Consider the following 57,671-nt stretch of genomic DNA (forward strand, 5'->3'; position numbering starts at 1 on the left):
TCGTTGCCGAACACGTGCCGAATGCATCAGTCTTAATACTTAGCCTACGCCAGCTCCCACTGATCTCAAGGTGGGGGCTATTTGACGCTTACCTCGAAGCCGATGCAATCTCTTACTCTCCAACCCGACTCAGCACGGTTGCAGCTACTCAGACGTCCCATTCGATGCTCCAACCCGACACAGCGCGGTTGCAGCGACTCTACCGGCCCTTTCGTCGCTCCAACCCGACACAGCGCGGTTGCAGCTACGCTGACGTCCCATTCGATGCTCCAACCCGACTCAGCACGGTTGCAGCTACTCTGACGCCCCATTGGATACTCCAACCCGACTCAGCACGGTTGCAGCTACTCTACCGGCCCTTTCGCCGCTCGAACCCGACTCAGCGCGGTTGCAGCTACTCTACCGGCCCTTTCGCCGCTCCAACCCGACACAGCGTGGTTGCAGCTACTCTACCAGCTCATTCGCTGCTCCAACCCGACACAGCGCGGTTGCAGCTACTCTGACGCCCCATTCGATGCTCCAACCCGACACAGCGCGGTTGCAGCGACTCTACCGGCCCTTTCGCCGCTCCAACCCGACACAGCGCGGTTGCAGCTACTCTGACGCCCCATTCGATGCTCCAACCCGACACAGCGCGGTTGCAGCTACTCTCCAGCCCATTCGATGCTCCAACCCGACACAGCGCGGTTGCAGCTACTCTGACGTCTCTTTCGCTGCTCCAACCCGACTCAGCGCGGTTGCAGCTACTCTGACGTCTCTTTCGCCGTTCCAACCCGACTCAGCACGGTTGCAGCTACTCAGACGTCCCATTCGATACTCCAACCCGACACAGCGCGGTTGCAGCTACTCTGACGTCTCTTTCGCTGCTCCAACCCGACTCAGCAAGACTGAGTCAGCCTAGGGCGTGTCTTCAAACCCGCTCAGGGGCATCTATCACCGCCTTTTCGCCCCCTGCTTCGTCACTTTTGCTTGACGTACCTCCGGTACGCCTTCACAAAAGTTCCTTGCATGGAACGAAAATTCGGCCATATCTGCTGTCCTCGGAGTATGAAAACACGCCCTAGATTCTTCAACATCTTGGTTACGTTACTTCGGGGGCGCTCTACTAGTCAGTATAGGTATTAAATCTAGGCGCTGGCAAAATAAGTGGAAACCAAATAATTCCACCTATTGTTCATGATTCTTCTTCTCTCAGTACAATACGCTCAATAAGCGATCTTCAGCTATAGAACTACCTCCCAGTAGGAACCCCGATTTACTCCCTGCCCGAAAAATCCGAATACGAATTTATAGCAGTAGAACAAATACCAGGAACCTACAATTTATTGAAAAATAATGGTGAATACGGGTCGCTAAAATGATTCACAAGATGGAGCGTTTATACGCAGATAGGGATGAGTTCTCCAACTTTGGACAAAATAAAGCGGGACCGGGAGCCGATCGGCATACTTTTCATAATTGAGAGATGCATTCGCCTTGTTTCCATATCAAAATTCGATGAAACCATTGCCAAAGAAGACTAATAATTTGACGAAAAAATGAGGAAGCATTCGGCAATTAGTGATACAATGATGAAGGTTTTGTTACATATTTTCTTAGTGTATGTGTTCAAAAGCGAACTTTTTGAACAACCTCTTAAAGGAATGTGTAACAGCTGCTAGCGATGAGCGCATCGCTAACATGGGTCAAGCTGTGACGGCCCCGCCCCGGCGCCTCGCGCCGAAGCGGTTCGCCGCACCAGATAACAAGCGCACAACGGGAGGATGCCAGAGTCATGAATATTCATGAGTATCAAGGCAAGGAAGTCTTGAGGCAGTATGGCGTTAACGTGCCGCGCGGCAAAGTGGCGTTTACCGCCGACGAAGCCGTCAGCGCAGCGAAAGAACTCGGAAGCTCGGTCACCGTCGTCAAAGCCCAGATTCACGCGGGCGGACGCGGCAAAGCCGGCGGCGTCAAAATCGCCAAGAGCCTGGAGGACGTCGCTAGCTACGCGAAAGAGCTGCTCGGCAAAGTATTGGTCACGCACCAGACCGGACCGGAAGGCAAAGAAGTGAAACGCCTGCTGATCGAGGAAGGCTGCGACATCAAGAAGGAATACTACATCGGCGTCGTCGTCGACCGGGGAACCGGACGCGTCGTCGTAATGGGCTCCGAAGAAGGCGGCATGGACATCGAAGAAGTGGCCGCTAACACGCCCGAGAAGATCGTCAAGGTCGTCGTCGACCCTGCGGTCGGATTGACCACGTTCCAAGCCCGCCAACTGGCTTACGATATTAAAATTCCGGGAGAACTCGTCAACAAAGCGATCAAGTTCATGCTGGCGCTGTACAGCGCATTCGTGGACAAGGATTGCTCCATCGCCGAGATCAACCCGCTCGTCGTCACGGGCTCGGGCGACGTTATGGCGCTCGACGCCAAGCTGAACTTCGATTCCAACGCGCTGTTCCGTCACAAGGACATTCTTGAGCTGCGCGATTTGGACGAGGAAGACGAGAAGGAAATCCAAGCTTCCAAATTCGACCTGAGCTACATCGCGCTCGACGGCAACATCGGCTGCATGGTTAACGGAGCCGGCCTCGCCATGGCGACGATGGACATTATCAAATATTTCGGCGGATCTCCGGCGAACTTCCTGGACGTTGGCGGCGGCGCGACGAAAGAGAAAGTGACCGAAGCGTTCAAGATCATTCTGTCCGACGCGAACGTCAAGGGCATCTTCGTCAACATCTTCGGCGGCATCATGAAGTGCGACATCATCGCCGAGGGCGTCGTCGCTGCAGCGCGCGAGCTCGGTCTCGACAAGCCGCTCGTCGTGCGTCTCGAAGGAACGAACGTGAAGCTGGGCAAAGAAATTTTGAACGGATCCGGCCTGAACATCGTGGCCGCGGATTCGATGTCGGACGGCGCGCAAAAAATCGTGTCGCTCGTGAAATGACAAGGGAGAACTTACCGGGGAGTGTGTAAATCATGAGTATCTTGATCGATAAGAACACCAAGGTGATCACCCAAGGCATTACGGGCGCAACGGGATCTTTCCACGCCAAAGGTGCTTTGGAATACGGCACGCAGATGGTCGGCGGAGTGACGCCGGGCAAAGGCGGCCAAACGATCGGCTTCGATCTGGAGAACGGCACGAACGTAACGCTGCCGATCTTCAACACGGTTAAAGAAGCGGTAGCGGCTACGGGCGCGACGGCATCCGTCATCTACGTCGCTCCTCCGTTCGCGGCCGATTCCATTATGGAAGCGGTCGACGCCGAGCTAGACCTGGTCATCTGCATTACGGAAGGCATTCCGGTGCTGGACATGGTCAAAGTCAAGCGCTTCATGGAAGGCAAGAAGACGCGTCTGATCGGGCCGAACTGCCCGGGCGTCATCACGCCGGAAGAAATCAAGATCGGCATCATGCCGGGCTATATCCATAAGAAAGGCCACGTAGGCGTCGTATCCCGCAGCGGCACGCTCACTTACGAGGCCGTTCACCAGCTGACGACGCGCGGCATCGGCCAGTCGTCGGCCGTCGGCATTGGCGGAGACCCGGTCAAGGGCTCCGAGTTTATCGACATTCTGAAGCTGTTCAACGAAGATCCGGACACGTACGCGGTCATCATGATCGGCGAAATCGGCGGAACGGCCGAGGAAGAAGCGGCGGAATGGATCAAGGCGAACATGACGAAGCCGGTCGTCGGCTTCATCGGCGGCGCGACGGCGCCTCCGGGGAAACGGATGGGCCATGCGGGCGCGATCATCTCCGGCGGCAAAGGAACGGCCGCGGAGAAAATCGCCGTGCTCGAAGCGAACGGAATCCGCGTCGCTCCGACGCCTTCCGACATGGGCGCGACGCTGGTCGCCGTGCTCGAGGACAAAGACCTGCTGGAAAAATGCAAAGGTTAATGGTAAAGTAAAGGCAAGTTGAATCATTTCGCTCGGCGACCTTAGCGGTTGTCCGCGCATTATCGGCAAGGCAGGCAGCCTTCCGCCCCCTCATCGAGGGAGTGGAGGGCTTTTTGTCGTATACGAGGCTGAGAGGGGTCCGGGAGGATGCGTGAGAACGAGGAGAACGGGAAAAAAGAGAACGTCAGAGTCGTCTCGCTGGCGGAAGCGCGGGAGACGGGCATGCCGAGAGAAGTGCTGATCGCCCTGCACGAGACGGAAGGAGTCGGGCGGGTGACGATCGCGACGATCTTCCTGTACGGCGTTATGAAAGGTCCCGGCTCCCTGCGGCACACGGGGGATTTTCTCGCCGGGGACTGGCGGGACATGGGGATGAGCGCAAGGCAGGCGCTGGCTGCGGAGAAGAGCGTGCGCCCCGCCGCGAGAGAGCGGAGGCGAAGCCGTCATGCGGCGGGGCGAATGGGCGCCGTCACTTATTTGGACGACGAGTATCCGGCGCTGCTGCGGGAGATCTCCGATCCGCCCTGGGTGCTGTACTGGAGGGGGCGATTGGAGCTGCTGCAGCGGCCGGCGATCGCGATCGTCGGCACCCGTCTGGCCACGGGCTACGGGCGCAAAGTCGCGGAGCAGTTCGCCGAGGGCTGCGCGGGGCGTATGACGGTCGTCAGCGGGCTGGCCAAGGGAATAGACGCGGCGGCTCACAGCGGCGCCGTATCGGGCGCTTGCGGGACGATAGCGGTGCTTGCCGGCGGGGTCGACCGGTGCTATCCTCCGGAGAACGCCGCTCTGTACCGCGAGATGGGCATGCACGGACTGCTGCTGTCGGAAAGTCCCCCGGATACGATTCTCCACCCGGGTTTGTTCCCGCTGCGCAATCGCATCATTGCCGGCCTCTCGTACGGAGTCGTCGTCGTGGAAGCCGCCCGCAGGAGCGGAGCGCTCATCACGGCGGATCTGGCGTTCGGCTATAACAGAGACGTGTTCGTCATCCCTGGTCAGGTGACTTCCCCGCGCAGTCTGGGCGCGCTCGAATATTATCGCAAAGGGGCGCATCCGGCGCTGGACGCCTCGGATATTTTTCAATATTACGAGTATCGGCTGCCTCCCGCCGCAGGGCCGGAAACCGGAAACGGAGAGGCGTCCGGGGCTTGCGGAGAAGAGGAAGAGCTGCGCGCGGACGAACTGCTCGTCTACCGTCTAATCCTCGATCGGCCCTCCTCCGTCGACGAATTGGCGGTCTTTTCCGGGATGACGTTTGGACATTTACACTCCATTCTGCTATCTTTACAAATAAAGCGTCGAATTGAACAACAACCCGGTTCCGTATATCATGTCCTTTAATAATGAAGGCATAAGAACATAGGCACGAGGACTTGTCGACCGTAGGAGAGGAGGAATGGACGTGGCGGACTCGCTCGTGATCGTCGAATCGCCGGCTAAGGCGAAGACGATCGGCAAATATTTGGGAAGTAAATTTATCGTCAAAGCGTCCATGGGGCACATTCGGGATTTGCCGAAGAGCCAGATCGGAGTCGAGGTGGAGAACGGCTTTCAGCCGAAGTACATTACGATCCGCGGCAAAGGCAACGTACTGAAGGAATTGCGCGATGCCAGAAAAAAAGTGAAAAAGGTTTATCTCGCGGCCGACCCCGACAGAGAGGGCGAAGCGATCGCGTGGCATCTGGCTCACTATTTGGAGCTGGACGAGAAGGAAGATTGCCGCGTCGTATTTAACGAGATTACGAAGCAAGCGGTCAAGGACGCATTCAAGTCGCCCAGACCGATCGATATGGATTTGGTGAACGCCCAGCAGGCGAGAAGGGTGCTCGATCGGCTCGTCGGCTACAAGATCAGTCCGCTGCTGTGGAAGAAGGTCAAGAAGGGGCTCAGCGCCGGCCGCGTGCAATCCGTTGCCGTGAAGCTGATCTATGACCGCGAGAATGAGATCAGCGCGTTCGTTCCGGAAGAGTATTGGAGCATTACCGCCCATCTGGCCCATGGCAAATCGGCGTTCGAGGCGAAGTTCCATTCCGTTAACGGAGAGAAAAGGGAGCTGAACAGCGAAGCCGAGGTCAAGGAAGTGCTCGCTCTGCTGTCCGGCTCGCAGTTCACCGTCGGAGAAGTGAAGGAGAAGGAGCGGCAGCGCAACCCGTCTCCTCCGTTCATCACGAGCTCGCTGCAGCAGGAGGCCGCGCGCAAGCTCAACTTCCGCGCCTCCAAGACGATGCAGATCGCCCAGCAGCTCTATGAGGGCGTCGATCTGGGCAAAGAGGGAACGGTCGGTCTCATCACGTACATGCGTACCGATTCCACCCGTATCTCTCCCGTCGCGCAGGAAGAAGCCAAGGAGTATATCGGAGGCAAGTACGGCAACCCGTATTTGCCCGAAACGCCTCGCGTGTACACGAAGAAGAACGCCTCCGCGCAGGACGCGCACGAAGCGATTCGCCCGACGTCGGTGCTTCGGGACCCGGAATCGGTCAAGGCGTTCACCTCCAAGGATCAGTTCCGGCTGTATAAGCTGATCTGGGAGCGCTTCGTCGCCAGCCAGATGGCTTCGGCCGTGCTGGATACGATGACCGTCGACCTGGAGAACGGACCGGTCGTGTTCCGGGCCAACGGCTCGAAGCTGAAGTTTCCCGGTTTCATGAAAGTGTACGTCGAAGGCAACGACGACGGCACGACGACGGACGAGGATCGGCTGCTGCCTCCGCTGACTAAGGGAGACAAGGCGGAATCCAAGGACATTGAGCCGAAGCAGCATTTCACCCAGCCGCCGCCGCGGTTTACGGAGGCGCGTCTGGTCAGGGCGCTGGAGGAGCTCGGCATCGGCCGCCCGAGCACGTACGCGCCGACGCTCGAGACGATTCAGAAGCGCAACTACGTGGCTCTGGAAGAGAAGAAGTTTATCCCGACCGAACTCGGGGAGCTCGTCATTCAGTTGATGGAGGAGTTTTTCCCGGAAATTCTCGACGTCGAATTCACCGCCAATATGGAGGGCGATCTCGACCACGTCGAGGAAGGCACGCAGGACTGGGTCAACGTAATCGGGGAGTTCTACAAGTCGTTCGAAGAGCGGCTCACGGTCGCGGAAGAAGAAATGAAGGAAATCGAGATCAAAGACGAGCCGTCCGACGAAATTTGCGACAAGTGCGGCAGCCCGATGGTATACAAGATGGGACGCTTCGGCAAGTTTCTGGCGTGCTCGGGCTTCCCGAACTGCCGGAATACGAAGCCGATCATCAAGGATACGGGCGTAACATGCCCGAAATGCAAAGAAGGCCAGATCGTCGAGCGGCGGAGCAAGAAGGGACGCGTGTTCTACGGCTGCAACCTGTATCCGGGCTGCGACTACGTCTCCTGGGATAAGCCGGTCGCGAAACCTTGCCCGAGCTGCGGCGGATTGATGGTCGAGAAGCGGGTCAAAGGCGAAACGCAGCTGAACTGTACGGCGTGCGGGCATTCGGAGGCCGCCGAAGAGGCCGAGGAAGCGGCGGAATAATCGGGGCTGGCTCAAGCATCAGTGGGGTTGGAGGAATAACATGAGCGAACAACAATCGGTGACGGTTATCGGTGCGGGACTGGCGGGCAGCGAGGCCGCCTGGCAGATCGCCTCGCAGGGCGTCCCCGTCACGTTATACGAGATGAGGCCGGTCAGGCAGACGCCGGCCCATCATACGGCAAGCTTTGCCGAACTCGTCTGCAGCAACAGCCTGCGCGCAAACGGCTTGACGAACGCCGTAGGCGTATTGAAAGAAGAGATGCGCCGGCTGGATTCGCTCATTCTCGCTTGCGCCGACTTGCACGCCGTTCCGGCGGGCGGGGCGCTGGCGGTGGACCGCGAAGGGTTCTCCGCGGAGGTGACGAAGCGGCTGAAGGAGCATCCGCTCATTACGGTCGTGAACGAGGAGGCTACTGCAATTCCGCAAGACGGAATCGTCGTCGTCGCGACCGGCCCGCTCACTTCGCCGGAGCTGTCCGACGGCATCAAGCGGCTGCTGGGCGAGGAATACTTCTACTTCTTCGACGCGGCAGCGCCGATCGTGGAGAAGGATTCCATCGATTTCGACAAAGTGTTTCTCGCTTCCCGTTACGACAAAGGAGAGGCGGCGTATTTGAACTGCCCGATGTCCGAAGCCGAGTTCGACGTCTTCTACGACGCGCTGATCCATGCGGAGACGGCGGAAGTGAAAGATTTCGAGAAGGATATGTACTTCGAAGGCTGCATGCCGATTGAGGTCATGGCCAAGCGGGGCAAGCAGACGGTGCTGTTCGGGCCGATGAAGCCGGTCGGACTGATCGATCCCCGCACCGAGAAGAAGTCGCACGCGGTCATTCAATTGCGCCAGGACAATGCGGCAGGAACGCTGTACAACATCGTCGGCTTCCAGACGCATCTGAAATGGGGCGAGCAGAAACGGGTGTTTTCGCTGATTCCCGGGCTGGAGAACGCCGAGTTCGTTCGCTACGGGGTTATGCACCGGAATACGTTCATCAATTCTCCGAAACTGTTGCATCCGACCTATCAGTTCCGGGGGCGGGAGACGCTGTTCTTCGCGGGACAGATGACCGGGGTCGAAGGCTACGTGGAATCGGCCGCTTCCGGGCTGATCGCGGGGCTGAACGCCGGGAGGCTGGCCGGAGGCCGAGAGCCGCTGACGCTTCCCGCGCATACGACGCTCGGCAGCATGGCGAATTATATTACGACGGCGGACTTCAAGCATTTCCAGCCGATGAACGCCAATTTCGGCCTGTTCCCGCCGCTCGGCTACCGCGTCAGGAGCAAGAAGGACAAGAACGACGCCATCGCCGCGCGCGCTTTGGAAGCGATCGACGCGCTGCGGTCCGAAATTCGGGCGAGCTCCGTATTGTAACCAATGAAGCAGCGGCTGCGTATAAGACCTAAGCCGCTGCTTTTGCGACTCTAAGCGAATGTTCGAAAAATTCGATTAAATATCGGGAGGATCAGCCCATGGACATGACATTCCACGCCACGACGATTTGCGCGATCCGCCATAACGGCAAAGGCGCGATCGCGGGAGACGGCCAGGTCACCTTCGGCAATAGCATGGTGATGAAAAACACGGCGAAAAAAGTGCGCAGACTGTACCGCAACCAGGTGCTTGCCGGATTTGCGGGTTCGGTCGCGGACGCGATTACGCTGTTCGAGAAATTCGAAGGCAAGCTCGAGGAGCATCACGGCAACCTGCAGCGCGCGGCGGTCGAGCTCGCCAAAGATTGGCGCTCCGACCGGGTGCTGCGCCGGCTCGAGGCGATGATGATCGTCGTCGACGCGACGGGCATGCTGCTGCTGTCCGGCAACGGCGAAGTGATCGAGCCGGACGACGGGATTCTGGCGATCGGTTCGGGCGGCAGCTTCGCCTTGGCCGCGGCGAGGGCGCTCAAGCGCCATGCGCCGGACATGGAGGCGCGGGACATCGCCCGCGCGGCGCTGGAGACGGCGGCCGAAATTTGCGTGTTCACCAACAATAACTTAATCGTCGAGGAGATAGAATGATTACATTCGACAAGCGTAAGGGAGAGGATCGCATGAATGACGCACTGACGCCCCGCCAAATCGTTGCCGAGCTCGACAAATACATCGTCGGGCAGAAGTCTGCCAAGCGTTCGGTCGCCGTAGCGCTTCGCAATCGGTATCGCCGCAGCCGGCTGCCGGAGGAAATACGCGATGAAGTCGTGCCCAAGAACATTCTGATGATCGGACCGACCGGCGTCGGGAAGACGGAAATCGCGCGGCGGCTGGCCAAGCTCGTCCATGCTCCGTTCGTCAAAGTCGAGGCGACGAAGTTCACGGAAGTCGGCTATGTCGGCAGAGACGTGGAATCGATGGTCCGGGACTTGGTGGAGACGGCGATCCGGATGGTGAAGGAAGAGCGAACGGAGAAGGTGAAGGACAAAGCCGAGAGGGCCGCCAACGAGAGATTGGTCGCCCTGCTCGCTCCGTCCCCCGCGCGTCCGAAGCCGCAGAAAAACCCGCTCGAGATGCTGTTCGGAGGCAATGCCACTCCGAGCGACGAGCCGGACCCGGTTGACCCGGGCCTGCAGGATAAGAGGCGGGACACGAGGGCGAGGCTGGAGGCCGGCCTTCTGGAGAACGAGATCGTCGAGATCGAGGTGGAGGACAACTCGCCTACGATGCTCGATATGCTGGGCGGACCGGGTCAGGAGCAGTTCGGCAACATGCAGGAAATGCTAGGGCAGTTTCTGCCGAAGCGCCGCAAGAAGCGGCGGTTGACGGTGAAGGAAGCCCGCAAGGTGCTCACCGTGGAGGAAGCCAACAAGCTGATCGACATGGACGACGTCATTTCCGAATCCGTGCGCAGGGCGGAGCAGTCGGGCATCATTTTTATCGACGAGATCGACAAGATCGCCAGCCAAGGGCGCGGGCAAGGGCCCGACGTCTCGCGGGAAGGCGTGCAGAGAGACATCCTGCCGATCGTCGAGGGCTCGACGGTCGTGACCAAATACGGACCGATCAAGACCGACTACGTTTTGTTCGTCGCAGCTGGCGCTTTCCATATCGCCAAGCCTTCGGATCTCATTCCCGAGCTTCAGGGCCGCTTCCCGATTCGCGTAGAGCTGAGCAGCTTGACGGACGAAGATTTCATCCGCATTCTGACCGAACCGGAGAACGCGCTGACGAAGCAGTACACGGCGCTTCTGCAGACGGAAGGCATCAACGTCTCGTTCACCGACGGCGCGATCTCCGAGCTGGCGAGAATGGCCCAAGAGGTCAACCGCAACACGGAAAACATCGGCGCGCGCCGGCTGCATACGCTGCTCGAGAAGCTGCTGGAGGATTTGAGCTTCGAGGCGCCGGAGCTGCAGCTTGAGGAAATGACCATTACGCCGGAGTACGTCCGCGAGAAATTATCGACGATTGCAAGCAATCGAGATTTGAGTCAATATATTCTATAAGCGGCTCTTAGCCGAACGCATGCCGCCGTCTCCGGACGGCGGAATCGTTGTACTTGCTTGTCGCACTAGGAGGAAGCACAATCATGACGCTGTTGATGAAAACCCGGACGCTTAACCGGCTGCTGCAGGAAGCGGCGGGCAAGCCTCTCAACTTCCGCGAGATGGCGGAGGGGCTGCGCGAAACGATGCAAGGCGATGTATTCGTGCTGAGCAGAAAGGGGAAAGTGCTCGGTTATGCGCATTCCGCGGGATTTCCCGAAATGTGGCTGCGCAGGGAAGCGGCGGACGGGATGCGCTTTCCTTCCGAGACGAACGATCGTCTGCTGCGTATTTCGGAGACGGCCGCGAACGTTTCTTCAAATGAGGAAATTTTAACCCCGATAGAGGCGGCTTTCGGCAACGGAATCGTAACGATCGTTCCGATCATTGGCGGAAGTGACAGATTAGGGACTTTAGTCCTATCCAGGGAAAACGAATCGTTTGGGGATGACGATCTAATTTTGGCGGAATACGGCTCTACCATTATAGGTATGGAGATTCTGAGAGAGCGGATCGACGAACGGGAAGCCGAGGCCAGAAGCAAGGCGATTGTCACGGTCGCCGTCAATTCTCTCTCCTTCAGCGAGATGGAGGCCGTCGAGCAAATCTTTGAAGAGCTGGAAGGAAAAGAAGGATTGCTCGTCGCTTCCAAGATCGCCGACAGAGCCGGAATTACAAGATCCGTCATCGTCAACGCGCTAAGGAAGCTGGAGAGCGCAGGGGTCATTGAAACCCGCTCGCTGGGCATGAAAGGCACGTACATCCGCATTCTTAACGCCCAATTGCTGCAAGAATTGGAGCATCGCAAGAACGGATAAGCGCGCGCGTCAGTCCGATGGGAAAGCCCAATCTTCTTCGGGAAGATTAGGGCTTTTTTCTTATTGTCACGCGAACGGATGTCGTAGATGATGGATCTTAGAAAATTCTAATTTGTCGTAATGTGTTGTTTTTTATGTAGAAAGGGCAAAAGTCTTGTCGCATCAAGCAGGAATTTAAGAGATTTGCGTGGAATTAAACAGGTGCGAAGTCCGGGTTTGGTGCGGCCGGAACCGATTAATGAAGATTATCTCATGAACGAGCGGAGAGGGGCGACAATGATGGAGTTGCTAAGCGGCGCATCGTTTATGCGTTTAGAGAACGCCATCCAAGCGGCGGCAATGAGACAACGCGTGCTGTCCAACAATATCGCGAATAACGACACGCCTTATTTCAAGAGATCCGACGTAGCCTTCGAAGAGATGCTGACGCAGGCGATCGGTTCGCAGGGGACCCGCGCGCTCGCGGGCAAGCTGACCGACGCGCGTCATATCCCGATCAACGGAGCTTATCCGTCGCCGGGTCCGAGAGTCGTAACGGACGAATCGACGGCGTTCAACAACAACAAGAACAATGTGGACATCGAGAAGGAAATGGCCCTTCTTGCGGAAAACCAGCTGAGATATAATCTGATGTCGCAGCAGGTGGCCCACGAGGCCAAGATGATGAGAATCGGAATTCAGGGGAGTGCGTAACGGATGAAGCTCGGAGGTTTCGATATCAGCGCTTCCGCGCTAACGGCTCAGCGGCTGCGAATGGACGTCATTTCGGCGAACATCGCGAACGCCGAGACGACGCGCGCCGGTTACGTGAACGGAAACTTCGTTCCGTATCGCCGCAAAGTCGTTGTCATGGAGGCGGCGCAGCCCAAATTCCAGGACTTGCTCGGCCAGCAGCTGAACGCATCGTCGGCGCAAGGGGTCAGGGTAGCGTCCATTCGCGAAGATTCCGCGCCGTTTAAGCAGGTGTACAATCCGACGCATCCCGACGCGGATGCAAGCGGAATGGTGTATATGCCCAACGTCGATATGTTGAAGGAGCAAGTCGACCTGTTGGCGGCTTCCCGGTCGTACGAGGCGAACGTAACCGCGTTGAACGCGCGGAAATCGATGTTCATGAAGGCGCTTGAAATGGGCCGCCGTTGACGGAGGCGCACAAGCGTCGCGAGATGAATCCAACCAACGTTAGAGGGGTGCTGGCTTGATTACGAATACGATGATAAATCCCGTTAACCTAGTATCGGGTCCGAGTGTGAATCAGCTGCGGGCGACGCCGGCCGAGGCGACGGAAAGCTTCGCCGCGTATCTGAAGAACGCCCTTGACGGAGTGGCCGCTCAAGAGCAGAACGTACATAAGCTGAACGATCAGTTCCTGATCGGGGAAGTCGACGAGAACCAGGTCATCATCGCGGCTACGCAGGCGGAGCTCAGCCTCTCCCTGACCGGACAAGTCCGCAACAAGGTCATCGAAGCCTATCAGGAAATTATGCGGATGCAGGTCTAATCTTATTCGGAACGTACTAGCAAATCTTAATTACGGGAAGAAGGCGCGCAGGCAATCCGCCTTCTCCGGTCTTCTAACCGCAGGTGGGGTGAAATCGTGAACGAGAAGTGGGCACGGGTTCGAGAAAAGCTGCTCGGTTTCTGGAACCAGTACAGCAAGACGCAAAAATGGGTGCTCGCCTCAACAGCGGCCTTGTTGCTTTTTGCCATCATATTACTGACCTATTTATTCACCAAAACCGAATACGAACTTGCTTTCCAGAACCTGGACAGCACAGACGCTGCCGCGATCATGGAATACCTGGACGGCAACGGCATCGGATACAAACTGAGCGACGCAGGGACGAGCATCTACGTTCCGAGCGCCTCGGCGGCAAGAGTGAAAGTGGACGTCGGGTCGCAAGGCCTCGTTCAGAACGGTTCCATCGGATTTCCCGAGCTCAGCAAATCCTCATCGGCCATCGGGACGACGGACCAGGAGTTCAACGTCAAATTCAGAAACGCGCTTAACGGAGAAATTCAGCAATTGCTGCTCAGCAAGCAAGGGGTCGCGAAAGTCAAAGCGATCGTGACGCTGCCCGAAGATTCGGTGTTCCTTAATCAGTCGGACAAGGAAAAAGCGATCGCGGCCGTCGTCATTACCTTCAAGCCGGGTTTCCGGCCTAAACAGGAAGAAATCGACAGCTATTACAACCTCGTCAAATCGGCCGTGCCGAATCTGGACATTAAAGACATCACGATCAGCAGCAGCACCGGAGATCTGACGCCTTCCACCCAACTGGGCGGAGGGGCCGGAATGGGCGGAGCGCTCTACGAGACGCAGTTCGCCATTCAGAGCGAATTCGAGAATACGCTGAAGAGAAACATTCGGCAGTTCTTGGACCCGATCGTCGGCACGGACAACATGGTCGTCAGCGTCGTGTCCTCCTTGAACTTCGACAAGAAGACGTCCGTGGAGCAGCTCGTGCAGCCGTTGCCGGATAATGACAATAAAGGGATCGAAATCAGCCGTCAGGACTCGAGCGAGACGTTCGAAGGCCAGGACGGGCAAGCCGGAGGGGTTGCGGGCACGGGGGAAACCGACGTCACCAATTATCCGGCCGCAGGCAGCTCCGGTTCCTCCTCTTCCGAGAAGGTTTCCAGTACGATCAACTACGATGTAAACCGCATTACTAATAATATCGACTACGGACCCTATAAAGTGAAGGACTTATCCATTAATGTAGGGGTAAATTCCGCTAATATGACGCCGGAGAGGCTGGCCGAGATCCAAGGCGTTCTCCTGAGGAGCGCGAGAGTGCTGCTGGCCGAGTCCGGTCTGGATCTGTCGGACGAAGCTTTGATGCAGCGGGTATCGGTGCTCTCGCAATCTTTCGAAGGCACGACGACGGCTTCGGGCGGCGCGTCGAACTCGGCGTTCTGGATGGCCGGAGCGGGGCTGCTCGCACTGGCGCTGCTCGGAGGCGGAGGTTACTATATTTATCGTCGCCGCAAAGCTGCGCAGGAAGCGGCCGAGATCGCGGAAATGCCACGCGCGGAACTTCCGACGATCGATATCGACAACGTCACGAACGAAAGCCAGGTGCGCAAACAACTGGAAAGCTTGGCCAAGCGCAAGCCGGATGAATTCGTTAATCTTCTCCGGACTTGGCTGGTGGATGAATAGAGGTGGCAGCGATGGCGAAAGGGTTTCAATTGTCCGGGAGGCAGAAAGCAGCCATTCTGCTCATCACCCTGGGACCGGAAGTATCCGCGCAAGTGTTTAAGCACTTGCGCGACGACGAGATCGAGCAGTTGACGCTCGAGATCGCCAATGTGCGCAAGGTGGACGCCAGCGAGAAGGATCTCATTCTCAGCGAGTTCCATCAGATCTGCGTCGCTCAGGAGTACATAACGCAGGGCGGCATTACGTACGCGAAGGAAATCTTGGAGAAGGCGCTCGGCTCGCAGAAGGCGATGGACATTTTGAATCGCCTGACCGCGACGCTGCAAGTTCGGCCGTTCGATTTCGCGCGGAAGGCCGAACCTTCGCAAATCTTGAACTTTATTCAGAACGAAAACTCGCAGACGATCGCGCTCGTGCTTTCGTACTTGCAGCCGGATCAATCTTCCGCGGTGCTCTCGTCCTTGCCGCAAGACAAGCAGGCGGAAGTGGCGAGAAGGATCGCGCTCATGGACAGCACGTCTCCGGACGTCATCGCTCAGGTGGAGCGGGTGCTGGAACAGAAGCTCAGCTCCACGGTTACGCAGGATTATACGAACGCAGGCGGCATCGAAGCGATCGTGCAGATCCTCAACGGCGTAGACCGCGGAACGGAACGCACGATTCTGGATTCCCTGGAAATCCAGGATCCGGAGCTGGCGGAGGAGATCAAGAAGCGGATGTTCGTGTTCGAGGACATCGTCAATCTCGACAATCGTTCCATCCAGCGCATCATACGCGACATCGAGAACGCGGATTTGCAGCTCGCGCTCAAAGTTGCGAGCGAGGAAGTGCGGGAATCGATCTTCCGGAACATGTCGAAGCGGATGGCGGAGACGTTCAAGGAAGAGATGGAATACATGGGGCCGGTGCGGCTGCGCGACGTAGAGGAGGCGCAGACCCGCATCGTAGCGACGATCCGCAGACTGGAAGAAGCCGGAGAAATCATCATCGCTCGCGGCGGAGGAGACGATATCATTGTCTAATCTCATCAAATCTTCGTATGTCGTGTCGTTGGACGATCTGAAGAGATTGGAATTGATCCAAAGAATCGCGCCCGTTCAGCAAAATATTTCGGGTTCCGGCACGGACGGCGAAGGAAATCAAACGCCCGATGTCGAAACACAAACGTTAAAGGATCGCATCATCGCTGACGCCGAGCTTACCGCGGAACAAATCGTGCGGCAGGCGAAGGCCGAAGCGGAGGAACTGAGAGCGGCGGCTCAGCGGGAAGCCGAAGCGTGGTGGCAATCCCGCCGCGAGGAGGACGGTCGCATCCGCGAGGAGGCTGGCCGACAAGGTCACGAGGAAGGTTACCGCAGCGGGGCGTTGGAAGCGGAAGAGCAGCTCAAGCTGCAATACGAGGAACGGCTTCGGGAAGCGGAGGCGATCGTGACCCAGGCCTATGCGGCCAAAGAGTCGATCATTACCGAAGGCGAATCGTTCCTCGTGGAGCTGAGCTGTTCGATCGCGGAGAAGATCGTTCAACGCAAGCTGGCCAAAGCTCCGGAGATGTCGATGAAGCTGTTCGAGAAAGCTCTGGCAAGAAGGAAGGAACAAGGGGTTATCGTGCTGTGCGTCTCGCCGTCCCAGTTCGCCTTCGTCCAGGCGGCGAAGGACGAGTTGGCGCTGGCGCTGGACGCGCAGGCGGAATTGCAGGTCGTTCCGGACGCTTCCATTAAAGAGGGCGGATGCATCGTGAGATCGGCTTTCGGCAGCATCGACGCGAGAGTCGATACGCAGCTTGAAGCGATCCGCGAGCAACTGCTCAAAGTAGCGGCCCATCGCGGCGAGGGGAGCGAATCGGATGGCGCTCCTTGATATCGGACGTTATACGGATACTTTGCGGGAGATCGACCCGGTGCGGGTGAACGGCAAGGTCATTCAGATTATCGGGCTGACCGTCGAATCGGAAGGGCCGGACGCCAGCATCGGAGACGTCTGCTCGATTCACCCGATGAAGGGCGGCAAGCCGGTGCTCGCCGAAGTCGTCGGCTTTCGCGACAATCGGGTGCTGCTCATGCCGCTCGGCGAGCTGCATTCGGTCGGCCCGGGCTGCGACGTCGTCGCGACGGGCAACCCGCTGACGGTGCAGGTCGGCTCCGAGCTGCTCGGCAAAGTGCTGGACGGGCTCGGCAGGCCGCTGGACGGAACGCGTCTGTCGGTGCGCATGCCGCACTATTCGACGAACAACGTTCCCGGCAATCCGCTCAACCGTCCGAGGGTGACGACGCCTCTGGGCGTCGGCGTTCGGGCGATCGACGGGTTGCTGACCGTCGGCCAAGGCCAGCGGATCGGCATTTTCGCCGGATCGGGCGTCGGGAAGAGCACGCTGCTCGGCATGATCGCGAGAAACACATCTGCGGACGTCAACGTAATCGCCTTGATCGGAGAACGCGGACGCGAGGTGCTGGAGTTCGTCGAGAAGGATCTTGGCCCGGAAGGATTGGCCCGATCGGTCGTCATCGTGGCGACTTCGGACCAGCCGGCGCTGATCCGAATGAAAGGCGCGCTGATCGCCACGACGATCGCCGAATATTTTCGCGACCGCGGGATGAACGTCATGTTGATGATGGATTCGGTCACCCGGTATGCGATGGCGCTGCGGGAAGTCGGACTGGCCATCGGAGAGCCGCCGGCGACGAGAGGCTACACGCCTTCTGTGTTCGCCGCGCTGCCCAAGCTGTTGGAACGCGCGGGGACGGGCCCGACGGGCTCGATCACCGCTTTCTATACCGTTCTCGTGGACGGAGACGACATGAACGAGCCGATCGCCGACGCCGTGCGCGGCATCCTGGACGGACATATCGTCCTGCACCGGAACTTGGCGAACAAAGGGCATTTCCCGGCCGTCGATGTGCTGTCGAGCGTCAGCCGGGTCATGAAGGACATCGTCACCGAGGAGCAGCAGGGGGCGGCGGAACAGCTGAAGAAGCTGCTGGCCGTCTATCGGGACTCCGAGGATCTCATTAATATCGGAGCTTACCAGCGAGGTTCGAATGCCGAGATCGACAAAGCGATTCAATACTACGATCTGATTCGGACGTACACGCAGCAGAGAACGAATGAGAAAGTGACGCTGCAGGAAGCGCAGGAGCGGCTCATTATCGATTTTTACAGGAGATGAGGATAAGCGATTATGGCATTCCGATATCCTTTGCAGAAGATCGTGGATCTGAAGGGCAGCGAGAAATCGATGGCCGAATGGGAATACGCCGCTTCGCTCGGCCAGCTTAGAACCGAGGAAGAGCGTTTAAGGAAGCTGTACGAAGAACGCCGCGGCCTCGAGGAGGACATGCTGTCGACCGCCAAGCGGCCGACGCCTCTGACCGAACTGATGGCCACCGAGCGATACATCCAGGTGGTCGACGAAAGAATCCGCAGGCAGCATGAAGGCGTCCGCTCCGCGGAAGACCAGGTGCGCAAGCGCCAGGGCCATCTAACGGACAAAATGGTGGACGAAAAAGTGTGGCTGAACGCGCGCGACCGCGCGTTGGAACGGTTCAGGCATGACCGGTTGGCCAAGGAACAAAACGAACTGGACGAAATCGCGATCGTAAGAGCGGCCTCCTCCTCGCGGAGGTAACGGCATCCGCTGGTCGATCGCAGGAGAAGGGAGGGAAATTCGTGGCGAGCGCGGATGTGGAAAAAAGCAGTTACAGCGGGTTCGAGCGATTTCTCTTTTTTATTACCCCGATTTTGTTTACTGCGGTGCTGCTCGGCGTGCTGCTGTTGATGTTCAACGCGGACTGGCGCAACGCGGCGCTGGAGATCGGCAACAAAATTCCGGTCGTTCGGTCGATTCTGCCGAACCCGGACACTCCGCCGGCGCCGGGAGCGCAGACGGACGAGACGCTGTCGGTGAACAACGCCAAAGCGAAAATAGACGAATTGAACGCGCTTCTCGCGGATCGTGAAACCGCTCTGCGTCAGGCGACGGCGCTCGGCGAAGAGCAGAAGAAGAAACTGGACGAGCTGCAGTTGAAGCTGGATGAGCTGACGAAAGCTGACGAGGAGCGCACGATTACGGGCGAAGCGTATCAGTCTCGCATCAAGGGGCTCGCGAACATGTACGGCAAGATGACGCCCAGCAAGGCGGCTCCGATTCTCGAAAGCATGACGCTGGAGGAGTCGGCTCTCGTGCTCGGCGCGATGACCGAAACCGAACGCGGCCGCGTGCTGGAGCGCATGACTCCGAAGAAGGCGGCCGACGTGACGATGAAGCTGAAAGACGCGGAGACGGTCGACGATCGCGAGATCGCGGCGCTGCAATCGCGGATCAAGGAGCTCGAGAACAGTCCGGCCGATACGTCCTCCGCGCTGGACACAGCGGAATTGAATCGCACCTTCTCCGGCATGGAGCCGAAGAAAGCGGCCGAACTGCTGCTGCAGATGGCAACGACGACCCAGAGCAAAGCCTTGCGAATCTTGGACGCTTTGGACAACGACGCACGCGCCAAGGTGCTGAACGAACTGTCCACGTTGGACAAGAAAACCGCGGCGAATTTGATCAGCAAGCTGATGCCGGCTAATCCGTAACGGATCGACTTTTGCGAAAGGAGGTGAAAACAAGATGAACATGATGATTTCATCCGCGCCCTCCGCGGCCGGCAAAGCGTTGGCTTCGGTTACGGGCGGGGCTCAGGGCTCGCCGGAAGGCGGCAACGGCTTCGCAGGCGCTCTCGTGCAGGCGATCGACGGAGGCGGCAACGCTTCGGCGGCTTCGGGCGAAGGCGGCGGCAGCCTGTCCCTTCCCGTAGGTTTAACCGGTCTGATCGGAACGGTCGGAGCTTCGGGCGGCGAAAGCGAAACGCAGGACCTGCTGGCGCTGCTGGCGAACCTTGCGGAGCAGCTGGAGCAGTTGGATCAAGCGGGCGGAGAGCTTACGGCGGAAGCGCAGGAGCAACTCGCGGCTATGCTGTCCATGCTGCAAAGCTTGCTCGACCAGCTTCGCGCGGCTCAGCCGACGACGGATACGGCGCTTGCGGAGACGAGCGATGCCGGGCAGACGGTGGACGTCGCGTTGAACACGCAGCTGTCCAAGCCTCTCGTGCAATCTCTTCGCGAAGTCGTGAAGCAGTTGAGCGAAGCCGTCGCATCCGGGAAAGACGCGCCAGAGCAAACCACGGCGTTTGCCGGACAAATCAAAGCTGCGCTGGATACGTTGACGTCGATTACTGCGGCTTCCGCTGCGGCGAACGCGGCGAAGACGGGCGAGGCCGAACAAGGCAAAGCGACCGGCAAAACGGACAACGTTCCGACCGCCGAAGGCGCTGTCGCCAAGGAAGCTTCCGCCCAGGCAGCTTCGTCCCAGGAGGTCCGCCGACCTGCGCAGGCGCTGCGCGACCCGGTATGGCGCTTTCAAGTGGCCTCCGATGCGGAAACTTCCGAGACGAAGGCCCAGACGGCCTCGGCAGCGCTCGATACGGCGGAACAGACGACTTCTTCGGAATCCAGGCCGGTATGGACGCTGCTGCAGAATGATCGGCTAGCGGGCGGGGAAGCCGCGGCGGCCAAGCCTGCGGCGCCGGTGCCGACTCCGGTTCCGGTTCAGCAATTCGCCGATCAGATGGGCAAATACCTGGTCAAGCAGTTCCAACTGACGCAAGGAAACGGCATCTCCGAAGCGAAGCTGACGCTGACTCCGCAGCATCTCGGACAAGTGGACATTCGCATCGTAATGAACAACGGCGTGCTGACCGCGCAGTTCATCGCGGACAATCCGGCCGCCAAGGAACTGCTGGAAAATCAGATGGCTCAGCTCAGAGCATCGCTGAACGGACAAGGATTGCAGGTAGAACGGCTTGAGGTCGTTCAGCAATCTTCGGCTTCCGGCGGAACGACGTTCGAGCAGCAGGAGCACCGGAATTCGAACTCCGGCAGAGAGGGAAGCTCCGACGGACGGAACGGGGACGATGCCAACGAAGATTCCGTATTCGCGGCCGAACTGGAGCGCAACTCTTCGCTGAAGGAGATCGGTTACGGAAGCTCGATTAACGTGACCGCGTAACTTCGAAGCAAGAGGAGGTGAGTGAAATGGCTGACAGTGTCGGCACGAAAAACATTTGGCCGTACTATTCCTCCCAGAACGTACAGGCCGCGGCCAGGGAACCGGTCAAGCAGCTTGGCAAAGACGAGTTCCTGCAAATTCTTGTAACGCAGCTTCGCTACCAAGATCCGATGCAGCCGATGCAAGATAAGGAATTCATCGCCCAGATGGCGCAATTCTCGTCCTTGGAGCAGATGATGAACATGACCAAGGAGATTACGGCGCTGAAGCAGTCGGCCGGAATGGCTACCGGACTCATCGGCAAACAGATCGAGTGGTATGCGGACAACGTCGAAGAGGGCGGGCAAAGCGTCGTGCAGAGAGGCACGGTCGACTCGATCATCTGGACGGGCGGCGTGCAGTATGCTCAGATCGGTGATCTAGCGGTTCCGATCGACAAGATTATCTCCATCTCCGAACCTTCCGCGGAAGAAGGCGGAAACGGCGAGAGCCAGCCGGAGGTGACGGGAGATGAATAACCCGATGCTCGTCGGGCATCTGACGACGGGGCGTACGGGCCCGATTCAAGGCCACAGGCCGCCGGATCGGAACAGGCAGGCCGACTCCGAAGGAGTATCCTTCAAGGAGCTGCTCAGCCAGCAGCAGTTGAAGTTCAGCCATCACGCGGAGCAGCGTCTGCAGCAGAGAGGCATTCGATTGCAGCCGGATCAGCTTGAGCGAATCGCCAACGCGGTCGATCAGGCGGCAGCCAAAGGAGCCAAAGATTCCTTGGTGCTGTTCCAGGACATCGCTATGATCGTCAGCGTGCCAAACCGAACCGTCGTAACCGCGATGGACGGCCATTCGATGAGAGAGCACATTTTCACCCAAATCGACAGTGCCGTCGTCGTCAGCTAACGTACTACAGGGCCGGTCCTGCAAAGGAAGCCCGCAGCCGCCGACCGATTGAAGCGGCTTAATCCCACCTTAATGGAGGTAGGCATTACATGTTGCGTTCTATGTATTCCGGCGTATCCGGAATGAGAGGGTTCCAAACGAAGCTCGACGTTATCGGCAACAACATCGCGAACGTGAACACGGTCGGTTTCAAAGCGGGCCGCGTTATGTTCAAGGACATTCTGAGCCAATCGATGTCGGGCGTGACCGCATCGGTCGAAGGCGAGCAAGGCGGCGTCAACGCCAAGCAGATCGGCCTCGGCGTTACCGTAGCCGCGATCGATACGCTTCACACGCCGGGCAGCGCGATGACGACAAGCAAGCCGACCGACCTGCGCATCGACGGCGACGGATTTTTCGCCGTCAGCCCGGGGGGAGACGGAGAGACGATGTACTTGACCCGTGCCGGCAACTTCGATCTGGATGCGAATCGCCAGCTCGTTAACGCCGACGGTATGTTCGTATTGGATTCGGGCGGGGGAATTATTCAGCTCGACGCGGAAGTGACGGCGTTCTCGATCTCCCAGACCGGTGAGATCATAGCTATTGGAGCGGACGGACTGGCTGAGCCGACCGGAATATTTATTGCCGTAACGGTCGTATCCAATCCCGGCGGTCTGGAGAAGGTTGGCGGAAACCTGTACCGGATGACGCCGAACGCCAATCCTGAAGGAGAACTGGAACTGGGTCAAGCAGCGGATCCTGAGACTGGCTCCGGCTCGATCATCTCCGGCCAGCTTGAAATGTCCAACGTCGACTTGACGAACGAGTTTACGGAAATGATCGTCGCCCAGCGCGGTTTCCAATCGAACTCGAGAATCATTACGACATCCGACGAAATTCTGCAAGAAGTCGTGAACCTGAAACGGTAATTGATCTCCTGTCGGGGAAGGGCTGAGGCCCTTCTTCCGGCAGTCTGGGGGAGGCCCAGTTATGATTCAAGTGACGCGCCTGAACGGCACGAAGCTTCATCTCAACGCTTTGCTGATCGAGACGGTGGAAGAGACGCCGGACACGATCATTACGCTTACGACAGGAAGAAAGTTCATTGTGATCGAAAATTCTTCGGATGTAATCCGGGCGATCCGGCATTACTTACGCAGTATCGGCGTGTTGGCGGCGGTCACAGGCCCCGCGGACCCGCAATCGGAGGGAGCTACGTCATGAGAAAATTGTTGCCATGGCTCGTTTCGCTATTATTGGCGATTACGTTGATTGTTGTTGTCACGTTCTACTTCTGGAACAATCTGTTCGGGGACAAGAAGAAGGATCCCGAACAGGCCGCCAAGGAAGTGGCAGAGAACGTGCAGCTGGAGCCAATATCTGCGGATGAAATGGTTAAAGTCACATCCGAATTAATTGATATCAGTACGAATCTTGCGGACACGGACTACGTGGTCAAAATCAGCTTCTCGTTCCAGTTCGACAGCGAAAAGGCGAAAGAAGAGTTCGACAAGATCAAGGAGAACGAAATCAAGCCGATCGTCAACCGCGCGCTGTGGGTCATGACCCCGGAGGAAATGAGCGGAACGAAAGGCAAGGACCAGCTGGCCGCGGGCTTGATCAACTCGATCAACGCCGTCATTACCGAAGGCAAGCTGCTTAAAGTCGGAATTAAAGGATTTGTTATGACTCCTATCTAATATAGAAGTAGTCCGGAACATCAGTTAGGCCAGCGGTTCGAGAGATCGTTCCGCCGAGGCTCGAGAAAGGGGTGAGAGATTTGGTAGATGTACTGTCGCAGAATGAGATAGACGCGTTGCTCGCGGCGCTGTCGTCGGGCGAGATGGATGCGGAAGAGCTCAAGAAAGAGGATACGCAGAAAAAGGTTCGCGCCTATGATTTCAAACGCGCGACCCGCTTTTCCAAGGACCACATTCGCAGCTTGACCCGGATCCACGAGAACTTCGCAAGATATTTAACGACTTATTTCTCCGCTCAGCTTCGAACGTTCGTCCAAATCAGCGTCGTTCAAGTCGAGCAGCTGCCTTACGACGAATTTATCCGCTCCATCCCCAAGATGACGATTCTGAACATCTTCGAGGCGGAGCCGCTGGAAGGCCGAATGGTTCTGGAAGTACATCCCAACGTCGCTTTCGCGATGCTGGACAGACTGCTCGGCGGAGGCGGAAGCGCTCCGAGCAAGATCGGCGCCCTGACGGAAATCGAAACGATCATCATGGAGAAAATATTCAACCGCGCCCTCGACAGCTTGCAGGAAGCCTGGAAGACGATGATCGATATGCAGCCGCGTCTGGAAGGACTGGAGACGAATCCGCAGTTCATGCAGATCGTATCCCCCAACGAGACGATCGCTCTGATCTCGCTCAGCACGAAAATCGGCGAGACGACGGGGATGATCAACCTGTGTATTCCCCATGTCGTCATCGAACCGATCATGCCGAGACTGTCCGTTCACCACTGGTTCGTGTCGCAGAAGAAGACGCGAGCCCCCGAGGAGCAGCAAATTCTCGAGCAACGGGTGCATAAAGCGAAGCTGCCGATTATCGCCGAGTTGGGCTCCTCGCACATTTCCGTCCAGGAGTTTCTCAATTTGGCGGTCGGAGACGTCATTACGCTGACCCGTCAAACGACGGACGGTCTTGAGGTCAAGGTCGGGGACAACGTGAAGTTTATCGCCAGTCCGGGCACGCTGCGAGACAAAATGGCGATTCAAATCCAAGAGATCGTCAGCGAAGGAGTAGATGAAATCAATGACGAGTAAAGATTACTTATCCCAGGAGGAGATCGACGCCCTGCTGAACCAGTCTTCCGGCGGGGGAGATGCTCCCGCGGCGGCGGAAGCGTCGCAGTCGATCGACGATTACCTGACTCCGCTCGAACAGGACGCCCTTGGGGAGATCGGCAATATCACGTTCGGAAGCGCGGCAACGGCGCTGTCGACGCTGCTCGGCAAGAAGGTCGACATTACGACCCCTACCGTGTCCGCGATCGTCAGAGACAAGTTCGAATCCGAGTTTCCGAAGCCTCACGTGGCGGTTCACGTCAGCTATGTAGAAGGGTTCGAAGGGATTAATTCCCTCGTGATCAAGTCCCACGACGCGCAAGTCATCGCCGATCTGATGCTGGGCGGCGAAGGCAACGTGACGACGGAGGAATTGAACGAAATCCACATTAGCGCCGTACAGGAAGCGATGAACCAGATGATGGGCTCGTCCGCGACCTCGATGTCGACGATTTTCAACCGGATGGTCAACATTTCCCCTCCGGGCATCGACATTATGGACGTTAAGAACAATTCAGGCGTCTCAAACTTGCCGCAGGAGAATATTTTCGTTAAGATCTCCTTCCGGCTGAAGATCGGAGACTTGATCGATTCCTCGATCATGCAGCTGCTGACGGTCCCGTTCGCCAAGGAACTGGTGAGTTCGTTGATGGGGGGCGCATCGTCGGAGCCGGCGCCTGCTCCGCAGCCTGCAGCGCAACCCGGGCCTCAGCCGGCGCCGCCCGCACAGCCGTCCTACTCCGCGCCGCCGGCACACACGCCGCCGCCGCAGGCGCATCAAGCGCCTCCGATGGGCGCCGTGCCGCCCGGCTACGGAGCTCCGATGCCAAGCTATCCGCAGACGCTCGGCGGCGGAGGCGGCATGAACCGGAACGTGAACGTCAATCCGGTTCAATTCGCCAACTTCCAGGGCGGCGGATACGCGCAGGCGGACGAAACGAATCTTAATCTGCTGCTCGATATTCCTCTGAAAGTCACAGTGGAGCTCGGGCGTACGAAGAAGCAGATTAAGGATATTTTGGAACTGTCCCAGGGCTCTATTATCGAGCTGGACAAGCTGGCCGGCGAACCCGTCGACATCTTGGTTAACAACAAATTGATCGCCAAAGGCGAAGTCGTTGTCATTGACGAGAACTTCGGGGTACGCGTTACCGATATCGTCAGTCAATGGGATCGCGTCCAAAAAATCCAATAAGCTAATCGGGAGGAAACAGAAATGGCAAACCGCATTCTCATCGTTGACGACGCAGCATTCATGCGCATGATGATCCGCGATATTTTAACGAAAAACGGGTACGAGGTCGTAGGGGAAGCGCAAGACGGAGCGCAAGCCATCGAGAAATATAAAGATTTGAATCCGGATCTGATCACGATGGACATTACGATGCCCGAGATGGACGGCATCGCGGCGCTTAAGGAGATCCGCAAGCTCGATTCCAACGCCAAAGTCATCATGTGTTCGGCCATGGGCCAGCAGGCGATGGTCATCGACGCCATCCAAGCCGGAGCCAAAGACTTTATCGTTAAGCCGTTCCAAGCGGATCGGGTCATCGAAGCGATCAAGAAAACGCTGGGTTAACCCGGGGCGGGAGCGTTGAAGATTCATGCGAACATACGGGCTTGCCGATGAGTTGCCGGATACGTCGTCGCTAGGCTCGGTTTGGGATTTGATCCGGGTGCTCGTTGTCCTCGGACTGATCATCGGCTTGATCGTGCTCGTTTTGCGCTTCCTGGCGAAACGCAATCGCGGGTGGGGGATGAACCGCTCGCTGCGCTCGCTCGGAGGATATCCGCTGGGCACGAACAAGTCGATGCAGATCGTGGAATGGAATGGGCGGATCTACGTGCTCGGGGTCGGAGAGAATATTACGCTGCTGGAGTCGATCACGGACGCGGAGATCGTGGACGCTTTGCTGGCGGAGCATGAAGCCGGCATGGCCGACATGGGACCGGCGCTGCCCGATTGGCTTCGCAAATGGACGGAGCGCAACAAACCTCAGAGCGAGGACCTGGCCTCCACAACCGCCGGAGCCGATTCCAGCTTCGAGAAGTCGTTGGAAAACCGGCTCCGCGAGCTTTCCGAGAGAAGGCAGAAGGCGGAACAACTGCTGGAGGATAACCGTTCTGAAGATCGGACAGATGAGCGATGAGAAAAAAAATCTTATATAGTTTCCTGACGTTGCAGGCTTTGCTGGTCGGGTTTCAGGCGTCCGCCTATGCCGACCCCATTATCGGGGTAACGCTCGGCGACGGCTCGGAGCCGGTCGGCGCGTCCGCGTTGTCCTTGCTCTTGCTCATTACCGTGCTGAGCTTGGCTCCGGCCATTCTCGTGCTGATGACGAGCTTCACGAGAATCGTCATCGTGCTCGGGTTTGTGCGCACGTCGCTGGGCACGCAGCAGATGCCGCCCAACCAGGTATTGATCGGACTGGCGCTGTTCATGACGCTGTTCGTGATGGCTCCGACGATGTCGCAGGTGAACGAAACGGCTCTCAAGCCTTACTTGGCCGGCGAGATCAGCCAGACGGACGCTCTGGAGAAGGCTGCCGTGCCGATGAAGGAGTTCATGTACAAGCATACGCGGGAGAAAGACCTGCTGCTGTTCATGAAGTACACGAAAACCGAGAAGCCGGCAACGTATCAAGACATTCCGATGACCGTGCTCGTTCCGGCTTACGCCATTAGCGAATTGAAAACGGCATTCCAGATGGGCTTCATGATCTTTATTCCGTTTCTCGTCATTGACATGGTCGTCGCCAGCACGCTGATGGCGATGGGGATGATGATGCTTCCGCCGATTATGATCTCGTTGCCTTTCAAGATTCTGCTCTTCGTGCTCGTGGACGGCTGGTATCTTGTCGTGAAGTCGCTGTTGACCAGCTTTAGTCCTTGAATCGGGCGTTCGAACGAGGGGGAAGAAGCCAATGACATCGGAGTTTATTATCGGCCTTGCGGGCCAAGCGCTGTTTACCGTGCTGAAAGTAAGCGCGCCGATGCTGATCATCGCGCTTGTCGTAGGCCTCAGCGTCAGCATCTTTCAGGCGACGACGCAGATCCAGGAGCAGACGCTCGCCTTCGTCCCCAAGATCATCGCGGTTTTTCTCGCCTTGTTGATTTTCGGGCCGTGGATTTTGAACATTATGGTCGATTTCACGGCGCGCCTGTTAGGAAATTTGGAGAAGTACATTGGGTGACTTGATATGAACATCATCATGCAGGTCTTCCCTGCCTTTCTGCTTGTTTTTTGTCGAATTACAGCGTTTTTTGTTGTCGCGCCGATCTTTTCGTCCCGGAACTTCCCGGCTACGATCAAGATCGGGCTCGGCTTCTTCGTCTCCCTGATCGTCTTTTTGAACGTCGGGTTCGATACGAAGGTGACGGCGGACGCGACTTACATTCTGGCCATTATGCGAGAAGTGTTCGCGGGCTTGCTGATCGGTTTCGTGGCTTATATGTTTTTCGCGATCGTTCAGACCGCGGGAGGGCTTATGGACATGCAGATGGGGTTGGCGATGGCCAACATCGTCGATCCGGTAACCGGCGTGTCCGCCCCGATCATGGGCAACTTCAAGTTCATGGTGCTCATTCTCGTTTTCTTATCCATCAACGGCCATCACTACTTGCTGGCCGCCATTATGGACAGCTACAAGTGGCTGCCGATGGACAACAATTTATTTCAAGTTTATTACGGCGGAAGCGTAACGGAGTTTCTGACCCGCACGTTCGCGGACACGTTCCTGCTGGCGCTGCAAATTTCCGCCCCGATCGTCGTGGCGATGTTCCTGACCGATTTTGGCTTGGCGCTGCTGGCCCGTGCGGCTCCGCAGTACAACGTATTCGTCATCGGGCTGCCGCTGAAAATTTTGGTCGGACTCGCGTTGCTCGTTTTGCTGATTCCCGGATTCGGAACGTTGTTTCAAATGATTTTCGACCGGATGTTCCAAGCGCTTGAGCATTTATTTACGATTTTGAAGGCAAGGCCTTAACCGTTATAGAACATAGTTCAAACCAGGCATGGGCTCTATGAAAGGCATCTTACGGCGCGAAGTTCAGGAGGTGGTGTCATGCCCCGCAATCGCCTGAAGATGGATCTGCAGTTATTTTCCGGCGAGAAGACGGAGAAGGCAACGCCCAAGAAGCGCCAGGACAGCCGCAAAAAAGGACAGGTTGCCAAAAGCGCGGAAATTCCGAGCACGCTTATCCTGCTCGCCTGCATCGCCTTTCTCGTCATGCTTGGACCGTTCCTGAGACAGCAGCTGCTGTCCTTGATCGGAGACGCGTTCCTGTATCGGCTGAATATGCAGGTTACCGACAGCAATGTGCTCGCTCTGTTTAATCACTATGCGGTCCAAATGTTGATTCTGATGGCGCCGGTGTTCATCATTGTCGTCGTGATCGCGTTTGCCGCCAACTATGTTCAGATCGGCTGGCTGTTCACGGTCGAGCCGCTGAAGCCGAAATTCGAGAAGCTTGATCCGCTCAAAGGATTCAAAAACTTGTTCGGAATGCGTTCGGTGATCGAATTTCTGAAGAGCGGGCTGAAGCTCGTCTGCGTCGCTGTCATCGTGTTCATGGTGCTGTGGTCCGAGAAGAAACGCTTGCTCGAGTTGGCTCATTTGCCCGTGCAGGACATATTCGCTTTCGCGACCAGCTTGATCGTCCGCTTGGGGATCTTCATCGCGGTGCTGCTGTTCATACTGGCGATCGGCGATTTTATGTACCAGCGTTACGAGTACGAGAAAAATTTGCGCATGAGCAAGCAAGATATTAAGGACGAATACAAAAACGTGGAAGGCGATCCGCTCATCAAAGGCAAGATCAAGGAACGCCAGCGCAGAATGGCGCTGATGCGGATGATGCAGGAAGTGCCGAGCGCGGACGTCGTCATTACGAACCCGACCCACTTCGCGGTCGCGCTGAAATACGACGCGTCGAAGATGGACGCCCCGACGGTGGTGGCCAAAGGCCAAGACTATCTGGCCTTGAGAATTCGGGAGATTGCCAAAGAGAACGACGTTATAACGATGGAAAACAAGCCGCTCGCCCGCGCATTGTACGAGAAAACAGAAGTGGGACAAAGCGTTCCCGCCGATCTGTTCCAGGCGGTCGCGGAAGTGCTGGCATACGTATACCGGCTTAAAGGCCGGAGGTAAGTCAAGCGGAATTAGAGGAAGCATTAAAGTTAGATAAAGTTCAAAAAGTTCGAAGTCGGGCTGAGTTTTATATTGGAGTGGGGTGGCGTGGCGTCATGAAAATTAGGGACCTAAGCATATTAATCGGCGTCATCGGCATCGTTCTGATGATGGTCGTTCCGATTCCCAAAGGGCTGCTGGACGTCCTGCTCATCATCAACATTTCCATAGCCATCATGATTTTGCTGATCGCGATGAATACCCAGGATGCGCTGCACTTCTCCATTTTCCCGACGTTGCTGCTCGTAACGACCGTATTCCGGCTCGCGCTCAACGTCTCGACGACAAGGCTGATTTTGTCCGAAGCGGACGCCGGTCACGTCGTCGAGACGTTCGGCCGGTTCGTGGCCGGGGGAGAGCTGGCCGTCGGCTTTGTCGTGTTCCTCATCCTGGTCGTTGTGCAGTTCATCGTTATTACGAAAGGCTCCGAGCGGGTTGCCGAAGTCGGAGCGAGATTTACGCTCGATGCGATGCCCGGCAAGCAGATGAGCATCGACGCGGACTTGAACGCAGGGCTGATCAACGAACAGCAAGCGCGCGAGCGCCGCGAGAAGATCGAGAAGGAAGCGGATTTCTACGGCGCGATGGACGGCGCCAGCAAATTCGTCAAAGGGGACGCCATCGCTTCGATCATCATCGTACTGATCAACCTGATCGCGGGCTTCGTCGTCGGCATGGCCATCCACGGCATGGACGTCATGACCGCGCTGGAAACGTACTCCGTCCTGTCGATCGGCGACGGGCTCGTCAGCCAGATTCCGGCGCTGCTGATCAGCACCGCAGCCGGTATTATCGTCACGAGGGCCGCGTCCGACGGCAACATGGCCGACGATATGAGCAAGCAACTGCTCCGTTACCCGCGGCTTCTGTACATCGTGGCCGGAACGGTGGCATTGCTCGGCATCGCCACTCCGATTCCGCTTCTTAGCACGATTCCGTACGCGGCGATATTGGGAATCGCCGGTTACCGTCTGCAGACGAACCTGAACAGGGAGCAGCAGGCAGCGGAAATGCTCGTCGAGGAAAAGGAGATCGAGGAAGTTCGCAGTCCGGAAAGCGTCATCAGCCTGCTTCAAGTCGATCCGATCGAATTCGAATTCGGCTACGGTCTCATCCCGTTGGCGGATACGCAGCAGGGCGGGGATCTGCTCGACAGAATCATCATGATTCGACGGCAATGCGCGCTTGAAATGGGACTTATCGTCCCCGTCATCCGAATTCGCGACAATATTCAACTAAAACCGAACGAATATGTCATAAAAATGAAAGGAAATACGGTGGCGCGCGGCGAATTACTCATACATCACTACTTGGCAATGAGTCCGGGGTTCGACGACGACTCCGTTACGGGTATCGAGACCCAGGAACCTGCGTTCGGCTTGCCGGCGCTCTGGATCGACGAAGCCACGAAGGAACGCGCGGAGATGGCCGGCTACACGGTCGTGGACCCGCCGTCGGTCGTCGCCACTCATTTGACGGAAGTGATCAAGAAATACGCGCACGAGCTGATCGGCCGCCAGGAGACGAAATCTCTGATCGACAGCGTCAAGGATACGTATCCGGCGCTGGTGGAGGAGCTTATACCGTCGATTCTCGGCGTCGGGGACGTGCAGAAGGTGCTGTCCAAGCTGCTGAAGGAGAAAATCTCGATCCGGGATCTCGTCACGATCTTCGAGACGCTGGCCGATTACGGCAAGTACACGAAAGATCCGGACGTGCTGACGGAATACGCCAGGCAGAGCCTGTCCAGGCAGATCACGCAGCAGTACGCGTCGCCGGCGGAGCCGCTTAAGGTCATTACGGTCAGCCCGGCCGTCGAGAAGAAGATCGCGGAAGCGGTGCAGCAGTCCGACCAGGGAAGCTATCTCGCGTTGGATCCGGCGTCCTCGCAAGCGATCTACCAGAGACTGACGGAGCAGGTGAACCGCCTCGTGCAGGCGGGACAGCAGCCGATTATCCTGACTTCTCCGACGATCCGCATGTATTTGCGGCAATTGCTGGAGAGAAGCTTGCAGGACATTCCGGTCATCTCGTACAGCGAATTGGAGCCTAGCATTGAAGTGCAGAGCGTTGGGGTGGTGAGCGCATGAAGGTCAAACGATACATAGTCGACGACGTGCCCGAAGCGGTGCAGCTGATTCGCGCCGAGCTCGGCTCCGACGCCGTTATTTTGAATACGAAAGAAATCCGCGTAGGCGGATTTCTTGGTATGTTCCGCCAAAAAAGAATGGAAGTGATCGCGGCCGTCGACGAGACGGCCCGCAAAGCTCCCGCGCGCGCGTCCTTGCCGGTCAGAATGCCGGAGAAACCGCCGGCGGCCGAGCCGAAGCCGGTCCCGGCCGCGGTTAACGAGCCTGCGGCGGCAGTGCCGATTCCGTCCGTTGCCGTCAGGGAGAGGTACACGCAGCCGCCGTTCTCGGACAGCGGCAGGCAGCCGATCGCAAGCCCGGTTAACGTCGCGGCGAAGGAGCCGCCATCCGATCCGCTCCCGCGAATCGAATCGCGTCCTCCGGCGGACCCGCTTCCGAGGGTCGAACCGCCCGCGCCGATCACGGCGGCGGAGCGGCAGCAGCCGGAGAGCGATTTTCTTGATTCTTCCGATCCTCTCGACCGGCTGCGATCGGGAATCGCCGACCGGCTGAAGGCGGACGCGCTTGCGGCCGCCGAGTCGAAGTCCGAAGCCTTCCGCGAGAGCGATCTGCGGGACGAGACGTCCGTCGTGCTTCAGGAACTTCGTTCGCTGCGGGAAATGATGACGCGAATGACGAAGGCCCAGACGACGTCCCGCTCGATTCCCGAGTCCGTGCTGAAATGGAGCAAGCGGCTTGCCTCGCAAGGCGTCGAGCCGGCGTACGTCGAACAGTTCGCGGAAGCGACAGCGGCAAAGCTGAGGGAAGCCGGCGAAGACGAAGCGAATGCTTACGAAGCCGCAGGAGGCGTCCTGCTCTCGTGGTTGAACGAAGCCAAAGGAGAGGGCATCGCTCAGGAGACGCGCATCGTTCATTTCGTCGGGCCGACGGGAGTCGGCAAGACGACGACGATCGCCAAGCTTGCGGCGGACCAGTCGTTCGCGCAGCGTCGCAGCGTCGGGTTCATTACGGCGGATACGTACCGGATCGCCGCGGTGGATCAGCTAAGAACGTATGCGGACATTTTGAACGTTCCGCTCGAAGTCGTGTTTTCGCCCGGGGAATTGACACGGGCCTATCATAAGTTAGAGGACCGCGATTTGTTGTTCATGGACACCGCGGGCCGGAATTACCGCAACGAGCTGTTCGTCTCCGAAGTCAACAGCCTGCTATCGCCGGCGGAGGGGGCGGAGACCATTCTCGTTCTGAGCATGACGAGCAAGTATTCCGACATGAAGGCGGTAGCCTCGCAATTCGCGAAATACGGAGTCCGCCGGCTTCTGCTCACGAAGTTCGACGAGACGGAATCGTACGGCTCCGTCGTCAATCTCGTCAAGGAATTCGACTTCCGCATTTCCTATTACACTTGCGGGCAGGCGGTGCCGGACGATATCAAAGCGTTCGATCCGGAAGACCTGGTTCGCAAGCTGCTGGGGGAGCCGGGCGATGATTGACCAGGCGCAGGCGCTCCGGCATTTGGTTCACTCGAAGGACCTCGGGTCGGCGAAGACGACCAAGGTCGTAACGGTCACCAGCGGCAAAGGAGGGGTCGGCAAATCCAATTTCAGCCTGAACTTCGGAATGGCTTTGCAAAATCGGGGATACAGCGTGCTGCTGTTCGACGCGGACATCAGCTTCGCCAACATCGACGTGCTGATGGGCACTCCGGCCAAGTACAACCTCATCCATCTGCTCAAAGGCGAGAAGTCGATCTGGGAAATTATCCAGATCGGTCCGAGCGGCCTGCAATTCATCGCCGGGGGATCCGGGTTTCAAGATTTGGTGCGGCTTAGGGAACAAGAGCTGGAATATTTCGCCGAACAGATCGGCAAGCTGCACGGCCATGTCGACTTCATCCTGTTCGACACGGGCGCGGGCTTGTCCAAGGAGACGACGAGATTCATCGCGGCGGCCGAAGAGACGATCGTCGTGACGACGCCGGAGCCGACGTCGATCACGGACGCGTACGCCTTGATCAAAATGGTGAACTCGATGGGGTACCAGGTTCCGTTCCGGCTCGTCGTCAACCGGGTCGTCGACGATCGCGAAGGCGCGCAGACGGCCGACAACATCCGGCAAGTGGCAAGCAAGTATATCGGCATCGATATTCCGGTGCTCGGTTACATTCCCGACGATGCCAGCGTCTCCAAAGCGGTCAGGCGGCAAACTCCGCTGTCGGTCGCATTTCCCAATAGCGAGGCGATGCGGGGCATCGACCGGATCGCGTCCAGGTTTCTGATGGAAGAGCGATCGCAGTCGCAGTCGACGGCCCGCGGGTTGTCGGGGTTCATGCAACGAATGAAGAAGCTCTGGAGCTGATCGGTCGCCAGCCGACGGGCATGCGAGCGCGAAGACATCAAACAACTAGATTAAGAGGAGGATGCCATATGACGGAGTTAAAAGTACTCATCGTGGATGATTCCCCTTTCATGCGCAAAGTGTTCAGCGACGTCATCGACATAGACTCCGCTTTCAAAGTGTTGGCAACCGCATGCGACGGAGAAGAGGCCGTTAAGCTGACGCTGGAGCTGAAGCCCGACATCATTACGATGGACTTGGAAATGCCGCGCATGAACGGAATCGAAGCGCTGCAGAACATTATGGCGATGAGGCCGACTCCCGTCATTATGCTGTCCGCGGTGACGGACAACGGCACCAGAGATACGATACGAGCGCTCCAATTCGGCGCGATCGATTTCATCCGCAAGCCGGACGGAGCCGTAAAGCTGGACATTCGGCAGGTCGGAGAGCAGCTGCTGGAGAAGCTGCGCATCGTGGCGGAGACGATCGACAAAGGCCCGCTTCGGATGCTGCCGGCCGTTGTGGAGAAGGCGGCCGAGGAGGCTCCTTCTTCTCCTTCGCCGGCCGCTCGCGCGGTGCGGGAAACGAAGGAAGCGGCGCTGGCAGCCGCCGCGGCCGCGGAGTCTCCGCCCGGCGAGGAGTCTGCCGGCAATTCCTCTTCCAGTAAGGAAGCTCCCGTCAAGAAGCCGACGATCGCGCTCCCGCGAATCGACAAGCCGCAGAAGCTGATCCGCAGGGAGACGGAGATTCGCAAGAGCGATCCGCCCGCGAGACCTGCTTTCGCGGGGGCGCCCAAGCCTCCGAAGCCTCAAGAGCCGCCGGAAATTCTGCGCAAACCGGCCAGGGCGACGGACGGCGGCACGCCGCTGACTGTCGTCAAGAAGGAGGCGAGGCCGCCCCTTCGGCAGCCGAACGTCGCGCAGACGGTCGCTCCGAACGCTCCGCCTCCCGCCGCTCCGCCGCCTCCGGCGGAACCGAAGCCGACGTCCTCGTTCACGCAGATCGTCGCGATCGGCACTTCGACGGGCGGACCGCGCGCGCTGCATGAAGTGCTGACCGGCATTCCGGCGGATTTTCCGGCGCCGATTCTCGTCGTTCAGCATATGCCGCCCAAGTTTACGCACTCGCTCGCGCAGCGGCTGGATTCGTTCTGCAGCATTCACGTCCGGGAGGCGACGGACGGAGAACAGATCGAGACGGCGACCGCGTATATCGCTCCGGGCGGCAAGCACATGTCGCTGGCGAAGGACGCCTCCGGCAAATACCGGGTCAAGCTGTCGAACGAGGGACCTCGAAGCGGCCATATGCCGTCGGTCGACGTCCTGTTCGAATCCTTGATCGGCCACCGGCAGCTGAAGCGCCATGCGGTGCTGATGACCGGAATGGGCAGCGACGGAGCGAAAGGAATGAAGGCGCTGCTCGACGACGGGGCCCAGACGACGATCGCCGAAGCCGAGCAGACTTGCGTCGTGTACGGGATGCCCCGGTCGGCGGTCGAGCTCGGCGCCGCGACGCATCAAGTGCCGCTGCAGGGCATCGCTCCGGTTCTCGTGCAGGAAATGAAATCGCGCAAAACCTAGCGCGCTGAAAGTTCAGCCAACAAGGAGGTGTCCGGCCATGGAAATGAATCAGTACATGTCCATGTTTATCGACGAGTCCAACGATCACTTGCAAGCGCTAAACGAAAATATGCTTCGGCTGGAGCAGCAGCCGGAGGACATCGGAATCGTCCAGATCATCTTCCGTTCCGCGCATACGTTAAAAGGGATGTCCGCGACGATGGGATTCGAGGATCTCGCCTCGCTTACCCACGAGATGGAGAACGTGCTTGACCTCGTGCGCAACGAGAAGCTCAGCATGAACGGCCATATTTTCGACACGCTGTTCAAATGCCTCGACGCGCTGGAAGCGATGGTCCAGGATATTATCGGCGGGGGAACGGGCAAAGGCGAAGTCGACGAACTGGTCGAACGTCTGAAAGGCATCGTCAAAGGCGATACCGGAGCCGCGGCATCCGCTTCCGGGACTTCCGCTCCGGCCAAGGCCGCCGCGGCGCTGCCCGCATCGCTCGTGCTCGACCAGTACCAGCTGTCGATTCTGGCGCAATCGATCGAGGGCGGGCATACAGCCTACTTCATCGAAGTAAGGGTGCGCGAGGACTGCTTGCTGAAGGCGGCCCGCGCCTACATGGTGTTCGACGTCCTCGAGAGGAACGGGGAGGTCGTCAAATCCTACCCGTCCGTACAGGAGATCGAGCAGGAGCAATTCGACCGCGGTTTCTCCGTGTACTACATTACCCAGACGGCGGAGCAGACGCTCCACGAGCAGCTCTCCAGAGTGTCGGAGATCGAATCCGTAACGCTGAACGCGGTGGACAAAGCGTCCCTGCAAGAGATGGAAGACAATTTGCGCGCTTCCGAGCAGAGCGCGTCGGCGGCGAAGGAAGCGGCTTCGGCCAAGGCGCCGGCAACGCAAGCTCCCGCTGCCGACAAGGGCGCTGCGCGTCCCGCGGCTCCGGCTGCTTCCGGCAATGCCGCTCCCCGCACGATCCGGGTCGATATCGAGCGATTGGACACGCTGATGAATCTGTTCAGCGAAATGCTCATCGACCGCGTTCGCCTCGAGCAGCTCGCCTTCGAAATCCGCCGCAACGACTTGACGGAGACGGTGGAGCACATGGCGCGCGTCAGCGCCGACTTGCAAAATATCGTGCTTAAGCTGCGCATGGTTCCCGTGGACAGCGTCTTTAACCGCTTCCCGCGCATGGTCAGGGACTTGGCCAAATCGCTGGACAAGAAAGTGGATCTGGTCGTCGTAGGCGCCGAAACCGAGCTGGACCGCACCGTTATCGACGAGATCGGCGATCCGCTCGTGCACTTGATTCGCAACTCGGTCGACCACGGCGTCGAATCGATCGCGGACCGCGTCGCATTGGGCAAGCCCGAGACCGGAACCGTCGTGCTGCGCGCGTTCCACAGCGGCAACCACGTGTTCATCGAGATCGAGGACGACGGCAAAGGCATTAACCGGCCGAAAGTGCTCGAGACGGCGATCAAGCGGGGCGTCGTCACTCCGGAGGAGGCGAAGACGCTCAGCGACGAGGAAGTGAACATGCTGCTGTTCGCTCCGGGCTTCAGTACGGCGGACAAAGTATCGGACATCTCCGGCCGCGGCGTCGGGCTCGACGTCGTCAAATCGAAGATTACTTCCTTGGGCGGCAACGTCACCGTGCTGTCGACGCTCGGACAGGGAACGAAGTTCTCGATCCAGCTGCCTCTGACGCTGTCGATTATCGCCGCGATGCTGATCAAGCAGGGCTCCGAGAAGTATGCGTTCCCGCTGTCTTCGATCGTGGAGACGGGCTCGCTGAAACGTTCGGACATCCGTACGCTGCACGGCAATCGCATGATCGATTACCGCCAGTCCATCATTCCCGTCATTTCGCTGGCCCAGCTGATCGACTCGCCGGATTACCGCGACGACGACGAGATCGAGACCGAAATGCTCGTCATCCGCAAAGGGGACAAGCTGGCTGCCGTTCTCGTCGACGAATTCATCGGCCAGAGCGAGATCGTGCTCAAGCCGCTGGGCAAATATTTGACCGGCGTCAAAGGCGTCGTCTCGGGAGCGACGATACTCGGGGACGGGCAAGTCGCCTTGATCGTGGATCCTAACGCGATTATCAAATAACAGTCCGGACTCTAAGGGAGGAATCATTCATGGCAGAGGAATTGAAAGTGATCGTCTTCACGCTGGCGCAGGAAGAGTACGGTATCGAGGTGGACAAGGTGCGCACGATCGAGCGGATGCTTCCGATCACCCGCGTACCGAAAACGCCGGCGTTCGTAAAAGGAGTCATCAATCTGCGGGGCGTCGTCATTCCGGTCATCGATCTGCGCGGCCGGTTCGGCTTGACCGAGTCGGATTACACCGAGAACTCCCGCATTATCATCGTCGCGGCCAACGAACTGGAAGTCGGATTTATCGTGGACTCGGCGAACGACGTGCTGGACGTCTCGAGCGACGCGATCGAAAATCCTCCGGAAGTGGTCGGCGGGATTAAGGCGAAGTACTTGAGCGGAGTGGCCAAGATCGGGGAGAACCGCCTGCTCATCTTGCTGAATCTGTCCGAAGTGCTGAACCGCAGCGAAATTATCCAATTGGAACAGTTCGGGGAATAAGCCGTGAATCTGTTCAGGAATAACGCGGATTTCAAGCTGGACGTGCTTCGGGAGGTCGGCAACATCGGCGCCGGCAATGCGGCGACCGCATTGTCTACGCTGCTTAACAAACCGGTGGACATGGCGGTGCCTACCGTGAACCTGCTTCCGTTCGAAGAGATCGCCGAGCGGGTCGGAGGTTCGGAGGCGGTCGTGATCGCCATTTTCCTTCGTGTCGAAGGCGACGCTCCCGGCAATATGTTCTTCATTATCAACCGGGAGCCGGCGCGCCGGATTCTGCAAGGCTTGCTCGGATTCAACGCGGCGGAGAACGACGAATACAGCGAGCTGGAGCTGTCCGCGCTGAACGAGATCGGCAACATTCTGGCAGGCTCGTACTTGTCCTCGCTGGCGGATTTCACCGGCCTGAGGATGTCGCCTACCGTGCCTTCCCTGGCAGTGGACATGGCGGGGGCGATCCTGAGCTACGGTCTGCTTCAATTCGGCACGATGGGCGACGACGCTCTGCTCATAGATACGACTTTCCTGGAAGGGCAGCAGGAGGCCGAAGGCCATTTCTTCCTCATTCCGGACCCGGAGTCGTTCGAGAAGCTCTTTCGTGCGTTAGGAGTGCCGTTCTGATGACCGAGGGCACGTTGATCAAAGTCGGAATGGCTGATCTGAATATCGCGGAAGGGGGGGCGGTGCTCAAGACGACGGGATTAGGCTCGTGCGTCGGCTTGACGTTATTCGATCCCGACTTGCGCATCGGCGGAATGGCGCACATTATGCTGCCGTCCTCCGACATCGCGCGCGAAGGTCAGCTGAATATCGCCAAATACGCGGACACGGCCGTCCCCGAGCTCGTGAACAGGCTGAGAAGCAGAGGCGCGGCGATCCATCGCCTGATCGCCAAAATGGCCGGGGGAGCGCAAATGTTCGCTTTCATGGGCGGCGCGGATACGATGAGAATCGGACCTCGCAACGTGGAAGCGACGAAGTTGGAGCTGGAGCGGTTCTCGATCCGTCTCGTGTCCGAGGACACCGGAGGCAACTACGGACGGACGGTGGAGCTGTACAGCCATACCGGCATTTTTCTTATTCGCAGCGTGCAGCACGGAGTAAAGGAGATTTAAGATGAAAGGTTCCTGGCGATTCATCATCGGATTCGGAGTTTTCGGAGCGCTGCTCACCGGCTTGATCTCCCTGTCGAACAATCCGCTGGGAACGACGCTGCTCAGAAGCTTTTACGCTTTTCTGGCGTTCGCCGCATTGGCGCTGGCCGCAAGCTTCGTGCTCGGGCAGCTGCTTGCTCCCGGCAAGCCGGCTGTAAGCGGGACCCCGGCCGAGGACGACCGCGGAAGCTTGCTTGATCTGACGACACCGGACGAAGGCGACGCCTTGTCGGAGATGCTGAAGGAGCAATGGACCGACGGCAAGCCGGAAACGGCGAAGGAAGAGGAAGTCAAGGGCTTCCAGCCTTTGCAGCCCAAGCGGGTGGTGTCGCTCGATAATCCGAATCCGGAGGAAGTGGCTCAGGCGATACGGCGCCTGACGGACGAATAAGGATGGTGAGGCTAGAATGGTCGATCAAACACGTTCCCGGTTGTCCCATCAGGATTTATGGCAGCGATGGAAAGACGACGAGGACCCGGATGCGAGAAAAAGGCTGATCGAACACTATTTGCCGCTCGTGGATTACGTCTCCAGCCGTATGGCGGTGGGTTTGCCGAAAAACGTAACGAAAGACGATCTTGCGAGCAACGGCGCCATGGGGCTGATCGACGCGATCGAGAAGTTCGACTATCGGCGCGGCTTGCAGTTCGAGACGTATGCTTCATGGAGAATCAGAGGGGCGATCATCGACGGGCTTAGGCAAGGAGACTGGGTGCCCCGCTCGGTTCGTGATAAAGCGAAAAAAATCGAGGACGCCTATGCGGTACTGGAGCAGCGGCATTTAAGATCTGCTTCGGACGACGAGATATGCGACTATTTGAATATTAGCAACAAAGAGTTTCAGCAAATGCTTCAGGAAGTAGCGGTCGCGGCCGTATTCTCTCTGGAGGATCCGATCCGCGAGGAAGAATCCGAGACCCGTCTGTCGCTGCTCGTCGACGACAAAGCGGTCAGCCCGGAATCGAAAGTTCACGAGACGTATTTGAAGGACTCTCTGAAATACGGCATAGAGAAGCTCACGGAGAAGGAACGCACCGTAATCTCTTTGTTTTATTACGAGGACTTGTCGTTAAGCGAGATCGCGGAAGTGATGTGCCTATCGCCTTCGAGAATTTCCCAATTGCATTCCAAAGCGATTTTGAGGCTTCGGGGGGCGCTCGCGAAACATAAGGAACAGTTGCTTCAAAACGGATAATAGGGGGCGTTGACGATGCCTGACAATGGAAGCTTCTCCATGGAGGAAGGACTGCAAGTTACGATTTCCGAAGACAAAATGAATGCGTATCTGGTATTCAAGCGGGTGGAAGGGGATCCTAAGTTTACCGCCCGCGAACTGGAGCAGTACTTGTCGTCGCAAGGCATCAAGTCGGGGCTGCAGTCGGATGCGATCTATTTGATCTCGCAACGGCCCCAGGACTTCTACTTCGCGCAGAACGTCGTCGCCGTCGGCACGCCGCCCAAGCCGGGCAAGGACGGCTATATCAAGCTTCTGTACGGCGAGGACGAGGAAGAGAACCGCGGCCCCGTCGAGCGCGAGGACGGCAGCGTCGACTACAAGCAGGTCACGAAGCTGGCCAACGTGAAGGCGGGTCAGCTGATCGCCGAGCGGGTTCCCGCGGAACCGGGCGTTCCGGGCAAAGCCGTCACGGGAGAAGATATCGCCCCGAGAGAAGGCAAGGACACCCATTTCAAGATCGGCAAAAACGTCGTCGTCAATCCCGAGAAAGTGGCGATGTACGCGGCGATCGACGGCTTGGTGACGAAGACCGACAAGGATAAGCTGAACGTCTTTCCCGTGTACGAAGTGAACGGCGACGTCGATTACAATATCGGCAACATCGAATTTGTCGGCACGGTCGTCGTCCGCGGCAATATTTTGACCGGATTCCGCGTCAAGGCGTCGGGAGACATCCGCGTGACGGGCGGCATCGAGGGCGCCGAGGTCGAATCCGACGGTTCGATCGAAATTACGGGCGGAATTATTGGAACGAACAAAGGATATGTCAAGGCCGGACGCAACGTTCGCTGCTCGTTTATTCAAGAGGGGAACGTCATTGCCGGCGAGGACGTGCTGGTGACCCAGAGCATTATGCACTCGAACGTCCGCGCCGGCAAATCGGTCAAATGCCTGGGAGCCAAAGGGCTGATCGTGGGCGGCACGATCCAGGCGGGAGAACGGGTGACGGCGAGAATGATCGGCAACTCGATGTCGACGGCGACGGTCGTCGAGGTCGGCGTCAGGCCGGAACTCCGCCAGGAGCTCGGCGACTTGCGCACGACGATGCGCCAATTGTCCGAGAGCTTGGACAAGACGGAGAAAGCACTGTCCATGCTCGACCAGATGGCTTCGGCCGGTCAGCTCAGCGGCGACAAGCTGGCGCTGCGGGTCAAGCTGACGGCGACGAAGCGGCAGACGACCGAGGAGCTGCAGAGCGCCAAGGAACGCGTGCTGGAAATCGAAAAGACGCTGGAAGACGCGACGACGGCGCGCGTGGACGCGGTTCATACGTTATGGGGCGGCACGAAAATCGTGATCGGAAGATATACGAGGTTCGTGAAGGACGCTTCGCAGAGAGTCACTTTCCGGTTTACGGACGGAGACATCGTGATGGTTCCGTTCTACTGATCCCGAATCGAGGTGATGCGACGTGAGCTACAAACCGATCGATATGCAGGTTTCTATGCCGCGTTCCGTGGAGATGACGTCGCTGCAGCATCAGCAGCAGCAGCGCCCGACCACGGAGCAGGGGCTGCTTGGCCAGCAGGCGATGAAGACGGCGGAACAGAACGCGACGAGAAGCAACAAGGCGGAATCCGCTTCGGGAGGAACGATCTCCGAGCGGGAGCCTCGCGAGCGGAATAAGCGGAAGCCGGGGGCGAAGACGTCCTCGTCGCAGGATCAGGCCGCGGAGGAGAGCAAAGCCCCGGAGCATCCGTATAAAGGAAGACACATCGATTTTATGGGCTGACCGCAGCATGATCGGCAAGATGAGAGGAGAGTTCAGGGTGGAACCGTGGTTTTACATTGTTGCGCTCGGGGCCGCGATAACCGGGTTTGCGTGGATGATGCCCAAATCCGGCGATGTCGGCCCCAAGCAGGAGTTCGTCAGCGAAGAGTCGTATAACCGGCTGCTCGAGGACTTGGAGGCGGAAAATCGCGAGCTGCTGGACGCGGTCGCCAAGTTCAAGCGCGAGCACGACGGCACGGTCGAGACGCTCGGAAGCAGAATCGTCGAATTGGAGCAGCAGATGAAGTCGTTGACGGAACAGTCCCGCCTCCCCGCAGCGCCAGCGGATTACCCCCCCTCGGCTTCTCCTCTTGCTACAACTCCCGCTCGTTCAACAAGCACATCCAATCCTGCGGAAGCTCCATCCGTCGTCGATGCCGTCGCACCGACGATCGCCGCCTACGCCGCAGATGCGGCGCCGGAATCGTCGGCCTTCCCGGAGACCGAGCTGCCGCCGGCGACGATACGCGGCCGATACGCGGAGCTGCTGGATATGCACGAGAAGGGCAAATCCGTCGAACAGATCGCCAAAGCGACCGGCATGAACAAGGGCGAAGTGCAGCTTATTTTGCAATTGGCCAGACAGGAGGAGCGGCATGCGTAAACATCGAAGCTGGCTGATGGGATTCGGAATCGGGCTGATCGTCGGCGCGATCATGCTGCAGATGATTACGTTCGCCGAGAAGCAGAACGCGCCTTTGCCCCAGGAGCAGATGACGCCCGAGGAGCTTAGCGACGAAGCGAAGAAGGCAGGCTTGCTGCTGCTCACTCAGGAGCAGCTCGATGCGCGCGTGCAGGAGGCCGTGGCTGCGTCGGAGCAGGAGGGCCAGGGCGAATCCTCCGGAGAGGAAGGCGATTCCGGGCAGCCGGATGCCTCAGGAGAGGAGCAGACGGCCTCGGAGGCGCCGTCCGCGACGCCGAATTCCGAGAGTGAAGAGGCGCCCCCCGCTGCCGAAGCGACGGAGCAGGTGTCCCTGTACATCAGCTACGGAATGAGTCTGACGGAAGTCGGGCAAGAGCTGCTGAAGCTCGGCGTCATCGACGACGTCAAAGTTTTTATCGAAGAGACGAGGCCGGTCGCCACGAAGATGAAAGTCGGAACGGCCGTCTTCAAGGGGAAGCCGACGTATCAGGAAATTATGGACGAGCTTGTGCGCAAGAAGTAAGCATGACCTAGTTGACCGTTATGGAGATGACGCTATGGGGCACCCGCGGGAACAAAGGCGGGAATGGATCTCGAATAACCGCTTCGCTGCCGGCTCCGCCCTAGCGGGGACGGCATCCCTATGTTTAATGGGCGTTTTCGTTTACGAGTTTTATGCGCATTTCTTAACCGGCGGCAACGAGCAGCTGCTTTATTTATTCGGCGCAGCGGGTTTTTCCTTGCTGGGTCTGCTTTTTTCTCTCTACTCCACGAAACGGGTTAAGGCCTCTTCGCGGATTTTGAATTGGATCGGTTTCTATTTGTGCTTGGCCCCTTTTGCCGTTATGCTGTGGGCGCTGAAATAAGCAAATGCCGCATTCTCTTTGCATCGCGATGAAGCGCATCGCCGCGCGATTCGCGCGTGCGCTAAGAAATTTGCCGAAGCGAAGCGCTGGGCCATTGCGCGACGGTTGACGATATGGTATATTATTTCTCGGTGTAAAAAACACACGCTTTTCAATTCCGTCAACGGTGCTTGTTTGGGAGATCCGGACGAGTTTTGGCGGAAAGCGCGAGAAGCGGCGGACGATTCACCAAAAACCACTAGGAGGTGCAGGAAGATGGCAGTCATTTCCATGAAGCAGCTGCTTGAAGCAGGCGTGCATTTCGGTCACCAGACACGTCGTTGGAACCCGAAAATGGATAAGTACATCTTTACTGAACGTAACGGCATTTACATTATCGATTTGCAAAAAACGGTTAAGAAAGTCGACGAGGCGTACAACTTCGTGCGTCAACTCGCAGAGAACGGCGGAACGATGCTGTTCGTAGGAACGAAGAAGCAAGCTCAGGATTCCGTTAAGGAAGAAGCGGAGCGCAGCGGTCAATACTATATCAACCAACGTTGGTTGGGCGGTACGCTGACGAACTTCTCCACGATCCAGAAGCGTACGGACCGTCTGCACCAGCTGGACAAATGGGAACAAGACGGCACGTTCGAAGTGCTGCCTAAGAAAGAAGTCATCATTCTCCGCAAGGAGAAAGAGCGTCTCGAGAAATTCCTCGGCGGCATCAAGAACATGCGCAAGCTGCCGGACGCCCTCTTCATCATCGATCCGCGCAAAGAGCGCATCGCGGTAGCGGAAGCTCGCAAGCTGGGCATCCCGATTGTCGGCATCGTCGACACGAACTGCGATCCGGACGAGATTGACTACGTTATCCCTGGTAACGATGACGCGATCCGCGCGGTTAAGCTGCTGACGGCCAAGATGGCCGACGCGATCGTCGAATCCCGCCAAGGCGAAGAGACGACGGCTTAATCAAGGAAAATTCCGGTTCGAACATACAGTCACGATCGAAGGGTGGTCAGAAGGGTAACTTCTCACCGCCCTTTTTTTCCAAAAAAAGATCAGCCTCACTCGCGCTCGAGGGCGCGGGGAGCACCTACTTAGGAGGAGTCCCCCATGGCAATTAATGCAGCAGACGTTAAAACGCTCCGCGAAAGAACGGGAGCAGGCATGTTGGATTGTAAAAAGGCGTTGGAGGAAGCGGGCGGCGATCTGACGAAAGCAGCCGAACTGCTCCGCGAGAAGGGCCTTGCGGCAGCAGCCAAGAAGGGCGACCGCGTTGCAACCGAAGGCGTCGTGGAATCTTACATTCACGCAGGCGGCCGGATCGGCGTTCTCGTCGAAGTCAACTGCGAAACCGACTTCGTAGCCAAAACCGATCAATTCCGCGCGTTCGTGAAGGACATCGCGATGCAAATCGCGGCGGCCAACCCGAAATTCCTGAGCCGCGAAGAAGTGTCCCAAGCCGAGCTCGACAAGGAAAAAGAAATTCTCCGCAACCAAGCGCTGAACGAAGGCAAGCCGGAGAAAATCGTCGACAAAATGGTCGAGGGCCGCATGAACAAGTTCTACGAAGAGAACTGCTTGCTCGAGCAAGTGTTCGTCAAGGACCAAGACAAGACGATCACGACGCTGTTGAACGAGAAGATCGCCGCAATCGGCGAGAAAATCTCCATCCGCAGATTCGCTCGTTACGAGCTGGGCGAAGGCCTGGAGAAGAAAGTCGACAACTTCGTAGAAGAAGTTATGGCGCAAGTCAACCAATAAGATTTATCGATCCGGGAACACGGCGTGTTCCCTCTTTTTTAAATATGCATGCTGGAGGTACAAAAAGTTGGAACGTCCCGTTTATAAACGCGTGGTATTAAAGGTGAGCGGCGAGTCTCTGTCTGGCAACAACGGATACGGCATCGACGCGGCGACGATTCTGTCGATCGCGGAGCAGGTCAAGGAAGTGATCGAGCTGGGCGTCGAAGTGGCGATCGTCTGCGGCGGGGGCAACATCTGGCGCGGCATCGCGGGCAGCCAGAAGGGAATCGATCGCGCGACGGCCGACTACATGGGCATGCTGGCCACCGTCATGAACTCGCTGGCGCTGCAGGACGCGCTGGAGCAGATGGACGTGCCGAGCCGCGTGCAGACGTCGATCGCGATGCAGCAGATCGCCGAGCCGTACATCCGCAGACGCGCGATCCGGCATCTGGAGAAGGGACGCGTCGTCATCTTCGCGGCGGGAACGGGCAATCCGTTCTTCTCCACGGACACGACCGCGGCACTTCGCGCGGCCGAGATCGAGGCCGAAGTCATTCTGATGGCCAAGAACAAGGTCGACGGCGTCTACAGCGCCGATCCGTTCAAAGATCCGGGCGCGGAGAAGTACGAGCAGCTCACCTACATGGACGTGCTCAACAAAAACCTTGGCGTCATGGATTCGACCGCATCCTCGTTATGCATGGACAACAATATTCCGCTTCTTGTATTCGCGATCACGGAGCAAGGCAATATTAAGCGTGCCGTCATGGGCGAGAAAATCGGCACGATCGTAAAGGGGAGCATTGACTAATGCCGCAAGCGATTAAAAAAGACGCCGAAGAACGCATGGAGAAGGCGTTGGGCGCATTGAAACGGGACCTTGTTACCTTGAGAGCGGGCCGCGCGTCGGCCGCGATGCTGGACCGCGTGCAAGCCGAATATTACGGAACGCTTACGCCGATCAACCAGATGGGCGCGATCAACACGCCGGATTCCCGCACGATCATCATTACGCCGTGGGATAAGACGGCGCTGTCCGCGATCGAGAAAGCGATCCAGAAGTCGGATCTCGGCCTTACTCCGGCCAACGACGGCTCGATCATTCGCCTGAACATCCCGCCGCTGACGGAAGAGCGCCGCGCGGAGCTGGCGAAATCGACGAAGAAGTTCGGAGAAGAGGCGAAGGTGGCGATCCGCAACATTCGCCGCGACGCCAACGACGAGATCAAGAAGAAGGAAAAAGGCGAGATTTCCGAGGACGAGTCCCGTCGCCACCAGGACGACGTGCAGAAGCTGACGGACCGTTTCGTCGCCGAGGTGGACAAAATTTTGGCCGCCAAAGAAAAAGAAATCATGGAAGTGTAAAGGGTAAGCGCACGACCCCTCCGCAAGGTGGGGTTTATTCTCTTTTGACTGGCTACAGGGTGAGCGTTGCCGCTACTAGGGGGAAGCAAAGATGGGTCTGTTCGGAAAATGGTTCCGCAAGCTGCGCGTCGGAGCGTTCACGGCAGAAGATATGGAACGGATGCGGGCGGACGATGACGAACTGCCGTCCGGCGACAACATTCCGAAGCACGTGGCGATCATTATGGACGGGAACGGCCGCTGGGCGAAGATGAGAGGATTGCCCCGCATCGCCGGGCACCATAATGGAATGAAGGCCGTGAAGCGCATCACGAAAGCCGCCGATCGTGTCGGCGTCGAAGTGTTGACGCTGTACGCCTTCTCCACGGAAAACTGGAAAAGGCCGAAGGCGGAAGTCGAATTCCTGATGAAGCTGCCTCAGGAGTTTCTGGCGATCGAGCTGGAGGAATTGATCGAGAACAACGTTCAGGTCCGGATGATGGGCGATCGGGGGCAGCTCCCCGACCATACGGTGGCCGCGGTCGAAGAGGCGGTACGCAGGACGGCGCACAATACGGGTCTCATTTTGAACTTTGCCCTGAATTACGGGAGCCGGCACGAAATGCTGGAAGCGGTCAAGGAGGTCGCCCGGCAGGCCGCTGCCGGGAAGGTCGATCCGGAGGCGCTGGAAGAAGCCGATTTCGAGAAGAGGCTGCTGAGCAGCGGCTTGCCGGACCCGGACCTGCTGATCCGGACGAGCGGCGAGCTACGGCTCAGCAACTTCATGCTGTGGCAGCTTGCCTACAGCGAGTTCTGGTTCACCGACGTGTTCTGGCCGGAATTCGGCGAACGGCATCTGTACGATGCGATCAGAGAATATCAGCGGCGCGCGCGCCGCTACGGAGGGCTGTGACGGCATGGGTCAGCGGATCGTTACCGGCGTCGTCGCCGGAGCGATATTCATCGGTTTACTGGTCGCGGGAGGTTGGTATTACACCGGTCTCCTGCTGGCCATGGCGCTTATCGGATATTGGGAGTTCGCGAGGCTGAACGGACAAGCCTGGACGCGTCCCGACGTGCTGCTCGGCTTCGTCGCGGTGCTGCTGATCGCCCTGCCGGAGCTTCCGTTCGAAGGAACGCTTCCGTCGATGGAGACGGTCGCTTGGCTGCTCATGTTCGCGCTGCTGGCCGCGACGGTGTTCAGCAAAAACCGCATTCAATTGGAAAACGCGAGCGTGCTGTTCCTCGGCGCGGTGTACGTGGGAATGGGTTTTCACTACATGGCGGTCACGAGGGATCTCGAGCACGGCATCTTCTGGTCGGCGCTGACGTTCGCCTGCATCTGGGCGTCAGACGCCGGCGCTTATTTCGTCGGCAAGGCGATCGGACGGACGAAGCTGTGGCCGTCGATCAGCCCGAACAAGACGATCGAAGGGGCGCTCGGCGGCCTGGCGATCGCGGTGTTGGCCGGCTTGATCTTCGCTTACGCGCAGCCGGAATGGCTCGGATACGGCCGGGCGGCGCTGATCGGATTGACGGCGGCGGTCGCCGGACAGTTGGGCGATCTCGTGCAGTCCGCGTACAAGCGGTTCCGCGGCGTGAAGGATTCCGGGCAACTGCTGCCGGGACACGGAGGCGTGCTGGACAGAACGGACAGCTGGCTGATCGTGTTTCCGCTCGTCCATTTGATTGGGCTGCTGGCAGGATAATCCGGCGATTGGTTACATAAACATAGAGTGGACAGCGGAGGTTGACTATGAAAAAAATAGCCGTTCTCGGCAGCACGGGATCGATCGGCACCCAGACGCTCGACGTGATCTCGCGGCGTCCGGAAGACTACGAGGTCGTAGGTCTCGCTGCTGGAGCCAACATCGGCTTGCTGCTCGAGCAAGTGCGGCGCTTCAAGCCGAAATGGGTGTCGGCCGGCACTGAGGAGCTGGCCGCGCGGGTAAGAGCGGAAGCGCCTTCCGACGTTAAGGTCGTGCACGGGGAACAGGGCTTGCGGCAGATCGCCGGCGAATCGGGAGCGAATTACGTCGTCTGCGCGCTCGTCGGCAGCCTGGGCCTCACTTCGACGCTGGCGGCGATCGAGGCGGGAGCCGACATCGGCCTCGCGAACAAGGAGTCGCTCGTGACGGCCGGGCATCTCGTCATGAGCCGCGCCAAGGAGAAGGGCGTCTCCATCCTGCCTGTGGACAGCGAGCATTCGGCGATCTTCCAATGCTTAAACGGAGAGCCTGCGAAGGCGATCAAGCGGCTGATGCTGACCGCTTCCGGGGGAAGCTTCCGGGATCTCGGGAGAGAGCAGCTCAAACACGTGACGGTGGAAGACGCCCTGAAGCATCCGAACTGGAGCATGGGCGCCAAGGTGACGATCGATTCGGCGACGATGGCGAACAAAGGGTTGGAAGTGATCGAAGCGCACTGGCTGTTCGGCTTGCCGTACGATCAGATCGACGTCGTGCTGCATCCGGAGAGCATCGTTCATTCGATGGTCGAGTTCGTCGATACGAGCGTGATGGCGCAGCTCGGCAATCCCGACATGCGCGTGCCGATTCAATACGCGCTTACGTATCCCGATCGCGTCGTCTCACCGGCTTCCCCGCTCGATCTGCTGAAGCAGGGAACGCTGCACTTCAGGCCGATGAGCTTCGAGCGGTACCCTTGCTTGCGCCTCGCTTACGAGGCGGGGCGAGCCGGAGGCACGGCCACGACCGTGTTCAACGCGGCGAACGAGGTGGCCGTCGCGCGGTTCCTGAAGGGCGAAATCCCTTTCCTCGCGATCGAGGATACGATCGAGCGCGCGCTCGCCAAGCACGAGGCGGTCCCGTCTCCGAGCCTGGAGGCGATTCTCGAGGCGGACGCGTGGGCGCGCCGCGAGGCGGAATCGGCCGGTTAACCCCTGCGGGCTCGCTTGTAACGGCTCGGGCAATAATGTTAATCTAAGATCAGCCGAGCCGGGGCGGCAAGCCCGGACGGTTGCTTTCGAATCGCAAAGGGGTTGGACAGATGGGAAATTTACAGGTTGCGCTGCTGACGATATTGATGTTTTTCTTGCTCGTTTCCTTGCATGAATGGGGTCACTACTATTTTGCCCGCAGGGCGGGCATTCTCGTGCGCGAGTTCGCGATCGGCTTCGGACCGAAGCTGTTCTCGGTCAAGAAGGGCGAGACGCGCTATACGCTGAGGCTGCTGCCGATCGGCGGCTTCGTCCGGATGGCCGGAGAGGACCCGGAGATCGTCGAGGTGCAGCCGGGACAGACGGTGGCGCTCCGCGTGAAGGACGACAAAGTCACGCGCATCTACTTGGACCGTCTGGACGAACGGTCGGACGTCATGCGCGGGGAAGTGAAGTCGCTCGACCTGGAGAAGGGCCTGTTCGTCACGCTCGATATCGACGGCGACATCGAACGGTATTCCGTGCATCCCCAGGCGCAGATTATCGCCAAAGGCCGGGAGACGCAAATCGCGCCGATCGACCGCCAATTCGGGCATAAGACGGTCGGGCAGCGGGCGCTTTCGATTTTCGCCGGTCCGGTCATGAACTTCGTGCTGGCATTCGTGCTGTTCGCGCTGTATCTGGTGATGCAGGGGGTTCCGCTCGAGAACTCTTCGAAAGTGTTCATCTCGAGAGTCGTGGAGGACGCTCCGGCCGAACAGTCGGGCATCGAGAAGGGCGACTGGGTCAAGTCGATCAACGGGGAGCCGATCGGAGGCGACCTGAACGCGATGGTGGAGAAGATCAGCGCCTCGGCGGGCAAACCGCTGCAGATCGTCGTCGACCGGGACGGCGTGGAGCTGCCGATCAAGGTGACTCCCGACTCGGAGACGGGCAAGATCGGCATCTATCCGATCGGAGAGATGCGCGCGCCGGGCGCGCTGGAGACGATCCGTTTCTCCGGAGAGACGATGGTCGAGATGACGAAGCGGATCTTCGAGGGCTTCCAGAAGCTCATTCGGGACTTCAACTTGGACGACGTCGGAGGTCCGGTCAAGACGACGCAGGTGACGGTGGAGATCGCGCAGCAGGGCGTGGCGCAATTGACGCTGTGGGCGGGCATTCTCAGCCTGTACTTGGGCATCTTCAATCTGCTGCCGATTCCGGCGCTGGACGGAAGCCGTCTGCTGTTCCTCGGGCTGGAGGCGGTCCGCGGCAAGCCGGTCGATCCGAACCGGGAGAGCATGGTGCATCTCGTCGGGTTCGCCATGCTGATGCTGCTGATGATCGTAGTGACGTATAACGATATTGTAGGTTTGGTCAGAAATTAAGCCGTATGCTGGAGTTGGAGGAGCGTCATGTCGAAGGATAAAGGATTCGTAACGGAGATTACGCCGCAGGGCGAGGATTTCTCCCGCTGGTACATCGATGTCATTAAAAAAGCGGAGCTGATGGACTATTCGCCGGTGCGCGGCTGCATCGTGTTCCGCCCGGATGGCTACGAGCTGTGGGAGAACATGCAGCGGGAGCTGGATAGACGGTTCAAGGAGACGGGCCACCGCAACGCCTACTTCCCGCTGTTCATCCCGGAAAGCTTCTTCACCAAGGAGAAGGAGCACGTCGAAGGGTTTAACCCCGAGCTGCCCTTCGTGACCGAAGCCGGCGGCGAGCAGCTTGAAGAGAAGCTGGCGATCCGTCCGACGTCGGAGACGATGTTCGGCCATATGTACGCGAAGTGGATCAATTCGTACCGCGATCTGCCGCTGCTGATCAACCAGTGGGCGAACGTCGTGCGCTGGGAGAAAAGAACGCTGCCGTTCTTGCGGACGAGCGAGTTTCTGTGGCAGGAAGGCCATACGGCGCACGAGGACGAAGCGGACGCGCGCAGAGAGACGATGCAGATGCTCGACGTGTACACCGATTTCGTGGAGAACGTACTGGCGATTCCGGTCATTAAAGGCGAGAAGACGCCGTCGGAGCGGTTCGCCGGAGCGGTCGACACGTATTCGATCGAAGCGATGATGAAGGACGGACGAGCCGTACAAGCTGGAACGTCGCATTACCTCGGCACGAAGTTCGCCGTCGCTTTCGACATCAAGTATTTGGACCGCGAGAATACGCAGCAATATTGCCATACGACCTCTTGGGGAGTCAGCACGCGTCTGATCGGCGCGCTGATCATGGTGCACGGCGACGATCGCGGACTCGTGCTGCCGCCGAAGGTGGCGTCGACGCAGGTCGTGATGATTCCGATCGGCCCGCCGAAGACGCGCGAAGTCGTCATCGGCAAGACGGACGAGCTGTACGCCCAGCTGAAAGCCGCGGGCATTCGCGTGCGCGTGGACGATCGCGCCGACGTCTCGCCGGGCTGGAAGTTCAACGAATACGAGATGCGCGGCATTCCGATCCGTCTGGAGCTCGGACCCCGCGATCTGGAGAACGGCCAGTGCGTGCTCGTCTCCCGCGTCACGGGGGAGAAGAAGTCCGTTCCGCTGGACAACCTGGTCGCCGAAGTTCAGGCGCTGCTGGAGCAGATCCACGCCGACATGTACGAGCGCGCCCGCGCTTTCCGCGAGGAGAACTTCTTCTCCGTGGATACGCTCGACGAGTACAAGGCGGCGATGGAAGAGAAGCGCGGCTTCGCCTTGGCCGGCTGGTGCGGTTCCGAAGCTTGCGAGAAGCAGGTGAAGGAAGAGACCGGCGCCACGAGCCGGAACATTCCGTTCGAGCCTGCCGAGAAGAAGAGCAAGTGTCTCGTGTGCGGCGACGCTGCCGCGCATACCGTCGTGTTCGCCCGGGCGTACTGATCGGAAGTACTATAGCACTCGATAGAAATTTTCCGGGACATCTATCTCCTTCCGCAGCTGTTGCGGTCATGAAATCCGAATTGTCAAACCCGTGGAGGGGTGATTTCATGACTGCAAGAGGCTGGCGCTTCGCTCTCCAGGAGATAGACTCCAGGAGATAGATGTCCCTCTTTTTCCAATCGATTGCTCTTTACCTTCGGATAGTTTCGACAGGATGTGGGTTGCCCGTTCGGTAGCCTTCTAGTAAAATAAATAGAAAGCGCAACGTCAGCTTCTGATGGAAGACGGTGTCCGGGCGCGGGTTTCCCGCGTCGGCCTTTTTCACGGAAGCTTTTATATTTCAGGCGATAGGCAAGGAGAGGAACGTAGGATGCAGCCGACGGATGATAGGCGCAAGCGATTCGAAGTGCTGCTGCAGCAGGCGGAGCTCCCGACCGAGTGGCTGGGGCAGCATTTTCGGGACGGGTATATCGAGAAGGTGGAAATCAGCCGGTCCCGCAAACGATGGACGATTACGATCGGCAAGGACGCATTGCTTCCGAGAAACATTTACATAGGTTTGTTGGAGCGGGTCAAGGCGAAGCTCGGACATATCGCGGACGTCGACATCGTTCTGAATTACCGGCCGGAAGTCGCCACGGACAGCATCGTCAAGGAATATTGGCAGGCTTTCGTGGAACGGATGCAGAGGGAGGTCGCGTCCGTCAACGGATGGCTCGCGAAGGCGAACGTGGGGGTGGACGGAGACGTCCTGACGATCGAGCTGATGAACGAGACGAATCTCGGGCTGGCTCGGAAGAAGGAGATCGACGTTTACACGGTCAAGTTTTTCGAGCGGCGGTTTCTTCGGACGTTTCGCGTGAAAATGACGGTCGGGGAGCCGAGTCCCGATACGTATACGGAATTTACGCAGAAGATCGAGGAGGAGAACCGCGCCGCGATCGAACAGCTTATGGCGAGCGCCCGGGAAGAAGCGCCGGCGGTCGAGGAAGGCGAAGCGCCGCAAGTGCTCCAGCACGGCTACGAGATCAAGGAGCCTCCGGTTCCGATCCAGGAAATTCGCGAGGAAGAGAAGAAGGTGACCGTGCAAGGCGTCATCTTCGGCCTCGAGACGAAGGAGCTGCGGACGGGCAGCACGCTGTTCACGTGTTCGATTACCGATTTTACGGACTCGCTGTCGATCAAGATTTTCGGCAAAAATAAAGAGGACATCAAGATGCTTGGCTTGCTGGCCAACGGCAAATGGGTGAAGATGAGGGGGAAAGTCGAATACGACCGCTTCCTTAATCCCCCCGAGCTCGTGATGTTCCCGAACGATATTCGCGAAGTTCCCGCTCCGCCGGAGCCGAAGGATACGGCCGAGGAGAAGCGCGTCGAGTTCCATCTGCATACGACGATGAGCACGATGGACGCGGTGACGCCCGTCGACGTCTATATCAAAACGGCGGCCAAGTGGGGGCATAAGGCGATTGCGGTAACCGATCACGGCAACGTGCAATGTTACCCCGACGCGGCGAAGGCCGGCAAGAAGCACGGCATTAAGGTGATGTACGGCGTGGAAGCGAACGTCGTCAACGACTCGGTCGGCATGGTCATCCAACCGCGGGAGCAGACGCTGGAAGACGCGGAGTACGTCGTATTCGACATCGAGACGACCGGTCTCTCGGTTACCGACAACAAGATTATCGAGCTTGCCGGCGTCAAGATGAAGAACGGCCAGGAGATCGGCCGGTTCGAGACGTTCATCAATCCGCACGAGCCGATTCCGTATAACATCCAGCAGCTGACGAACATTACGGACGACATGGTCCGGGACGCGCCGGAGCTGGAGCCGAAGCTGAAGGAATTCATTGCGTTCGTCGGGGATGCGGTGCTTGTCGCGCACAATGCACGCTTCGATATGGGCTTCATCCAGCATTCGTGCAAGCAATTCGGCTTGCCGACGCTGCCCAATCCGGCGCTGGACACGCTCGAGGTCGCCCGATACCTTCACCCGACGATGAAAAATCACCGGCTCAACACGCTCGCTTCGCTCTACAAGGTGTCGCTTGAAAACCACCACCGCGCGATTGACGATACGGTTGCGCTGGGCGGCATTCTGAACGGCTTGCTGAAGGATTTGCTGACCCGCGGAGTGAACGAGCTGCACCGGCTCAACGACCTTAACGAGAACGGCTGGAAGACGACCCGTCCGTTCCATTGCGGCATTTACGCGCTGAACGCGGTCGGCAAGAAGAACTTATACAAGCTCATTTCCATGTCTCATACCGAGTATTTTCACCGCGTGGCCTGTATTCCGAAGAGCAAGCTGATCGAGTATCGCGAAGGGCTGCTCGTCATCTCGGGATGCGAGAAGGGCGAACTGTTCGAGACGGTGCTGAACAAATCGATCGAGGAGGCGGAGGAAGTCGCGGCGTTCTACGACGTGCTGGAAATCCAGCCGATCGACTTCTATATGCATCTGCTCGAGAAAGGGCTCGTCTCCAGCAGAGCTTCTCTGGAAGAGGCGCTGCGCCGCATCGTCCGACTCGGGGAGAAGCTGACGAAGCCGGTCATCGCGACGGGCAACGTCCACTACTTGCAGCCGCGGGACAAAATTTTCCGGGACATCACAATCCACGGGATAACCGGGTTCAGCCCGCTTAAGGACCAGCGCAAGCCGGACGCGCACTTCCGCACGACGACGGAGATGCTGGAGGCGTTCAAGTTTCTCGGGGAACAGAAGGCTTACGAAGTCGTCGTCACCAACACGTCCGAGCTGGCCGACCGGTTCGAGGAGATCAAGCTGTTTCCGGACGAGCTGTTCACGCCGATTATCGAGGGCGCGGACGACGAAATTCGCAATACGTGCTACGCGACGGCGCGCACGATGTACGGGGACGAGCTGCCCGAAGTGGTGACGGCCCGGTTGGAGAAAGAGCTCGTGCCGATTATCAAGTACGGCTTCTCGGCCAACTACCTGATTTCGGCGCGGCTCGTCAAAAAGTCGAACGAGGACGGCTATCTCGTCGGCTCGCGGGGATCCGTCGGATCGTCGATCGTCGCTACGTTCCTCGGCATATCCGAGGTTAACCCGCTTCCGGCGCACTATCTGTGCAGCAATCCGGAGTGCAAGCACAGCGAATGGTTTCTCGACGGCAGCGTGCCGAGCGGCTTCGACTTGCCGGACAAGACGTGTCCGAATTGCGGCACGATGATGCGCGGGGAAGGGCAGGACATTCCGTTCGAGACGTTCCTTGGATTCAAAGGGGACAAAGTTCCCGATATCGATTTGAACTTCTCGGGCGAATACCAGCCTAACGCGCACAATTACACGAAGGTCATGTTCGGCGAGAAAAGCGTTTTTCGCGCCGGAACGATCGGCACGGTTGCCGAGAAAACCGCGTACGGGTTCACGAAGAAATACGAGGAAGAGCACGGCAAGTCGTGGCGGGGCGCGGAAGTGGGACGTCTGGCCGCCGGCTGTACGGGCGTCAAGCGAAGCACCGGGCAGCACCCGGGCGGCATCGTCGTCGTACCGGACTATATGGAAGTGGAAGACATTACGCCGGTCCAGTATCCGGCCGACGATACGAGCGCGGAGTGGAAAACGACGCACTTCGATTACCACGCCTTCGACGCGAACTTGCTCAAGCTCGATATTCTGGGACACGATGATCCGACGATGATGCGGATGCTGCAGGATTTGACCGGCGTCGATCCGACGACGATTCCGATGAACGATCCGAAGGTCATGAGCCTGTTCAACTCCGTCGAAGCGCTCGGCGTCACGCCGCAGCAGATTCGTTCTCCGGTGGCGACGTTCGGGGTGCCGGAGATGGGGACGCGGTTCGTGCGCCAGATGCTTGAGGAGACGAGACCGTCTTCGTTCGCCGATCTGCTGCAGATTTCGGGATTGTCCCACGGAACCGGCGTATGGCTGGGCAACGCCCAGGAGCTGATCAAGAACAACACGTGTACGATCAAGACGGTTATCGGTTGTCGGGACGACATTATGCTTTTCTTGATTTACAAGGCGGGCATGGACGCGTCGCTCGCGTTCAAGATCACGGAGAGCGTGCGTAAGGGCAAGGGGCTCACTCCGGAGTGGATCGAGGAGATGAAGCGCTGCAAAGTGCCGCAATGGTACATCGATTCCTGCCTGCGCATCGAGTACATGTTCCCGAAAGCGCACGCCGCCGCGTACGTCATTTCCGCGGTAAGAACGGCCTATTTCAAATTGTATTATCCGATCCAATATTATGCGACTTACTTCTCGGTGCGCGCCGGAGACTTCGACGTCGAGCTGTTCTGCCAAGGGTACGACGCGATCTTGAAGATGCTGCTCGAGATCGAGGAGAAAGGCTTCCAGGCGACGACGAAGGAGAAGAACATGATCTCCATTCTCGAGATGGGACTGGAAATGACGGCGCGGGGCTTCAAGTTCAAAACCGTCGATCTGTACCGCTCGGAAGCGACCCGCTTCATCGTCGACGGGGACAGCCTGATTCCGCCGTTCGGCGCCATCCCCGGCGTCGGGGAGAACGCGGCGCGCAACATCGCCGCTTCGCGCGAAGACGGGGACTTCCTGTCGATCGAGGACTTCCAGCAGCGGTCGCGGGCAAGTAAAACGATCATCGAGCTGCTGTCCGGACTCGGCGCGTTCCGGGGGCTGCCGGAATCGAATCAGCTTAGTCTGTTCTAAGGGCGGCGGCGGCAGGTCAGGAAAGTTGTGGTTGCCAGAGGCTGTAAGGTTATGTTATATTATTTTTGGTAATCATGTGGATAACACTGTCTGCAGAAGAGTGGG

The 57,671-nt window shown here is 58.3% G+C and carries 55 protein-coding genes; all 55 read left to right on the forward strand.

The genetic code is table 11. The features are described from left to right. Window positions 1-1,774: 1,774 nt before the first annotated feature. Window positions 1,775-2,935, forward strand: coding sequence for an ADP-forming succinate--CoA ligase subunit beta (gene sucC, locus B0G52_RS08970; protein WP_094043349.1), 1,161 nt, complete (start codon window positions 1,775-1,777; stop codon window positions 2,933-2,935). Window positions 2,936-2,967: 32 nt separating this feature from the next. Next, window positions 2,968-3,894, forward strand: coding sequence for a succinate--CoA ligase subunit alpha (gene sucD, locus B0G52_RS08975; RefSeq protein ID WP_094043351.1), 927 nt, complete (start codon window positions 2,968-2,970; stop codon window positions 3,892-3,894). Between the two features lie 147 nt (window positions 3,895-4,041). Next, window positions 4,042-5,235, forward strand: a complete 1,194-nt coding sequence (gene dprA, locus B0G52_RS08980; RefSeq protein WP_233162517.1) for a DNA-processing protein DprA — start codon at window positions 4,042-4,044, stop codon at window positions 5,233-5,235. 61 nt (window positions 5,236-5,296) lie between these two features. Next, the gene (topA, locus tag B0G52_RS08985; protein WP_094044012.1) at window positions 5,297-7,396 is read left to right on the forward strand and encodes a type I DNA topoisomerase; all 2,100 of its coding nucleotides are present in this window, start codon (window positions 5,297-5,299) and stop codon (window positions 7,394-7,396) included. Window positions 7,397-7,436: 40 nt separating this feature from the next. Then, entirely contained in the window at window positions 7,437-8,768 is a 1,332-nt protein-coding gene (trmFO, locus tag B0G52_RS08990) for an FADH(2)-oxidizing methylenetetrahydrofolate--tRNA-(uracil(54)-C(5))-methyltransferase TrmFO (RefSeq protein ID WP_094043353.1), read from the forward strand. A 98-nt stretch (window positions 8,769-8,866) separates the two neighbouring features. Next, a complete protein-coding gene (hslV, locus tag B0G52_RS08995; RefSeq protein ID WP_094043355.1) occupies window positions 8,867-9,412 on the forward strand; it encodes an ATP-dependent protease subunit HslV in 546 nt (181 codons plus the stop codon). Between the two features lie 32 nt (window positions 9,413-9,444). Further along, window positions 9,445-10,833, forward strand: coding sequence for an ATP-dependent protease ATPase subunit HslU (hslU, locus tag B0G52_RS09000; protein WP_094044014.1), 1,389 nt, complete (start codon window positions 9,445-9,447; stop codon window positions 10,831-10,833). Window positions 10,834-10,916: 83 nt separating this feature from the next. Continuing rightward, complete coding sequence (gene codY, locus B0G52_RS09005) at window positions 10,917-11,690, forward strand: GTP-sensing pleiotropic transcriptional regulator CodY (RefSeq protein WP_094043357.1); 774 nt, start codon at window positions 10,917-10,919, stop codon at window positions 11,688-11,690. A 276-nt stretch (window positions 11,691-11,966) separates the two neighbouring features. Beyond that, window positions 11,967-12,383, forward strand: a complete 417-nt coding sequence (gene flgB, locus B0G52_RS09010; RefSeq protein ID WP_369827031.1) for a flagellar basal body rod protein FlgB — start codon at window positions 11,967-11,969, stop codon at window positions 12,381-12,383. Between the two features lie 3 nt (window positions 12,384-12,386). Beyond that, on the forward strand, window positions 12,387-12,833 hold the full coding sequence (gene flgC, locus B0G52_RS09015) for a flagellar basal body rod protein FlgC (protein ID WP_094043359.1): 447 nt from the start codon (window positions 12,387-12,389) through the stop codon (window positions 12,831-12,833). A 70-nt stretch (window positions 12,834-12,903) separates the two neighbouring features. After that, window positions 12,904-13,191: a flagellar hook-basal body complex protein FliE gene (gene fliE / locus B0G52_RS09020; protein ID WP_094044018.1), complete on the forward strand. Its 288-nt coding sequence runs from the start codon at window positions 12,904-12,906 to the stop codon at window positions 13,189-13,191. Between the two features lie 96 nt (window positions 13,192-13,287). Next, window positions 13,288-14,856 (forward strand): flagellar basal-body MS-ring/collar protein FliF, encoded by a 1,569-nt coding sequence (gene fliF / locus B0G52_RS09025; protein WP_094043361.1) that lies wholly within the window; start codon window positions 13,288-13,290, stop codon window positions 14,854-14,856. Between the two features lie 11 nt (window positions 14,857-14,867). Next, on the forward strand, window positions 14,868-15,878 hold the full coding sequence (fliG, locus tag B0G52_RS09030) for a flagellar motor switch protein FliG (protein ID WP_094043363.1): 1,011 nt from the start codon (window positions 14,868-14,870) through the stop codon (window positions 15,876-15,878). Then, window positions 15,871-16,713 (forward strand): FliH/SctL family protein, encoded by an 843-nt coding sequence (locus B0G52_RS09035; protein WP_094043365.1) that lies wholly within the window; start codon window positions 15,871-15,873, stop codon window positions 16,711-16,713. Before fliG ends, B0G52_RS09035 begins: the two co-directional genes overlap by 8 nt. Further along, window positions 16,700-18,019, forward strand: a complete 1,320-nt coding sequence (fliI, locus tag B0G52_RS09040; RefSeq protein ID WP_094043367.1) for a flagellar protein export ATPase FliI — start codon at window positions 16,700-16,702, stop codon at window positions 18,017-18,019. Before B0G52_RS09035 ends, fliI begins: the two co-directional genes overlap by 14 nt. A 12-nt stretch (window positions 18,020-18,031) precedes the next feature. Beyond that, the gene (gene fliJ, locus B0G52_RS09045) at window positions 18,032-18,478 is read left to right on the forward strand and encodes a flagellar export protein FliJ (RefSeq protein ID WP_094043369.1); all 447 of its coding nucleotides are present in this window, start codon (window positions 18,032-18,034) and stop codon (window positions 18,476-18,478) included. A gap of 41 nt (window positions 18,479-18,519) precedes the next feature. Next, window positions 18,520-19,431, forward strand: a complete 912-nt coding sequence (locus tag B0G52_RS09050) for a MotE family protein (RefSeq protein WP_094043371.1) — start codon at window positions 18,520-18,522, stop codon at window positions 19,429-19,431. 34 nt (window positions 19,432-19,465) lie between these two features. After that, window positions 19,466-20,902, forward strand: coding sequence for a flagellar hook-length control protein FliK (locus tag B0G52_RS09055; RefSeq protein ID WP_094043373.1), 1,437 nt, complete (start codon window positions 19,466-19,468; stop codon window positions 20,900-20,902). Between the two features lie 26 nt (window positions 20,903-20,928). Beyond that, a complete protein-coding gene (locus tag B0G52_RS09060) occupies window positions 20,929-21,420 on the forward strand; it encodes a flagellar hook capping FlgD N-terminal domain-containing protein (protein WP_094043375.1) in 492 nt (163 codons plus the stop codon). After that, window positions 21,413-21,799, forward strand: a complete 387-nt coding sequence (locus B0G52_RS09065; RefSeq protein WP_094043377.1) for a TIGR02530 family flagellar biosynthesis protein — start codon at window positions 21,413-21,415, stop codon at window positions 21,797-21,799. Before B0G52_RS09060 ends, B0G52_RS09065 begins: the two co-directional genes overlap by 8 nt. An 89-nt stretch (window positions 21,800-21,888) precedes the next feature. Continuing rightward, on the forward strand, window positions 21,889-22,710 hold the full coding sequence (gene flgG / locus B0G52_RS09070; protein WP_094043379.1) for a flagellar basal body rod protein FlgG: 822 nt from the start codon (window positions 21,889-21,891) through the stop codon (window positions 22,708-22,710). Between the two features lie 61 nt (window positions 22,711-22,771). Next, a complete protein-coding gene (locus B0G52_RS09075; protein WP_094043381.1) occupies window positions 22,772-23,005 on the forward strand; it encodes a flagellar FlbD family protein in 234 nt (77 codons plus the stop codon). Continuing rightward, window positions 23,002-23,481, forward strand: coding sequence for a flagellar basal body-associated FliL family protein (locus B0G52_RS09080; RefSeq protein ID WP_094043383.1), 480 nt, complete (start codon window positions 23,002-23,004; stop codon window positions 23,479-23,481). The genes B0G52_RS09075 and B0G52_RS09080 overlap by 4 nt, the downstream gene beginning before the upstream one ends. Before the next feature lie 80 nt (window positions 23,482-23,561). Continuing rightward, on the forward strand, window positions 23,562-24,563 hold the full coding sequence (gene fliM / locus B0G52_RS09085; RefSeq protein ID WP_094043385.1) for a flagellar motor switch protein FliM: 1,002 nt from the start codon (window positions 23,562-23,564) through the stop codon (window positions 24,561-24,563). Next, window positions 24,553-25,779, forward strand: a complete 1,227-nt coding sequence (fliY, locus tag B0G52_RS09090; protein WP_094043387.1) for a flagellar motor switch phosphatase FliY — start codon at window positions 24,553-24,555, stop codon at window positions 25,777-25,779. Before fliM ends, fliY begins: the two co-directional genes overlap by 11 nt. A gap of 21 nt (window positions 25,780-25,800) precedes the next feature. Beyond that, window positions 25,801-26,163, forward strand: a complete 363-nt coding sequence (locus tag B0G52_RS09095; protein WP_094043389.1) for a response regulator — start codon at window positions 25,801-25,803, stop codon at window positions 26,161-26,163. 25 nt (window positions 26,164-26,188) lie between these two features. Next, entirely contained in the window at window positions 26,189-26,734 is a 546-nt protein-coding gene (locus tag B0G52_RS09100) for a flagellar biosynthetic protein FliO (protein WP_094043391.1), read from the forward strand. Next, on the forward strand, window positions 26,731-27,477 hold the full coding sequence (gene fliP / locus B0G52_RS09105) for a flagellar type III secretion system pore protein FliP (protein WP_094043393.1): 747 nt from the start codon (window positions 26,731-26,733) through the stop codon (window positions 27,475-27,477). Before B0G52_RS09100 ends, fliP begins: the two co-directional genes overlap by 4 nt. 31 nt (window positions 27,478-27,508) lie before the next feature. Continuing rightward, on the forward strand, window positions 27,509-27,778 hold the full coding sequence (gene fliQ / locus B0G52_RS09110; RefSeq protein ID WP_094043395.1) for a flagellar biosynthesis protein FliQ: 270 nt from the start codon (window positions 27,509-27,511) through the stop codon (window positions 27,776-27,778). Window positions 27,779-27,784: 6 nt separating this feature from the next. Continuing rightward, window positions 27,785-28,570, forward strand: a complete 786-nt coding sequence (gene fliR / locus B0G52_RS09115; RefSeq protein WP_094043397.1) for a flagellar biosynthetic protein FliR — start codon at window positions 27,785-27,787, stop codon at window positions 28,568-28,570. Between the two features lie 78 nt (window positions 28,571-28,648). Continuing rightward, complete coding sequence (flhB, locus tag B0G52_RS09120; RefSeq protein ID WP_094043399.1) at window positions 28,649-29,737, forward strand: flagellar biosynthesis protein FlhB; 1,089 nt, start codon at window positions 28,649-28,651, stop codon at window positions 29,735-29,737. A gap of 95 nt (window positions 29,738-29,832) precedes the next feature. Further along, window positions 29,833-31,866: a flagellar biosynthesis protein FlhA gene (gene flhA / locus B0G52_RS09125; RefSeq protein ID WP_094043401.1), complete on the forward strand. Its 2,034-nt coding sequence runs from the start codon at window positions 29,833-29,835 to the stop codon at window positions 31,864-31,866. Then, window positions 31,863-33,359 (forward strand): flagellar biosynthesis GTPase FlhF, encoded by a 1,497-nt coding sequence (gene flhF, locus B0G52_RS09130; protein WP_094043403.1) that lies wholly within the window; start codon window positions 31,863-31,865, stop codon window positions 33,357-33,359. The genes flhA and flhF overlap by 4 nt, the downstream gene beginning before the upstream one ends. Beyond that, entirely contained in the window at window positions 33,352-34,224 is an 873-nt protein-coding gene (locus B0G52_RS09135) for a MinD/ParA family protein (RefSeq protein ID WP_094043405.1), read from the forward strand. Before flhF ends, B0G52_RS09135 begins: the two co-directional genes overlap by 8 nt. 68 nt (window positions 34,225-34,292) lie before the next feature. Next, window positions 34,293-35,786 (forward strand): protein-glutamate methylesterase/protein-glutamine glutaminase, encoded by a 1,494-nt coding sequence (locus B0G52_RS09145; RefSeq protein ID WP_233162521.1) that lies wholly within the window; start codon window positions 34,293-34,295, stop codon window positions 35,784-35,786. A gap of 37 nt (window positions 35,787-35,823) precedes the next feature. After that, a complete protein-coding gene (locus tag B0G52_RS09150; protein WP_094043407.1) occupies window positions 35,824-37,896 on the forward strand; it encodes a chemotaxis protein CheA in 2,073 nt (690 codons plus the stop codon). 29 nt (window positions 37,897-37,925) lie between these two features. Next, window positions 37,926-38,387: a chemotaxis protein CheW gene (locus B0G52_RS09155; protein WP_094043409.1), complete on the forward strand. Its 462-nt coding sequence runs from the start codon at window positions 37,926-37,928 to the stop codon at window positions 38,385-38,387. 3 nt (window positions 38,388-38,390) lie between these two features. Further along, window positions 38,391-39,008, forward strand: coding sequence for a chemotaxis protein CheC (locus tag B0G52_RS09160; RefSeq protein ID WP_094043410.1), 618 nt, complete (start codon window positions 38,391-38,393; stop codon window positions 39,006-39,008). Further along, on the forward strand, window positions 39,005-39,502 hold the full coding sequence (locus B0G52_RS09165) for a chemotaxis protein CheD (protein WP_198960624.1): 498 nt from the start codon (window positions 39,005-39,007) through the stop codon (window positions 39,500-39,502). Before B0G52_RS09160 ends, B0G52_RS09165 begins: the two co-directional genes overlap by 4 nt. A gap of 1 nt (window position 39,503) precedes the next feature. Next, on the forward strand, window positions 39,504-39,932 hold the full coding sequence (locus B0G52_RS09170; protein WP_094043413.1) for a hypothetical protein: 429 nt from the start codon (window positions 39,504-39,506) through the stop codon (window positions 39,930-39,932). 16 nt (window positions 39,933-39,948) lie between these two features. Further along, entirely contained in the window at window positions 39,949-40,737 is a 789-nt protein-coding gene (locus B0G52_RS09175; protein ID WP_094043415.1) for a FliA/WhiG family RNA polymerase sigma factor, read from the forward strand. 15 nt (window positions 40,738-40,752) lie between these two features. Then, entirely contained in the window at window positions 40,753-42,168 is a 1,416-nt protein-coding gene (locus tag B0G52_RS09180) for a flagellar assembly protein A (RefSeq protein WP_094043417.1), read from the forward strand. A gap of 22 nt (window positions 42,169-42,190) precedes the next feature. Beyond that, a complete protein-coding gene (locus tag B0G52_RS09185) occupies window positions 42,191-42,511 on the forward strand; it encodes a hypothetical protein (RefSeq protein ID WP_094043419.1) in 321 nt (106 codons plus the stop codon). A 37-nt stretch (window positions 42,512-42,548) separates the two neighbouring features. Next, window positions 42,549-43,154: a hypothetical protein gene (locus tag B0G52_RS09190; RefSeq protein WP_143762543.1), complete on the forward strand. Its 606-nt coding sequence runs from the start codon at window positions 42,549-42,551 to the stop codon at window positions 43,152-43,154. Beyond that, window positions 43,147-43,716, forward strand: coding sequence for a hypothetical protein (locus B0G52_RS09195; RefSeq protein ID WP_094043423.1), 570 nt, complete (start codon window positions 43,147-43,149; stop codon window positions 43,714-43,716). Before B0G52_RS09190 ends, B0G52_RS09195 begins: the two co-directional genes overlap by 8 nt. Before the next feature lie 598 nt (window positions 43,717-44,314). Further along, entirely contained in the window at window positions 44,315-45,013 is a 699-nt protein-coding gene (rpsB, locus tag B0G52_RS09205; protein WP_094043427.1) for a 30S ribosomal protein S2, read from the forward strand. Between the two features lie 144 nt (window positions 45,014-45,157). Beyond that, window positions 45,158-45,808, forward strand: coding sequence for a translation elongation factor Ts (tsf, locus tag B0G52_RS09210; protein WP_094043429.1), 651 nt, complete (start codon window positions 45,158-45,160; stop codon window positions 45,806-45,808). Between the two features lie 67 nt (window positions 45,809-45,875). Beyond that, window positions 45,876-46,604: a UMP kinase gene (gene pyrH / locus B0G52_RS09215; RefSeq protein WP_094043431.1), complete on the forward strand. Its 729-nt coding sequence runs from the start codon at window positions 45,876-45,878 to the stop codon at window positions 46,602-46,604. Beyond that, complete coding sequence (gene frr, locus B0G52_RS09220; RefSeq protein WP_094043433.1) at window positions 46,604-47,158, forward strand: ribosome recycling factor; 555 nt, start codon at window positions 46,604-46,606, stop codon at window positions 47,156-47,158. Before pyrH ends, frr begins: the two co-directional genes overlap by 1 nt. A gap of 151 nt (window positions 47,159-47,309) precedes the next feature. Further along, entirely contained in the window at window positions 47,310-48,050 is a 741-nt protein-coding gene (locus B0G52_RS09225) for an undecaprenyl pyrophosphate synthase (protein ID WP_094044021.1), read from the forward strand. Window positions 48,051-48,054: 4 nt separating this feature from the next. Then, window positions 48,055-48,846 carry a phosphatidate cytidylyltransferase gene (locus B0G52_RS09230; protein ID WP_094043435.1) on the forward strand — a complete coding sequence of 264 codons (792 nt, stop codon included), beginning with the start codon at window positions 48,055-48,057 and terminating at the stop codon, window positions 48,844-48,846. 47 nt (window positions 48,847-48,893) lie between these two features. After that, complete coding sequence (locus B0G52_RS09235) at window positions 48,894-50,036, forward strand: 1-deoxy-D-xylulose-5-phosphate reductoisomerase (protein WP_094043437.1); 1,143 nt, start codon at window positions 48,894-48,896, stop codon at window positions 50,034-50,036. Window positions 50,037-50,146: 110 nt separating this feature from the next. Continuing rightward, window positions 50,147-51,406, forward strand: a complete 1,260-nt coding sequence (gene rseP / locus B0G52_RS09240; RefSeq protein WP_094043439.1) for an RIP metalloprotease RseP — start codon at window positions 50,147-50,149, stop codon at window positions 51,404-51,406. A gap of 27 nt (window positions 51,407-51,433) precedes the next feature. Next, window positions 51,434-52,882, forward strand: coding sequence for a proline--tRNA ligase (proS, locus tag B0G52_RS09245; protein ID WP_094043441.1), 1,449 nt, complete (start codon window positions 51,434-51,436; stop codon window positions 52,880-52,882). A 370-nt stretch (window positions 52,883-53,252) separates the two neighbouring features. Beyond that, window positions 53,253-57,566: a PolC-type DNA polymerase III gene (locus B0G52_RS09250; protein ID WP_094043443.1), complete on the forward strand. Its 4,314-nt coding sequence runs from the start codon at window positions 53,253-53,255 to the stop codon at window positions 57,564-57,566. Window positions 57,567-57,671: the final 105 nt, after the last annotated feature.

It is taken from the genome of Cohnella sp. SGD-V74, assembly GCF_003001675.1.
Classification (GTDB): Bacteria; Bacillota; Bacilli; order Paenibacillales; family Paenibacillaceae; genus Cohnella.

What these genes read in the sequence shown, in the direction of transcription:
- sucC (WP_094043349.1), top strand. Translation starts at nt 1,775, where the DNA reads ATGAATATTCATGAGTATCAAGGCAAGGAAGTCTTGAGGCAGTATGGC.
- sucD (WP_094043351.1), top strand. Translation starts at nt 2,968, where the DNA reads ATGAGTATCTTGATCGATAAGAACACCAAGGTGATCACCCAAGGCATT.
- dprA (WP_233162517.1), top strand. Translation starts at nt 4,042, where the DNA reads ATGCGTGAGAACGAGGAGAACGGGAAAAAAGAGAACGTCAGAGTCGTC.
- trmFO (WP_094043353.1), top strand. Translation starts at nt 7,437, where the DNA reads ATGAGCGAACAACAATCGGTGACGGTTATCGGTGCGGGACTGGCGGGC.
- hslV (WP_094043355.1), top strand. Translation starts at nt 8,867, where the DNA reads ATGGACATGACATTCCACGCCACGACGATTTGCGCGATCCGCCATAAC.
- hslU (WP_094044014.1), top strand. Translation starts at nt 9,445, where the DNA reads ATGAATGACGCACTGACGCCCCGCCAAATCGTTGCCGAGCTCGACAAA.
- codY (WP_094043357.1), top strand. Translation starts at nt 10,917, where the DNA reads ATGACGCTGTTGATGAAAACCCGGACGCTTAACCGGCTGCTGCAGGAA.
- flgB (WP_369827031.1), top strand. Translation starts at nt 11,967, where the DNA reads ATGATGGAGTTGCTAAGCGGCGCATCGTTTATGCGTTTAGAGAACGCC.
- flgC (WP_094043359.1), top strand. Translation starts at nt 12,387, where the DNA reads ATGAAGCTCGGAGGTTTCGATATCAGCGCTTCCGCGCTAACGGCTCAG.
- fliE (WP_094044018.1), top strand. Translation starts at nt 12,904, where the DNA reads ATGATAAATCCCGTTAACCTAGTATCGGGTCCGAGTGTGAATCAGCTG.
- fliG (WP_094043363.1), top strand. Translation starts at nt 14,868, where the DNA reads ATGGCGAAAGGGTTTCAATTGTCCGGGAGGCAGAAAGCAGCCATTCTG.
- fliI (WP_094043367.1), top strand. Translation starts at nt 16,700, where the DNA reads ATGGCGCTCCTTGATATCGGACGTTATACGGATACTTTGCGGGAGATC.
- fliJ (WP_094043369.1), top strand. Translation starts at nt 18,032, where the DNA reads ATGGCATTCCGATATCCTTTGCAGAAGATCGTGGATCTGAAGGGCAGC.
- B0G52_RS09055 (WP_094043373.1), top strand. Translation starts at nt 19,466, where the DNA reads ATGAACATGATGATTTCATCCGCGCCCTCCGCGGCCGGCAAAGCGTTG.
- B0G52_RS09060 (WP_094043375.1), top strand. Translation starts at nt 20,929, where the DNA reads ATGGCTGACAGTGTCGGCACGAAAAACATTTGGCCGTACTATTCCTCC.
- B0G52_RS09065 (WP_094043377.1), top strand. Translation starts at nt 21,413, where the DNA reads ATGAATAACCCGATGCTCGTCGGGCATCTGACGACGGGGCGTACGGGC.
- flgG (WP_094043379.1), top strand. Translation starts at nt 21,889, where the DNA reads ATGTTGCGTTCTATGTATTCCGGCGTATCCGGAATGAGAGGGTTCCAA.
- B0G52_RS09075 (WP_094043381.1), top strand. Translation starts at nt 22,772, where the DNA reads ATGATTCAAGTGACGCGCCTGAACGGCACGAAGCTTCATCTCAACGCT.
- B0G52_RS09080 (WP_094043383.1), top strand. Translation starts at nt 23,002, where the DNA reads ATGAGAAAATTGTTGCCATGGCTCGTTTCGCTATTATTGGCGATTACG.
- fliY (WP_094043387.1), top strand. Translation starts at nt 24,553, where the DNA reads ATGACGAGTAAAGATTACTTATCCCAGGAGGAGATCGACGCCCTGCTG.
- B0G52_RS09095 (WP_094043389.1), top strand. Translation starts at nt 25,801, where the DNA reads ATGGCAAACCGCATTCTCATCGTTGACGACGCAGCATTCATGCGCATG.
- B0G52_RS09100 (WP_094043391.1), top strand. Translation starts at nt 26,189, where the DNA reads ATGCGAACATACGGGCTTGCCGATGAGTTGCCGGATACGTCGTCGCTA.
- fliP (WP_094043393.1), top strand. Translation starts at nt 26,731, where the DNA reads ATGAGAAAAAAAATCTTATATAGTTTCCTGACGTTGCAGGCTTTGCTG.
- fliQ (WP_094043395.1), top strand. Translation starts at nt 27,509, where the DNA reads ATGACATCGGAGTTTATTATCGGCCTTGCGGGCCAAGCGCTGTTTACC.
- fliR (WP_094043397.1), top strand. Translation starts at nt 27,785, where the DNA reads ATGAACATCATCATGCAGGTCTTCCCTGCCTTTCTGCTTGTTTTTTGT.
- flhB (WP_094043399.1), top strand. Translation starts at nt 28,649, where the DNA reads ATGCCCCGCAATCGCCTGAAGATGGATCTGCAGTTATTTTCCGGCGAG.
- flhA (WP_094043401.1), top strand. Translation starts at nt 29,833, where the DNA reads ATGAAAATTAGGGACCTAAGCATATTAATCGGCGTCATCGGCATCGTT.
- flhF (WP_094043403.1), top strand. Translation starts at nt 31,863, where the DNA reads ATGAAGGTCAAACGATACATAGTCGACGACGTGCCCGAAGCGGTGCAG.
- B0G52_RS09135 (WP_094043405.1), top strand. Translation starts at nt 33,352, where the DNA reads ATGATTGACCAGGCGCAGGCGCTCCGGCATTTGGTTCACTCGAAGGAC.
- B0G52_RS09145 (WP_233162521.1), top strand. Translation starts at nt 34,293, where the DNA reads ATGACGGAGTTAAAAGTACTCATCGTGGATGATTCCCCTTTCATGCGC.
- B0G52_RS09150 (WP_094043407.1), top strand. Translation starts at nt 35,824, where the DNA reads ATGGAAATGAATCAGTACATGTCCATGTTTATCGACGAGTCCAACGAT.
- B0G52_RS09155 (WP_094043409.1), top strand. Translation starts at nt 37,926, where the DNA reads ATGGCAGAGGAATTGAAAGTGATCGTCTTCACGCTGGCGCAGGAAGAG.
- B0G52_RS09170 (WP_094043413.1), top strand. Translation starts at nt 39,504, where the DNA reads ATGAAAGGTTCCTGGCGATTCATCATCGGATTCGGAGTTTTCGGAGCG.
- B0G52_RS09175 (WP_094043415.1), top strand. Translation starts at nt 39,949, where the DNA reads ATGGTCGATCAAACACGTTCCCGGTTGTCCCATCAGGATTTATGGCAG.
- B0G52_RS09180 (WP_094043417.1), top strand. Translation starts at nt 40,753, where the DNA reads ATGCCTGACAATGGAAGCTTCTCCATGGAGGAAGGACTGCAAGTTACG.
- B0G52_RS09195 (WP_094043423.1), top strand. Translation starts at nt 43,147, where the DNA reads ATGCGTAAACATCGAAGCTGGCTGATGGGATTCGGAATCGGGCTGATC.
- rpsB (WP_094043427.1), top strand. Translation starts at nt 44,315, where the DNA reads ATGGCAGTCATTTCCATGAAGCAGCTGCTTGAAGCAGGCGTGCATTTC.
- tsf (WP_094043429.1), top strand. Translation starts at nt 45,158, where the DNA reads ATGGCAATTAATGCAGCAGACGTTAAAACGCTCCGCGAAAGAACGGGA.
- frr (WP_094043433.1), top strand. Translation starts at nt 46,604, where the DNA reads ATGCCGCAAGCGATTAAAAAAGACGCCGAAGAACGCATGGAGAAGGCG.
- B0G52_RS09225 (WP_094044021.1), top strand. Translation starts at nt 47,310, where the DNA reads ATGGAACGGATGCGGGCGGACGATGACGAACTGCCGTCCGGCGACAAC.
- B0G52_RS09230 (WP_094043435.1), top strand. Translation starts at nt 48,055, where the DNA reads ATGGGTCAGCGGATCGTTACCGGCGTCGTCGCCGGAGCGATATTCATC.
- B0G52_RS09235 (WP_094043437.1), top strand. Translation starts at nt 48,894, where the DNA reads ATGAAAAAAATAGCCGTTCTCGGCAGCACGGGATCGATCGGCACCCAG.
- rseP (WP_094043439.1), top strand. Translation starts at nt 50,147, where the DNA reads ATGGGAAATTTACAGGTTGCGCTGCTGACGATATTGATGTTTTTCTTG.
- proS (WP_094043441.1), top strand. Translation starts at nt 51,434, where the DNA reads ATGTCGAAGGATAAAGGATTCGTAACGGAGATTACGCCGCAGGGCGAG.
- B0G52_RS09250 (WP_094043443.1), top strand. Translation starts at nt 53,253, where the DNA reads ATGCAGCCGACGGATGATAGGCGCAAGCGATTCGAAGTGCTGCTGCAG.